This is a genomic window from Halanaerobacter jeridensis, from assembly GCF_016908315.1.
GTDB classification, from domain to species: Bacteria; Bacillota; Halanaerobiia; order Halobacteroidales; family Halobacteroidaceae; genus Halanaerobacter; species Halanaerobacter jeridensis.
In genome coordinates this window covers 1-57671 of sequence record NZ_JAFBDQ010000015.1, presented here as the reverse complement: position 1 = coordinate 57671, position 57671 = coordinate 1, and the positions used below count along the sequence as shown (strand labels likewise).

General features: G+C 34.3%; 62 protein-coding genes and 1 riboswitch. Of the genes, 56 read left to right on the top strand and 6 right to left on the bottom strand.

Annotated elements, in window-relative coordinates; all coding sequences use genetic code 11:
* The first annotated feature begins 84 nt into the window (after positions 1-84).
* From JOC47_RS12575 to JOC47_RS12515, 13 genes are all read left to right on the top strand, one after another.
* A complete protein-coding gene (locus tag JOC47_RS12575; protein WP_204702437.1) occupies positions 85-2325 on the top strand; it encodes an IGHMBP2 family helicase in 2241 nt (746 codons plus the stop codon).
* A 166-nt stretch (positions 2326-2491) separates the two neighbouring features.
* The gene (locus JOC47_RS12570; RefSeq protein WP_204702460.1) at positions 2492-2668 is read left to right on the top strand and encodes a hypothetical protein; all 177 of its coding nucleotides are present in this window, start codon (positions 2492-2494) and stop codon (positions 2666-2668) included.
* 185 nt (positions 2669-2853) lie between these two features.
* The gene (locus tag JOC47_RS12565; RefSeq protein ID WP_204702436.1) at positions 2854-3129 is read left to right on the top strand and encodes a CopG family transcriptional regulator; all 276 of its coding nucleotides are present in this window, start codon (positions 2854-2856) and stop codon (positions 3127-3129) included.
* A gap of 2 nt (positions 3130-3131) precedes the next feature.
* Positions 3132-3482 (top strand): type II toxin-antitoxin system PemK/MazF family toxin, encoded by a 351-nt coding sequence (locus JOC47_RS12560; RefSeq protein WP_204702435.1) that lies wholly within the window; start codon positions 3132-3134, stop codon positions 3480-3482.
* An 81-nt stretch (positions 3483-3563) separates the two neighbouring features.
* On the top strand, positions 3564-4736 hold the full coding sequence (locus JOC47_RS12555) for an amidohydrolase (protein ID WP_204702434.1): 1173 nt from the start codon (positions 3564-3566) through the stop codon (positions 4734-4736).
* Positions 4737-4802: 66 nt separating this feature from the next.
* Positions 4803-7136 (top strand): tetratricopeptide repeat protein, encoded by a 2334-nt coding sequence (locus tag JOC47_RS12550; RefSeq protein WP_204702433.1) that lies wholly within the window; start codon positions 4803-4805, stop codon positions 7134-7136.
* 102 nt (positions 7137-7238) lie between these two features.
* Positions 7239-7709: a tRNA (adenosine(37)-N6)-threonylcarbamoyltransferase complex ATPase subunit type 1 TsaE gene (gene tsaE / locus JOC47_RS12545; RefSeq protein WP_204702432.1), complete on the top strand. Its 471-nt coding sequence runs from the start codon at positions 7239-7241 to the stop codon at positions 7707-7709.
* The gene (gene tsaB, locus JOC47_RS12540; protein WP_204702431.1) at positions 7690-8394 is read left to right on the top strand and encodes a tRNA (adenosine(37)-N6)-threonylcarbamoyltransferase complex dimerization subunit type 1 TsaB; all 705 of its coding nucleotides are present in this window, start codon (positions 7690-7692) and stop codon (positions 8392-8394) included. Before tsaE ends, tsaB begins: the two co-directional genes overlap by 20 nt.
* Positions 8395-8409: 15 nt before the next feature.
* Complete coding sequence (gene rimI / locus JOC47_RS12535; protein WP_204702430.1) at positions 8410-8853, top strand: ribosomal protein S18-alanine N-acetyltransferase; 444 nt, start codon at positions 8410-8412, stop codon at positions 8851-8853.
* A gap of 414 nt (positions 8854-9267) precedes the next feature.
* The gene (gene tsaD / locus JOC47_RS12530) at positions 9268-10290 is read left to right on the top strand and encodes a tRNA (adenosine(37)-N6)-threonylcarbamoyltransferase complex transferase subunit TsaD (protein WP_204702429.1); all 1023 of its coding nucleotides are present in this window, start codon (positions 9268-9270) and stop codon (positions 10288-10290) included.
* 35 nt (positions 10291-10325) lie between these two features.
* Complete coding sequence (locus JOC47_RS12525) at positions 10326-10520, top strand: YwbE family protein (protein ID WP_204702428.1); 195 nt, start codon at positions 10326-10328, stop codon at positions 10518-10520.
* 375 nt (positions 10521-10895) lie between these two features.
* A complete protein-coding gene (locus tag JOC47_RS12520; RefSeq protein WP_204702427.1) occupies positions 10896-11696 on the top strand; it encodes an alpha/beta hydrolase fold domain-containing protein in 801 nt (266 codons plus the stop codon).
* 121 nt (positions 11697-11817) lie between these two features.
* Positions 11818-12678 carry a DUF6920 family protein gene (locus JOC47_RS12515; RefSeq protein ID WP_204702426.1) on the top strand — a complete coding sequence of 287 codons (861 nt, stop codon included), beginning with the start codon at positions 11818-11820 and terminating at the stop codon, positions 12676-12678.
* Positions 12679-12727: 49 nt separating this feature from the next.
* On the opposite strand, the gene JOC47_RS12510 is transcribed toward JOC47_RS12515, so the two are convergent.
* On the bottom strand, positions 12728-13186 hold the full coding sequence (locus JOC47_RS12510; protein ID WP_204702458.1) for a cupin domain-containing protein: 459 nt from the start codon (positions 13184-13186) through the stop codon (positions 12728-12730).
* 500 nt (positions 13187-13686) lie between these two features.
* Positions 13687-13816: riboswitch (molybdenum cofactor riboswitch) on the top strand.
* Positions 13817-13823: 7 nt separating this feature from the next.
* Between JOC47_RS12510 and JOC47_RS15935 the strand changes: the two genes are divergently transcribed.
* The 16 genes from JOC47_RS15935 (at position 13824) to JOC47_RS12430 (ending at position 28931) form a co-directional block, all read left to right on the top strand.
* The gene (locus tag JOC47_RS15935; protein ID WP_204702425.1) at positions 13824-15560 is read left to right on the top strand and encodes an aldehyde ferredoxin oxidoreductase C-terminal domain-containing protein; all 1737 of its coding nucleotides are present in this window, start codon (positions 13824-13826) and stop codon (positions 15558-15560) included.
* Between the two features lie 11 nt (positions 15561-15571).
* A complete protein-coding gene (locus JOC47_RS12500; protein ID WP_204702424.1) occupies positions 15572-15805 on the top strand; it encodes a MoaD/ThiS family protein in 234 nt (77 codons plus the stop codon).
* 79 nt (positions 15806-15884) lie between these two features.
* Positions 15885-16553: a HesA/MoeB/ThiF family protein gene (locus tag JOC47_RS12495; protein ID WP_204702423.1), complete on the top strand. Its 669-nt coding sequence runs from the start codon at positions 15885-15887 to the stop codon at positions 16551-16553.
* Positions 16554-16779: 226 nt separating this feature from the next.
* Positions 16780-17637 carry an ABC transporter substrate-binding protein gene (locus JOC47_RS12490; RefSeq protein WP_204702422.1) on the top strand — a complete coding sequence of 286 codons (858 nt, stop codon included), beginning with the start codon at positions 16780-16782 and terminating at the stop codon, positions 17635-17637.
* A gap of 101 nt (positions 17638-17738) precedes the next feature.
* Positions 17739-18431, top strand: a complete 693-nt coding sequence (locus JOC47_RS12485) for an ABC transporter permease (RefSeq protein WP_204702421.1) — start codon at positions 17739-17741, stop codon at positions 18429-18431.
* Positions 18431-19138, top strand: coding sequence for an energy-coupling factor ABC transporter ATP-binding protein (locus JOC47_RS12480; protein WP_204702420.1), 708 nt, complete (start codon positions 18431-18433; stop codon positions 19136-19138). Before JOC47_RS12485 ends, JOC47_RS12480 begins: the two co-directional genes overlap by 1 nt.
* 49 nt (positions 19139-19187) lie before the next feature.
* Positions 19188-20429 (top strand): molybdopterin molybdotransferase MoeA, encoded by a 1242-nt coding sequence (locus JOC47_RS12475; protein WP_204702419.1) that lies wholly within the window; start codon positions 19188-19190, stop codon positions 20427-20429.
* A gap of 65 nt (positions 20430-20494) precedes the next feature.
* Complete coding sequence (locus tag JOC47_RS12470; protein WP_204702418.1) at positions 20495-22396, top strand: molybdopterin biosynthesis protein; 1902 nt, start codon at positions 20495-20497, stop codon at positions 22394-22396.
* Positions 22389-23366 (top strand): GTP 3',8-cyclase MoaA, encoded by a 978-nt coding sequence (gene moaA / locus JOC47_RS12465; protein WP_204702417.1) that lies wholly within the window; start codon positions 22389-22391, stop codon positions 23364-23366. The genes JOC47_RS12470 and moaA overlap by 8 nt, the downstream gene beginning before the upstream one ends.
* Positions 23367-23368: 2 nt before the next feature.
* Positions 23369-24262, top strand: a complete 894-nt coding sequence (gene moaC, locus JOC47_RS12460) for a cyclic pyranopterin monophosphate synthase MoaC (protein WP_204702416.1) — start codon at positions 23369-23371, stop codon at positions 24260-24262.
* A 14-nt stretch (positions 24263-24276) separates the two neighbouring features.
* Positions 24277-24750: an MOSC domain-containing protein gene (locus JOC47_RS15575; protein ID WP_338035353.1), complete on the top strand. Its 474-nt coding sequence runs from the start codon at positions 24277-24279 to the stop codon at positions 24748-24750.
* Positions 24743-25234 carry a MogA/MoaB family molybdenum cofactor biosynthesis protein gene (locus JOC47_RS12450; RefSeq protein ID WP_204702415.1) on the top strand — a complete coding sequence of 164 codons (492 nt, stop codon included), beginning with the start codon at positions 24743-24745 and terminating at the stop codon, positions 25232-25234. Before JOC47_RS15575 ends, JOC47_RS12450 begins: the two co-directional genes overlap by 8 nt.
* A gap of 19 nt (positions 25235-25253) precedes the next feature.
* Positions 25254-25754 (top strand): molybdopterin-guanine dinucleotide biosynthesis protein B, encoded by a 501-nt coding sequence (mobB, locus tag JOC47_RS12445; protein WP_204702414.1) that lies wholly within the window; start codon positions 25254-25256, stop codon positions 25752-25754.
* Between the two features lie 6 nt (positions 25755-25760).
* Positions 25761-26066: a MoaD/ThiS family protein gene (locus JOC47_RS12440; protein ID WP_204702413.1), complete on the top strand. Its 306-nt coding sequence runs from the start codon at positions 25761-25763 to the stop codon at positions 26064-26066.
* Positions 26067-26606: 540 nt separating this feature from the next.
* Positions 26607-27947, top strand: coding sequence for a DUF512 domain-containing protein (locus tag JOC47_RS12435; protein ID WP_204702412.1), 1341 nt, complete (start codon positions 26607-26609; stop codon positions 27945-27947).
* A 57-nt stretch (positions 27948-28004) separates the two neighbouring features.
* Positions 28005-28931 carry an L-lactate dehydrogenase gene (locus JOC47_RS12430; protein ID WP_204702411.1) on the top strand — a complete coding sequence of 309 codons (927 nt, stop codon included), beginning with the start codon at positions 28005-28007 and terminating at the stop codon, positions 28929-28931.
* Positions 28932-29055: 124 nt separating this feature from the next.
* Here JOC47_RS12430 and JOC47_RS12425 read toward each other — a convergent pair whose 3' ends face one another.
* Positions 29056-30420, bottom strand: coding sequence for a PFL family protein (locus tag JOC47_RS12425; protein WP_204702410.1), 1365 nt, complete (start codon positions 30418-30420; stop codon positions 29056-29058).
* 23 nt (positions 30421-30443) lie between these two features.
* Positions 30444-30740, bottom strand: coding sequence for an ACT domain-containing protein (locus JOC47_RS12420; RefSeq protein ID WP_204702409.1), 297 nt, complete (start codon positions 30738-30740; stop codon positions 30444-30446).
* A gap of 200 nt (positions 30741-30940) precedes the next feature.
* On the opposite strand from JOC47_RS12420, the gene JOC47_RS12415 reads away from it, so the two are divergent.
* The 18 genes from JOC47_RS12415 (at position 30941) to JOC47_RS12330 (ending at position 47749) form a co-directional block, all read left to right on the top strand.
* A complete protein-coding gene (locus tag JOC47_RS12415; RefSeq protein ID WP_204702408.1) occupies positions 30941-31816 on the top strand; it encodes a M23 family metallopeptidase in 876 nt (291 codons plus the stop codon).
* A gap of 271 nt (positions 31817-32087) precedes the next feature.
* Entirely contained in the window at positions 32088-32378 is a 291-nt protein-coding gene (gene groES / locus JOC47_RS12410) for a co-chaperone GroES (RefSeq protein WP_204702407.1), read from the top strand.
* A gap of 79 nt (positions 32379-32457) precedes the next feature.
* On the top strand, positions 32458-34134 hold the full coding sequence (gene groL / locus JOC47_RS12405; RefSeq protein ID WP_204702406.1) for a chaperonin GroEL: 1677 nt from the start codon (positions 32458-32460) through the stop codon (positions 34132-34134).
* Between the two features lie 344 nt (positions 34135-34478).
* On the top strand, positions 34479-34712 hold the full coding sequence (locus JOC47_RS12400; RefSeq protein ID WP_204702405.1) for a FeoA family protein: 234 nt from the start codon (positions 34479-34481) through the stop codon (positions 34710-34712).
* Between the two features lies 1 nt (position 34713).
* The gene (locus tag JOC47_RS12395; RefSeq protein WP_204702404.1) at positions 34714-36528 is read left to right on the top strand and encodes a ferrous iron transporter B; all 1815 of its coding nucleotides are present in this window, start codon (positions 34714-34716) and stop codon (positions 36526-36528) included.
* Between the two features lie 387 nt (positions 36529-36915).
* Positions 36916-37128, top strand: coding sequence for a FeoA family protein (locus JOC47_RS12390; RefSeq protein WP_439109077.1), 213 nt, complete (start codon positions 36916-36918; stop codon positions 37126-37128).
* Positions 37129-37343: 215 nt separating this feature from the next.
* Positions 37344-39335, top strand: a complete 1992-nt coding sequence (gene feoB, locus JOC47_RS12385) for a ferrous iron transporter B (protein ID WP_369127968.1) — start codon at positions 37344-37346, stop codon at positions 39333-39335.
* Between the two features lie 14 nt (positions 39336-39349).
* On the top strand, positions 39350-39490 hold the full coding sequence (locus tag JOC47_RS12380; protein WP_204702401.1) for a hypothetical protein: 141 nt from the start codon (positions 39350-39352) through the stop codon (positions 39488-39490).
* 181 nt (positions 39491-39671) lie between these two features.
* Positions 39672-39962 carry a DUF2325 domain-containing protein gene (locus JOC47_RS12375; protein WP_204702400.1) on the top strand — a complete coding sequence of 97 codons (291 nt, stop codon included), beginning with the start codon at positions 39672-39674 and terminating at the stop codon, positions 39960-39962.
* Between the two features lie 36 nt (positions 39963-39998).
* A complete protein-coding gene (locus JOC47_RS12370) occupies positions 39999-40688 on the top strand; it encodes an HD-GYP domain-containing protein (RefSeq protein WP_204702399.1) in 690 nt (229 codons plus the stop codon).
* Between the two features lie 67 nt (positions 40689-40755).
* The gene (locus tag JOC47_RS12365; RefSeq protein WP_204702398.1) at positions 40756-41100 is read left to right on the top strand and encodes a DUF2023 family protein; all 345 of its coding nucleotides are present in this window, start codon (positions 40756-40758) and stop codon (positions 41098-41100) included.
* 551 nt (positions 41101-41651) lie between these two features.
* A complete protein-coding gene (gene nikR, locus JOC47_RS12360) occupies positions 41652-42065 on the top strand; it encodes a nickel-responsive transcriptional regulator NikR (RefSeq protein WP_204702397.1) in 414 nt (137 codons plus the stop codon).
* Positions 42066-42087: 22 nt separating this feature from the next.
* Positions 42088-42885 (top strand): ATP-dependent sacrificial sulfur transferase LarE, encoded by a 798-nt coding sequence (larE, locus tag JOC47_RS12355; protein ID WP_239551206.1) that lies wholly within the window; start codon positions 42088-42090, stop codon positions 42883-42885.
* 16 nt (positions 42886-42901) lie between these two features.
* Entirely contained in the window at positions 42902-44002 is a 1101-nt protein-coding gene (locus tag JOC47_RS12350; RefSeq protein WP_204702396.1) for an ABC transporter substrate-binding protein, read from the top strand.
* 12 nt (positions 44003-44014) lie between these two features.
* The gene (locus JOC47_RS12345) at positions 44015-45082 is read left to right on the top strand and encodes a FecCD family ABC transporter permease (RefSeq protein WP_204702395.1); all 1068 of its coding nucleotides are present in this window, start codon (positions 44015-44017) and stop codon (positions 45080-45082) included.
* Positions 45079-45840 (top strand): ATP-binding cassette domain-containing protein, encoded by a 762-nt coding sequence (locus JOC47_RS12340; RefSeq protein ID WP_204702394.1) that lies wholly within the window; start codon positions 45079-45081, stop codon positions 45838-45840. The genes JOC47_RS12345 and JOC47_RS12340 overlap by 4 nt, the downstream gene beginning before the upstream one ends.
* 18 nt (positions 45841-45858) lie before the next feature.
* On the top strand, positions 45859-46959 hold the full coding sequence (gene tsaA, locus JOC47_RS12335; RefSeq protein ID WP_204702393.1) for a tRNA (N6-threonylcarbamoyladenosine(37)-N6)-methyltransferase TrmO: 1101 nt from the start codon (positions 45859-45861) through the stop codon (positions 46957-46959).
* 37 nt (positions 46960-46996) lie between these two features.
* Positions 46997-47749 (top strand): EFR1 family ferrodoxin, encoded by a 753-nt coding sequence (locus JOC47_RS12330; protein WP_204702392.1) that lies wholly within the window; start codon positions 46997-46999, stop codon positions 47747-47749.
* On the opposite strand, the gene JOC47_RS12325 is transcribed toward JOC47_RS12330, so the two are convergent.
* Positions 47730-48203: a hypothetical protein gene (locus tag JOC47_RS12325; RefSeq protein WP_204702391.1), complete on the bottom strand. Its 474-nt coding sequence runs from the start codon at positions 48201-48203 to the stop codon at positions 47730-47732. The genes JOC47_RS12330 and JOC47_RS12325 overlap by 20 nt on opposite strands.
* Before the next feature lie 162 nt (positions 48204-48365).
* Between JOC47_RS12325 and larB the strand changes: the two genes are divergently transcribed.
* Positions 48366-49130 carry a nickel pincer cofactor biosynthesis protein LarB gene (gene larB, locus JOC47_RS12320; RefSeq protein ID WP_204702390.1) on the top strand — a complete coding sequence of 255 codons (765 nt, stop codon included), beginning with the start codon at positions 48366-48368 and terminating at the stop codon, positions 49128-49130.
* Positions 49131-49222: 92 nt separating this feature from the next.
* On the opposite strand, the gene hepT is transcribed toward larB, so the two are convergent.
* Entirely contained in the window at positions 49223-49645 is a 423-nt protein-coding gene (gene hepT, locus JOC47_RS12315) for a type VII toxin-antitoxin system HepT family RNase toxin (RefSeq protein ID WP_204702389.1), read from the bottom strand.
* A complete protein-coding gene (gene mntA, locus JOC47_RS12310; RefSeq protein ID WP_204702388.1) occupies positions 49608-50048 on the bottom strand; it encodes a type VII toxin-antitoxin system MntA family adenylyltransferase antitoxin in 441 nt (146 codons plus the stop codon). Before mntA ends, hepT begins: the two co-directional genes overlap by 38 nt.
* 234 nt (positions 50049-50282) lie before the next feature.
* Here mntA and JOC47_RS12305 point away from each other — a divergent pair, with 234 nt between their 5' ends.
* The 8 genes from JOC47_RS12305 (at position 50283) to JOC47_RS12270 (ending at position 57587) form a co-directional block, all read left to right on the top strand.
* The gene (locus JOC47_RS12305; protein WP_204702387.1) at positions 50283-50786 is read left to right on the top strand and encodes a DUF3795 domain-containing protein; all 504 of its coding nucleotides are present in this window, start codon (positions 50283-50285) and stop codon (positions 50784-50786) included.
* 41 nt (positions 50787-50827) lie between these two features.
* A complete protein-coding gene (locus tag JOC47_RS12300; RefSeq protein ID WP_204702386.1) occupies positions 50828-51415 on the top strand; it encodes a TetR/AcrR family transcriptional regulator in 588 nt (195 codons plus the stop codon).
* 46 nt (positions 51416-51461) lie between these two features.
* Positions 51462-51935: a flavodoxin family protein gene (locus JOC47_RS12295; protein ID WP_204702385.1), complete on the top strand. Its 474-nt coding sequence runs from the start codon at positions 51462-51464 to the stop codon at positions 51933-51935.
* Between the two features lie 285 nt (positions 51936-52220).
* The gene (locus JOC47_RS12290; protein ID WP_204702384.1) at positions 52221-53372 is read left to right on the top strand and encodes an aldo/keto reductase; all 1152 of its coding nucleotides are present in this window, start codon (positions 52221-52223) and stop codon (positions 53370-53372) included.
* A 106-nt stretch (positions 53373-53478) separates the two neighbouring features.
* The gene (gene larC / locus JOC47_RS15805) at positions 53479-54387 is read left to right on the top strand and encodes a nickel pincer cofactor biosynthesis protein LarC (RefSeq protein ID WP_204702383.1); all 909 of its coding nucleotides are present in this window, start codon (positions 53479-53481) and stop codon (positions 54385-54387) included.
* Positions 54387-54809 (top strand): nickel pincer cofactor biosynthesis protein LarC2, encoded by a 423-nt coding sequence (larC2, locus tag JOC47_RS15800; RefSeq protein WP_204702382.1) that lies wholly within the window; start codon positions 54387-54389, stop codon positions 54807-54809. Before larC ends, larC2 begins: the two co-directional genes overlap by 1 nt.
* Before the next feature lie 265 nt (positions 54810-55074).
* Positions 55075-56643, top strand: coding sequence for a hypothetical protein (locus JOC47_RS12275; protein ID WP_204702381.1), 1569 nt, complete (start codon positions 55075-55077; stop codon positions 56641-56643).
* A gap of 11 nt (positions 56644-56654) precedes the next feature.
* Positions 56655-57587 (top strand): hypothetical protein, encoded by a 933-nt coding sequence (locus JOC47_RS12270; protein ID WP_204702380.1) that lies wholly within the window; start codon positions 56655-56657, stop codon positions 57585-57587.
* Positions 57588-57671 lie beyond the last annotated feature (84 nt).

Below are 57671 nucleotides of genomic sequence, written 5' to 3'. Positions count from 1 at the left end.
TTATTGAAATCGCGCCTTAAGGTGCGATTTTTCTATGGCATTAGCAAAACAAAAGATAGTTATTTCAGAAGGGAGGATATTAGAATGACTGAAATAATTATTAAAGGGCTTAAGGAGCACATTGGCCCTGGAGATATTGTTGGAGCGCTAACAAATGAAGCTGATATTAGTGGTAATCAAATTGGAAATATTGACTTTAAAAATAAAATTGCTCTTGTGGAAATTGAAGATAGTGTGTCAGAAAAAGTTGCAAAGGTGATGGATGATAATCAAATTGCAGGAGTGACAGTTAATGTTGAGCAGGATAATGACTTTCGTGATAAGTTAGAGCAAGTAGAAGATTATTTAGAGAAGTATGAACATTTAGTTGAATTGGAACGAGAAGAAGAGATGCGACGTCATGAAAGCGAAATTAAACATTTATCAGGTTATGAACGAGAAGAAAAAGGTCGAGCAATATTACATTTGCGCGGTCGTGATGAAGGACAAGGTTTAGCTGGAAAATTTTTAGTCAAATTTATGCGCAATCATAAAGGAGAAGAGCTACCTGATAATGAAATTAGTATTGGCGATTTAGTAATGTTAAGCAAAAATGAACCGCTAAATGATGATAATCCGACTGGAACAGTAGTCGAACAAACAAATTATTCTGTGACAGTTGCTTTTGATAATAAACCGCTTGGTTTTGTTTATGGTAAAGATTTAAGAATGGACTTATATGTTAATGATATTACTTTCCAACGTATGTTAGATGCATTAGAAGAGTTGAGAGTAGCGACAGGAAGATTAGATGAATTAAAGGATAAATTATTAGGTTTATCTGGGCTGAACTTTTCTGAAACTCCAGAGATTGAGTTCTTTAATGAACAACTAAATCAACCGCAGCAAAAGGCGGTTAAATCGGCTTTAGCAGCAGATGACTTTTTCTTAGTTCACGGTCCGCCGGGAACTGGTAAGACAACAACAGCAATTGAAATTTTACAGCAAGCAGTAGAAGAAGAACAATCCATTTTAGCGACTGCTGATTCTAATACTGCTGTTGATAATATAGTAGAACGATTAGTTGAGCAAGATGTAGAAGTACTACGCGTAGGTCATCCAGTGCGAGTTAATCCATTGTTAAGAGAACATACCTTAGATTATGTGATTGAAGAGCATCCGAAGTATCAAAAGGCAGTAGAATTAAGAGAAAAAGCCTATGACTTGTTAGAGCAACAAGAGGAACATACTCATCCAAGCGGTAAGTGGAGACGAGGAATGAGTAATGGACAGATAAGAAGTCTAGCTGAAGATGGCAAAGGTAGTCGGGGTGTGCCGCCAGAAAAGATTCAAGATATGGCTCAATGGCTAAAACTACAAGATAAGATTGATGAATTATTTGAGAAAGTTGAACGTCTAGAAGATGAAGCAGTACAAGAATTAATTGATAGAGCTGATGTGGTCTGTAGTACTAACTCTACGGCTGGTTCTGAAGTGTTATCAGGACAGGAGTTTGATCTATTAGTAGTGGATGAAGCTACGCAGGCAACAGAACCTTCAGCTTTAATTCCTCTAACTAAAGCTAAAAAGGTAGTCTTAGCAGGGGATCATAAGCAGTTACCACCAACTATTTTAAATGAAGAGGCAAAGCAGAAAGGTTTAGCTAAAAGTTTATTTGAAAGATTACTAGAAGTGCATGGCTCAGAGATTAAACAGGTCTTAAACTTACAGTACCGGATGAATCAAGATATTATGAACTTTTCTAATCGTGAGTTTTATGATGGGCAGTTAGAAGCAGCACCTGCAGTTAAAGATTGGCAATTAAGTGATTTAGATCTTGAGTTGCCAGATGGTAATGCTCCCGCTGAACAGGCCTTAAACCGAGAGGAAGTGATTAGCTTTTTAGATACTTGTGGTATGGAAGTATCAGAGCATTCTAAAAAGGATTCAACTTCGGTGCAGAATGAAATGGAAGCAGATTTAGTGGAAGAAATAGTAGGACAAGTTAGCCGGACTGGAATTGATTTAACAGAAGTAGCGGTGATTACTCCTTATCAAGATCAAGTGGAGTTAATCAATAAATTAGTGGCAGCAGAAGAGATAGAAATTGATACAGTAGATGGTTTTCAAGGTCGCGAAAAGGAAGTTATTATCTTCTCTTTAGTAAGAAATAATGAACGGAAAAATATAGGTTTCCTCAAAGATATTCGGCGTTTAAATGTATCTTTAACACGAGCTAAAAAGAAGTTGATTATTATTGGTGATTCTGATACTATTGCTCGCCATCAAGTTTATAATAATTTGACTAATTATGTCGAAAAACACGGATTTTATTATGAACTTTAATTACTGATATATTTAGCCCTGAGAAAAGAAAAAATTAAATTAATTTAACTTTAATTTAGAATCAATTTATGGTATACTATTATTAGCATTGTGAAGCTAAAGGTAGTAAAAAGGTAGTAAGTATCAAACTATATAATAAATCCATACTTCCTGAGGTGATAATAAGATGGCTGGGGGCCAATTAGCAGAAGAAAACTTAAGTAATAACTTTAAGTTAAACAAATCTAAGCAGCAGCTGCGGGAAGAACTAAAAGAAGGATACTCACAGATGGCGGATTTAAATTTGAAATTAGCCGAAGAAGGGTTGATGGCTGAGAAAGAGGCTTATCAGCAAATTCAGTAGGAGTAGAAGGAGGCGTTGGAAGCGTCTCTTTTTTATTATTTCCATTTTAGTGTATATTTTGAGCTTGGATTGTAATAAAATATTAGTAAGTTGTAATTACATAAGTACATAATTTGTTCACAGGTAGGGCAAGCATAACATATATTATAGTAAGTTCTAGTTATAAAGGCTAGGAGGGATTTTGCTTGACAAATTTAAAGAAGGTATCTGTTTCTTTTACAAATGATATGCTGCAGGAGCTGCGAGGAATTGCTCAGGAAAGAAATCAGGATTGTTCTGATTTTATTAATGAGATTTTAAGCCCTCACCTTAGAAGAAGTAAAAAACAAAAATTTAGTCAGAAGTTGAAACAAGGTTATTTAGAAATGAGCGATCTTAATTTGGAATTGGCACGAAAATATTTTGCGTCAGAAAACAAAAGTTTCTTTAATTATGAGGAAAGATTAGCGGAGTGTGATTAAAAGTGGTAGTAAAACGTGGTGATGTTTTTTATGCGGATTTAAATCCAGTAGTTGGTTCGGAACAAGGTGGAATTAGACCAGTGTTGGTAATTCAAAATGATATCGGTAATAAGTATAGTCCGACTGTAATTGTAGCAGCGATAACTTCTAAAATTGATAAAGCTAAGCTGCCTACTCATGTAGAGATTAATGCCGATACTTCTAGTTTGGATAGAGACTCAGTGATTTTATTAGAACAGATTAGAACAATTGATAAGAAAAGATTAAAAAGAAGAATTGCTCATTTGAAAGAAGAAATAGTAGAAGAAGTAGATAAATCATTAAAAATAAGCCTAGGGCTAGTAGAGTTTTGATAAAAATACTTTTAGTTAATGCATTAACTAAAAGTATTTTCTTATTTGAGCTTAAAATTTTTTATTTAGGATGTGTTGCTTGTGAAAAAAATAATTGATTTTGTGAACCAGATGGAAGAAGAATTGACAGCTTTGCGTAGAGATCTACACCGCCATCCTGAATTAGGTTTTGCCGAACATAGAACAGCTAAAAAAGTTAAAAATTACTTAAGTCAATTAGGTTTAGAAGTAGAAGAGGTAGCTACAACTGGAGTTGTAGCTACCTTAAAAGTTGCTCCTGGCCCGACCATTGCTCTGCGGGCTGATATGGATGCTTTACCGATTACTGAAGCAACAGATGTAGATTATAAATCGCAGAATGAGGGTGTCATGCATGCTTGTGGACATGATGGTCATACAGCAATTTTACTAGCAACTGCTAAAGTACTAACAAAATTCAAAGACCATTTAGCAGGAACGATAAAATTCATCTTTCAACCAGCTGAAGAAGGACCTGGTGGTGCTAAACCTCTAATTGAAGCAGGGGTCTTAACTGATCCAGAGGTAGACAATATTTTCGGGCTACATATTAACAATCAACTTCCAACGGGTACAATTGGGGTCCAAAAAAGTGCAGTTTCTGCAGCAGCTGATGAAATAAATTTAAAGGTGATTGGAGAAAGTGGTCATGCTTCTACCCCCCAACGTGGAATTGACGCTATTTATACTGCCGGAGAAATTGTAACTTCTCTGCAGTCAGTGATTAGCCGTCAGATTGACCCTCATCATACAGCTGTGATTAATCTAGGTACTATTGAAGGTGGTTATCGGCGCAATGTAATTGCAGATGAAGTGCAAATCACAGGGACAGTTAGGACTACTGACCCTGATTTAAGAGAGCAAATGCCGCACAAAATTGAAAGAGTGATTAAAGGAATTACAACTAGCCAAGGTGCTGATTATGAATTGGATTATAATTTTGGTTATCCAGTATTGATTAATGACACACCATTAGTAGAAGAAATGGTACCTAAATTAAAAGAAGTAGACTCTTTTAATCAGATTAAGTATTTACCTCGTCCTTCAATGGGAGCAGAAGATTTTGCTTATTATTTGAGGGAAGTACCAGGAGTGTTCTTTAGATTAGGGGCTGGGGGCGAGACAATGGATTATTATGATGCTCATAACTCTAAATTCAACTTTGATGAAAGTGCTCTAAAATTAGGGGTTATTTTATTTATTACTTTAACTTTAGAGCGGATAAAGGACTTTTAAAATAATTATTGAATATATAATATTATGATAGTGCAATTAGTAATTTGCTAGTGGGAGGAATTTGATGTGAAAAAACAGATAATAATTATGCTATTATTGTTAACTTTGTTAGTGCCCCTAACAAATGTTCAAGCCCAGCAGAAACAGATTACTCCGCAAAATTTAATAGACGACTTAGTGGAACAATTAGAGGTGATTAAAGATTTTAAGGGTACAGTAGTAACTAAGGTTTATTTAAATGATGAAGTTTTTAATTCGCGAACTCAAATTATGAAGTCGCAAACAAGGTCAATGACTAGAGACCATGGGGATACTAGTATCCCTGCCGGAGAGAAAAGTTTATTATTGAATACAATCCCTTGGATTTATCTGCCACCTGATTATGAAACGATAAAATCTTCCTTACCTTTAGCAGTACAAACTGATTATAAAAATCCATTAAATATGACTAATCAATTATATGATATGAAGTTATTAGGCGAAGCAACTTATCAACAGCGTGATGTTTATATTGTTGAACTACAAAATGTTTTTTCTACCCAGCGTGTCTATATTGACCAAGAATATTTGACGATTAGAAAAGTAGATGTATTTAATGGTAGTAATATTAAGGTAGCTACCATTCGTTATAATGATTTTGAATTATTTGCCGAAGAAGTGTGGATGCCAACTAAGATAGTAGTTACTGATTCTGTAGGACAGAGTGTACTAGAAGTAAATTATCAAAATTGGCAGGTTAATTTAGGATTAACTAGTTTTGATTTCTTAGAAGGGTTTGAAACAGATTATCAGACTAAAATTAATAAATTACAGCAAAAATTAGAAAATAGTAATCAAAAAGATAAATTGTATGTAGAACTAAGTGATTTATATCAGAAGAATGGAGATACTAAAAAAGCTATTTCTGCTTTACAGCAGGCAATTAGCCGGGAAGATAAGATTGCATATCGTAAAAAATTAGCTAAGATTTATCAACAGCAGGGTCAATTTAGTAAAGCATTAGGTGAAATCAAGGCTGCCTTACAGGTAAATTATGATGATGCAGAACTTCATTATTTATTAGGAGAATTGCAACTGCAGTCAGGTAATACAGATCAAGCCCGTAGTTATCTAGAACGAGCTATATCCTATGATAGTGGAAATGAAAAGTATTTGGAAAAACTATTTTGGGTCTATAATAATTTAGCTAATAAAAACAATGACCTATATATGTTAGAAAGAGCTCAAAAGACAATTAAGAAATTAATTGATCTAGCGCCTAAAAATGAAGATTATAGAATCTATTTAGGGGATATATATCTTAAAACTGGTAAAACTATTAAAGCAGCAGATGCTTATCAGAAAGCTGTAGATTTAGCACCAAAAGATACTTGGGCTTATATTAAGTTAGCTAATTATTATAAAGAGATTAAAAATTATGAGAAAGCAGAAGAATTATATCGCTATGTGATTTATTTAGAAGATTCTTTAGAGAATCATAAACGTTTAGCAGATTTATACTTTGAACAGAAAAAATATGAGTTAGCCTTAGAGGAGTATCAAACTATCTCTAACCGGGCTGCTAATGATTTAGATGTAAGACTACGTTTAGCAGAAAATTATGTAGCTGTGGGAGAAACTGAGCAAGCACTTAAAATTTTCAGTCAGGTCTTAGGAGAAAGAGATTCTGAAGAATTATATACCCGAATCACAGATATTATTAAAAAGTATAATCCTGAAACAGCTATTGAAGTATTACATCATTTGTTACAGCAAGAAGACTTGCTTACTTCACGACAAAGAGATAAATTATATAGACATTTAGGTACAATGTATTTTAAAAAGATAAAACAAGAGCAGGAAGAAAAAATAGCAGAGTTGCTGCCCTTGAAATCTCAAGCTCAGATTTATAATTTAATGGGCGAGATTGAATTTTCTAATGGTAACCTTGAAGAAGCAGCAACTTATTTTGCTAATTCGGTTACTGAGAGTTCTTCAGTTAGCAATCGCTATAATTTAGCTGTTAGCTATTTGTTAATGGATAAATTTTCTTTAGCGCGACAAGAAGCAACAGAAGTAGTTGAATTAGGGGCTATTGAAAAAGGGGAAAGAATTATAGATTTAAGTTATGATTTGACAGAATGGAAGAAAGAGTATTATAAACAGTATGTAGCAGGTAGAATTAATTTGATTGAAGGAAATCAATTGCGGCAACAAGGAGAACTTGATGAAGCTAAAATTGAATATCAAGCTTCTATGTCAGAGAACTATCAATATCAACCGCCTTATTTTTATTTAAGTCTTTTCTATTCTGTAACTAAGCAAAATGATAAATTAGAACTAGCTAAACATGGAGTCAATGATAAAACTAAGGGTTTATTACAAGAAGTAATTGCAGTAATAAATGAAGTGAAGGCTTAATTTGGAGATTAGGCTCGAATAAGGTTGACAATTCAATATTGAATTATTAAAATTAAACAGTATTAATTGATGAATAAAAATGTAGCTGGGAGGTAGAAAAATATGTTGAAAATAAAAACGAGTAGTGAAGAAGAAACTATTAAATTAGGTAAAAAATTAGGTTCTAAATTAAATCCAGGAGATATTGTCTGTCTGCAAGGAGATTTAGGAACAGGAAAAACTACTTTTGCTAAAGGTATTTGTGCTGGGTTAGGAGTGACTGCACCTGTAACTAGCCCTACTTATAAGATGGTTAATGAGTATCGTGGTGAGTTAAAGGTAATTCATTTAGATTTATATCGAATTCATGAAGAAGATGAATTGTATGATTTAGGATTTGAAGAATATATTTATGGTGATGGAGTGGCTATTATTGAATGGCCTGATAAGGCAGGTAGTTTGATGCCGGATAATTATTTGGATATTCATTTTCAAGGCCAAGGGGATGACCGAGAAGTAAGATTTATTCCTCAGGCTAATAAATATATTGGATTGGTAGCGGAGCTGAAACAAGATGTTGATTTTAACAATTGATAGTTCGACTAAAGTAGGTAGTGTTAGTTTAATTAATGATGAAAAGTTAATTGCAGAGGAATTATTGAATTTACAGTTAAACCACTCGCCGCGATTGATGCCGGCTGTGGTTGATGTGCTGGATAAGTGTGACTATGATAAGGATGATTTAGATGGCATTGCTGTGACTGTGGGTCCAGGCTCTTTTACTGGGACGCGGATTGGTGTTGCGGCTGCGAAGAGCTTGGCCCAGAGTTTGGAAGTGCCGATTGTCGGTATTTCTACTTTGGAAGTATTGGCGGCAGGATTAAAGTATGTAAGTGGTTATATTTGTCCTATGATTGATGCGCGACGTAATCGAGTCTTTAGTGCTCTTTATCAAGGGGCAGGAGCAGGAGATGAATTTGCAGCTCAAACTACAGAATCGTTATTAGAGATTGATGATCTATTAGCAGAATTAAAAGAGATTGAAGAAGAAATTTATTTTGTCGGTCAAATTGTTAGCGAATATCAAGAGCAAATAGAGGCTGAAATTGAGCAGCCTAAATTTATAGAGCATAGTTTTAATCTTCCTCGTGCAGGAGTAGTAGGAGATTTAGCTTGGTCTAGATTAACTGCTGGGCAAGAAGATGAATTATACGCCTTAAAACCTAACTATTTAAAACGTTCGCAAGCAGAAATTGAATGGGAAGCTAAAAACAACTAAAGTGAGGTTCTATTAGTGAATCGTTTAGAGATAAGGGAATTACAGGAAAGCGATTTGGAAGAAGTATCAAAAATTGAAGCAGAAGCCTTTCCTAGCCCTTGGTCGAATAAAACTTTTTTGAAAGAATTGAATAATCCTTTTGCTCTTTATTTAGTAGGAGGGTTAGAGGATGAAATTGTAGTCTATATTGGCTGCTGGCTATTGGATGAGCAGATTCATATCACTACTTTGGCTACGAAGATGGAATATAGAAAGAATGGACTGGCTACAGAGATTTTGCATAATCTCTTAGCTCGAGCTAAAGAAATGGGCAAGGAAAAAGCTAGTTTAGAGGTACGAATTTCCAATAAAAAAGCTCAACAGATGTATATTAAAGAGGGTTTTTTTAAGATTGCTAAAAAGAGAAGTTATTATAAAGATAATGGTGAAGATGCAATTGTGATGTGGAAACAATTATAGTAATTAGTAAAGAACACTGCATATAGATTGCGCAGATCATAAAGCTCTAAGTAGAGAGTATAGGGCTGTACGAAGTGTTTTTTGAACTTTAAAAACACGGAGGGCGCAACTAAGCATCAAACAGCAACTAGCAATTAGAAAAAGTAAAGAGTAAAACAGTAAAGAGTAAACAGTAAAGAGTAAGAATAGTAATGAGTAAACAGTAAAGAGTAAGAATGGTAAAGAGTAATGAGTAAACAGTAAGACAAGTGAAAAGAAGAGATTAAAGGCAAAAATATTGAGACAGAAAACATTAAAGCTAGTGAAGCGAAAAAACATAAAAGGCAAATAAAAACATTTAATACATAAAAGTTTGAAGGTATAAGTTGTGATGTAGGTGACAGAATTTGTTTACATATACGGGAGTGACAAGTTATGAGTGAAGAGTTTTTAACATTAGGAATTGAGAGTTCTTGTGATGAGACTTCTGCAGCGGTAGTTCGAGGTGGTAAAGAAGTACTGTCGAATATTATTTCTTCGCAGGTTGATTGGCACCGTAAGTTTGGTGGTGTAGTACCGGAGATTGCTTCGCGAAAGCATGTGGAATTGATGAATCCGGTGATTGATGAAGCCTTGGCAGAAGCAGGAGTTAGCTTTGCTGATTTATCGGCGGTGGCTGTGACATTTGGCCCGGGCTTAGTCGGTGGTTTATTGGTTGGTATTTCTGCGGCTAAGTCTATTGCTTATGCTCATGATATTCCTTTGGTTGCAGTCAATCATATTGAAGGACATATCTATGCTAATTTTATTTCTCATCCCGAATTGGAACCACCAGTAGTCTGTTTGACGGTTTCTGGTGGACATACTGATTTACTTTATTTTGAAGATTTAGGCGACTATGAGATTATTGGTCGGACCATAGATGATGCAGCAGGAGAAGCATTTGATAAGGTGGCACGAGTGATGGAAGCTGGCTTTCCCGGCGGACCTGCGATTGATAAGTTGGCTAAAAAAGGAGATCCAGAAGCGATTGATTTACCTCGGCCGATGATTAATGATTCAAGCTATGATTTCAGTTTTAGCGGTCTGAAAACAGCAGTTTTAAATTATATTAATAATACTAAACAGCGCGGTGAAGAAATTAATAAAGCTGACTTAGCAGCTAGTTTTCAACAGGCAGTTGTAGATGTCTTAACTGCCAAGATAATGAGAGCGGCTGATGATAAAGGTGTCGATAATGTATTGTTGTCCGGAGGAGTAGCAGCTAATAGTCAGTTGAGAGAACAACTGCAGGAGAAGTTAGAAGAACAAGGTAAGGAACTTTACTATCCTGAAACTAGAATTTGTACTGACAATGCAGCTATGATTGCTAGTGCAGGCTATTTCAATTGGCAGCAAAATCAGGAAGCAGCAGGTTATGATTTGAACGCAGAACCGAATTTGCAGTTGGGGGAGTAAATATAATATAAATTTTAGTAGAGGAAGGTGATAATATGGATGGAAAAAAGAGAAAAAATATAAAACCTGGATTGAAGGTATCAGTTGTACAAAAAAAAGACCAAAAATCAGGTGAACTAACGGATGGAGTAGTAAAAGATATTCTAACTAATTCGGCCACACATCCCTACGGAATTAAGGTTCGTCTTGAGAGTGGAGTAGTTGGTAGAGTGCAAAAGATTAAATCTTAAAAATAAGAAAAAATATTAGAAATTGAATCAAAGGTATTGAATAGAAGATTATATCTGCATAAATATACTGATTATGCAGAAGAGGAAATGCCATTTCAAGTGATATAAAAATCACTGTGAGAGTTGTCAGTATGGGATTTTTAATTCGCAATGGATTATAGTAGAGTAATCCAAGATAATAAGGATTGAAATGTACATATATTGCGATAACAACAATCCTGAAACCTTCTGTCTGCAGTATCCAACATAATAAGGATTTAAAGATAATTGTGTAAGCCTTCAAATCTAGTCTTAGCGGGCTAGATTTATTTCTTTAGAGGGGGGGTATAAACTATTTTTAAATGGGAAGTAGAGGAATATTTATCGTTAATTCCTTTGTTTATTAGAGCAAAAATTAAAAATTATAAGATTAGAAATAAACTAAATAGTAAAAAAATCAGCTATGGTCCGCATGAGAGGCAGTATTTATTATATCTTCTGCCTGAAAAAGAAAAACGAAATTCTACTATATTTTTTATTCACGGCGGCGGGTGGAATAAAGGCAATCCTGAATTCTTCAAATTTATAGCTTATTATTTTGCAAGACATGGGTTTTCTACTATCATGCCTGCTTATAGATTGGTACCTGAGTTCAGATTCCCTAGCCAAGAAAATGATATATTTGCAGCTTGTAAAAAGAGTGTGGCAGAAATTAAAATTGAGAAGAATAATTTAATTATTGTTGGACAATCTGCTGGCGCGCAATTAGGTGCTTTACTTCTATTAAATAAGCGAAAACAGACAAGTTATGAAATAGCTCAAGATGATTTCACAGGTTTTCTTTCTATAAGTGGTCCTTTAGACCTTTCTCTGCCTTGTGTAAGTAAGAGGGCCGAAAAACTATTATCAGGATTTGTACCTACTCCAGATAAGAGAAAAAAGGCAAATCCAATTAATTATGTGGAAGAAGAGCTAAAAACGCCTGTTTTTTGTATTCATGGTGCTAAAGATCCTTTAGTGCCTAAAAAGCATTCGCTAAGATTTATAGAAGAAGTTAAATCAACAAGTAAAACAGAAGTTGAATTAGAGATTAAAAAAAGCAGACATCATTCTGATTTAGTGGAATTATTTTTGGATGAAGAAGAAAGTGAAGCAATGAGAGATTGGTTAATTAGAATTGATAAAAATCAAATCTAAAGAGAGAAGATTAAATTTGAAAATAATTTTTTAAAGATTTGCTCACCAGTAAAAAGGAATTGACTATTCAAATGAAGTATTGAATAATGTAGTAACTTCATAATAGACAGGAGTGAACAAAATGATCAAACAGTTGTTAATGAATTATTGGTGGGTCATTTTAATTATAATAATCGTCCTAATTATCTTAGCTGTGATAATTGGAAACTTGCAGTTCAAAAATAAAATCGCTAGAGAAAAAGAACTATTAATGAAATCATCCCAGCCAGAAGAGTCACCAGTAATTCGAGAAGAAGATTTAGCTAATCTACCATCACCGGTGAAAAAATGGCTGAAATCTGTCGGTGTAGTAAGACAAGAAAGAATTAAGGCAGTAACTTTTTCTCAGCGAGGAAAAATGAAATTAAAACCTGACCAAAAAAATTGGATAGATGCTGAAGCTAAGCAATATGTTAGAGTAGATGAGCCTGGATATTTGTGGCATGTTAATCTATCTATGCTGCCTCTAATTCACACTAAAGGACGAGACTTATTTTACCAAGGTAAAGGTTCTATGGAAATTCGGCTTGGATCTTTAATTCCGGTAGTTAATGTAAGTGATACTCCCAAACTAAATGAATCAGCACTGCATCGCTTTTTATTAGAACTAATGTGGTACCCCACTGCAGCCCTTGAAGACTATATAACTTGGGAAGCAATTGGTCAACGGAGTGCAAAAGCAGTACTATCTTATGCTGGAATGTCTGTTGAGGCTACTTTTTACTTTGAAGAAGATGGAAAACTGACTAAGATAGAAGCTATGCGTTATAAAGAAAGTGATGCAGATGCTGAAAGGCTACCTTGTGTTGGTGAAATTAAAGGATATATCAATGTTGACGGGTTAAAAATCCCGCATTTAATTGATGTAACTTGGGTTATTGATGGTGAAAATTTCACATGGTATCAACTTAAAAATCATGCTTTCAAGTTTGAAAGAAAATAAAAGCTAACTTCAAGAATTAATTCTTGAAGTTAGCTAATTATTAAATTCATTAATCGTGATGATCTTCTTCAGCATCTTCCTTAGTTTTATGGATTGTACCTCGAGGATGCTCTGGTGGTGCATAAATAGAATATAATTTCAGTGGTTTGCGACCTGTATTGACAAGATTGTGCCATTTGCCTGCCGGAATAAATATTGCATAGCCGGGATAAACTTCTGCTTTGAAATCTAACTGCTTTTTTCTATCGCCCATCATCACAGTTCCTCGCCCCTGTTCAATCCGAATGAATTGATCAAGATTAGAGTGGAGTTCTAATCCTATATCATCTCCGGGATTAATACTCATTAAAGTAAGTTGTAAATATTCACCTGTCCATAAAGCAATTCTAAAATAGTCATTTTGCCTGGTAGCTTCTTGAATATTAATGACAAAAGGACATAAGCCATAATCCTTTAACTTAGTTTTATGACGGGGATTGCGGGGGTTAATAATATAATCATCATACATAACAATCATTCCTCTCCTAAGATTTTTTTAATATTATATGTTAGTTGTTGAAGATTAGTTCTTAGATTAAGATATAATTAAGAATTTGATATTTTTTAGATGGAATAGTTAATGAGGATAGTAGCTTTAATTTCTTAAATAGTGAATTAATTAATTTAAAGGAATTTGTAAAAAAAGATAGAAATTAAGAGATAGGAAAAATAATTCTACAAAATATATAGGTTTGATAAAGCAATAAAAATATTGGTATATCTTGAACTTTATGTCGTATAGTGTTATAATATACTTACATTAAGTCGAATTATACATATTAATTCCATATAATAAAAATAGAAACTAATATTATCTCTCCATCAGTTTCTATTTTTTCTATAACTTTTATTAAAACTATTGAAAATATCATCTATCCATAACTTTTATAATTCTTAATAAGGTTTTAAAAATATATAATCTATATTTAGTTTTTGCAATATTATTTGTCTTAATTTTCAGAAAATTAAATCAACTATCACCTCCGAGTGTTATCTTCTAAGGGAAATTTACTACTAATTTCTAGGAAGAAACACCGCTAGGCCTTGAGAGAAATCTTAAGACCTCCCGTGCTTGGAAAGGAGAAATATATTAAGGAGGGGTTAAAGTGAAGATTTATCGAGTTAATATGACGGAAGGGAAAGTAAGTGAAGAAGAGGTTAAAGAAGAATATGCAGCTTTAGGAGGACGTGGTTTAACCTCGCAGATTATTGCTGATGAAGTAGACCCTAATTGTAATCCAATTGGTGAGAAGAATAAATTAGTAATTGCACCTGGATTATTATCTGGAACTATGGCACCTAGTTCAGGACGACTATCAGTAGGTACTAAAAGTCCACTAACTGAAGGTATTAAGGAGTCTAATGCTGGTGGAACGGCAGCCCAAAAATTAGGTAAATTACAGATAAAAGCAATCATAATTGAAGGGCAACCAGAAGAGGGTCAATTTTATGTGTTGAAGGTCAATAAAGATGGACTTGCATTAGAAGATGTATCTGATGATTTAATGGGTCAAGGTAATTATGAAGTGATGGAAAGTATTCAAGGTCAATTAGGAGAAGATGTTTGTGTAATGTCAATTGGACAAGCTGGAGAATATAAGTTACAGGCTGCTTCAATTGCTGTATCTGACCCTGAAGGTCATCCAACTCGGCACTGTGGACGTGGTGGTACAGGTGCAGTAATGGGGGCCAAAGGAATTAAGGCAATTGTAATTGATGATGATGGTGCTCCAGGTCCATACATGGATAATAGAGATGAATTTATTGAGGCGGCTAGAGATTTCACTCAGTCCTTATTAAATCATCCGGTCTGTGGTGAAGGGCTACCTGCTTATGGGACAGCAGTATTAATTAATATTTTAAATGAATCAGGTGGTTTACCAACTAAAAACTTCCGTAAGGGGCGCTTTGAAGGCGCAGATAAAATTAGTGGAGAAGAAGTAGCAGACATAATCAAAGAACGCAGTGGAAAGAATACTCATGGCTGTCATCCTGGCTGTGTAATGCAGTGTTCTCAAGTTTATAATGATAAAGATGGCGATTATTTAACTGCTGGATTTGAATATGAAACAATTTGGGGTTTTGGGGCCAATGCTGAAGTTGATGATATAGATGCGATTGCCCAAATGGACCGCATCTGTGATGATATCGGTGTTGATACAATAGAAATGGCTGTGACTATAGGAGTGGCAATGGAAGCAGGAGTTATTGAATTCGGAGACCCTGAAGGTGCCATTGATCTTTTAAAAGAGATTGGCAAAGGAACTCCTCTTGGTCGCATCATTGGTAATGGAGCTGGATTTACTGGCAAAGCCTTCGGTACAGATCGAGTCCCAGTAGTGAAAAATCAAGGTATCCCTGCTTATGATCCGCGAGCAGTTAAGGGACAAGGTGTAACTTATGCGACAAGTACTATGGGAGCTGATCATACTGCAGGTTATGCTGTAACTTCTAATATTCTTGATATTGGAGGTACTGTTGATCCATTAAGTAAAGAAGGACAAGTTGACTTATCTAGAGATTTACAGGTTGCTACAGCATCAGTAGATAGTACTGGATTATGTGTCTTTGCTGCTTTTGCAATTTTAGATAATGATAAAGCACTACCACAGGTAGTAGATATGCTTAATGCCCAGTATGGTTTAGAGTTAGAATTAGGTGATGTATTTGATTTAGGTAAATCAATTCTAAAGACAGAGCGAGATTTTAATAAGCGAGCTGGCTTTACTAATGCCGATGATCGCTTACCTAAATTCTTTGAAGAAGAAGCAGTACCACCGCATAATGTTAAATTTGATATAACTGGTGAAGAGCTTGACGAAGTTTATGGCGAATTAGATTAGGAGCGATAAAGATGAAAGTAACAGTTAAGTTGTTTGCGACTTTAAAAGAATTAATGCCCGAGGGCCAAAATCAGATGACAGTAGAAGTAGAGGATGAGGCTACAGTTGATGACTTGGCTCTACAGCTAGATATTCCTGAAGAGAAAGATTTAATCGTGAAAGTCAATGGCAGACACGGTAGTAGGAATACAGTTTTAGAAGCGGGAGATAGAGTTGGTATTTTTCCTCCTGTAGGTGGTGGATAAAGATAAATAAAAAAAAGGATAGAGGGTAATGCTTATTATCCTTTATCCTTTTTTCTATCTTGTTATGGAGGTTTTTCTAATGGATTTTTTAGAGCGCCAAAAGCCTATGTTTACTAAGCAAGAATTAGATATAATTTCTAACTCAACTGTATTAATAGCAGGTGTAGGAGGTTTAGGTACACATCAAGCTTTAGAATTACAGCGAGTGGGAGTAAATAAAATATATTTAATTGATAGTGATAAAATTGAGATGTCTAATTTGAATCGTCAAGTGTTATATGGTCAAGAAGATATAGGTAAATTTAAGGCACCGACTGCCAAAGAGAGTTTAGATAAATTTGCTTTAGGGACAGAAGTTACAGCTATTATAGAAGAAATTAGTGCAGAAACTGAAATTCCAGAAGACGTTGATTTAGTTTTAGATGCTCTTGATAATTTTGCTAGTAGATATCAATTAGAGAGTTTAGCAGCTGAATATAATCTACCACTGATTCACGGTGGAATTGATTCGTGGTATGGTCAGGTTACTACTATTGTTCCTGATGAAACCCCTAGTTTGCAAGAGATAGTGGGCGGAAAAAAAGAAGATAATGAAGTAATTCCAGCTTTCTCTCCTGTTGTGTCTGTGATTGCCTCCTTACAGGTAATTGAGGGGCTTAAAATTATTTTAGGTAGAGAAAATAATTTAAAGAACAAATTATTACTGATTGATCTAAATGATTATTCAATAAATGAAATTGAGCTATAATCTATACTTAATATTAATATTGCATTTATTTATAATTTAATACCTATGTTTTACCGTCTTCGAGCTTCTTGCTATTAAGCAAGCTAGCCGTTAGGGGTCAATTTTTTGGCCCTCCCATTGTGGAAAGAAGACAGGAAGGGCCAATCTGCCTAGTTCTGTCGGTGGATTGGTTTTTTATATTAAAAAACCTCCTTTCTGTAATAAATTTAAGAGGGGGATAAAGTTTATGAGAACTAAGAAAATGGCTATTTTAGTAATGGTGATGGTAGTAGTTACTGTTGTAGCTCAGACACAAGTTTCTGAAGCAGGACTGTTGGATATTTTTAGAGGTGATGATGGGGAAGAAGTAGAGAGATTGATCTTAGCAACAACTACTAGTACTGAAAATTCTGGTTTGTTAGAACAATTAATACCGGCTTTTGAAGAAAAGTATTCTTATCGGGTTGATGTAGTAGCCGTAGGAACTGGCAGAGCCTTACAACATGGTAGAGATGGTGATGCTGATGTACTAATGGTTCATGCTAAACCAGCTGAGTTAAGGTTTGTGGAAAACGGTTATGGAGTTAATAGAAAAGAAATTATGTATAATGATTTTGTGATATTAGGACCAAAGAATGACCCCGCTAATATTAAGGGTACAACCGATGCGTTAGAAGCCTTTAGAACAATTGCTGAAGAAGAAGCAACTTTTATTTCTCGTGGGGATAATTCAGGAACTAATAAGAAAGAATTAGGCATCTGGGAAGAAGCGGGAATTGACCCTAGCGGTGAATGGTATCAAGAGACTGGTCAAGGTATGGGATCAAGTATCACTATAGCAGACCAAAAGGATGCCTATATTTTAAGTGACCGCGGAACATATATAGCGTTTAGAGATAAGATTGATTTAGAAATTGTATCTGAAGGGGATGAAGTTTTTTATAATCTGTATGGAGTAATAGCAGTTAATTCTGATAAGCATCCTGATGTAAATTTTGAAGGTGCTCAAGCCTTTATTGATTATTTAGTTTCTGAAAAGGCGCAAAAGATTATTAGAGATTATAAAATGGACGGCGAAAGACTATTCAATCCTTTAAAACTTTAAATCTAAGCAGCTAAAGTCAGCAGTAAAATCTTACTGCTGACTTTATAACTCTAATGCTTTAAAATTATATTTGATTAAGTTTAAAGGGGGATAGTTTTTAAATGGACTACATTTTGGAAGGATTGAGTGCAGCATTACGATTATTATTCAATTTAAATCCAGAGATAAGAGAGATAGCTTTATTATCAATTATGGTTTCTACTAGTTCTACTTTGATAGCATCGCTACTTGGAATTCCCCTGGGGTTTGTAGTGGCTCATTATGACTTCCAAGGTAAAGGTATTATAATTACTATTTTAAATACTTTATTAAGTTTGCCCACTGTAGTAGTAGGATTACTTGTGTTTTCTTTTATTTCCAATCAAGGGCCACTGGGTAACCTTGAATTATTATATACTCCGCTAGGTATTATTATGGGACAGACTATTTTAGCTCTACCAATTGTAGTTACTCTATCGTTAAATGTAATTAAAGAATCTGAAGATAAGATTATTGATACTGCCTTATCATTAGGAGCCTCTAAAAAGCAGGCTATGATTTTATTATTTAAAGAAGTTAGATTTGGTATTTTAGGAGCAGTTATTACAGCTTATGGGCGAGTGATTGGAGAAGTAGGTCTCTCAATGATGGTAGGAGGAAATATTAGAAGAGTAACTAGAACTTTAACAACTGCTATTGCCATGGAAACTAGCAAAGGGGAGTTTGGCTTTGGCTTAGCTTTAGGAATTATTTTAATGACTATTGCCTTAGCTATAAATTTAGTACTGCATTACTTCCAGGAGGTTAGAACGTGATGGAGAAACAAATAATCTTAACTGTCCAGAATATAGTAAAATATTATGATAATCAAAAAGTACTGAATGCTATTGACTTAGAAGTAAGAGCCGGTACTGTTTTAGCATTAATGGGCCCTAATGGTAGTGGGAAAACTACTTTAATTAAGATCTTAAGCAGTTTAGAAGAAGCTGATAAGGGAGAAGTCTATTATCAAGGAGAGCTTATTAATAAAGAAAATAGTTTGAACTTTCGCCGCCAGATAGGATTCATTTGGCAGAAGACATTGCTATATAATGCTTCTGTTTACAATAATGTTGCTTTAGGTCTCCAGTTTAGAAACTACTCAGAAGATAAAATCAAAGATAAGGTAGATAGTACTTTAGATAGATTAGGTATAGTTGATTTAAAAGAAAGAAATGCTAAATCATTATCTGGGGGCCAACAACAGAAGGTATCAATTGCTAGAACTTTAGTTACAGACCCTCAGATTATTTTTATTGATGAACCTAATACTAGTCTTGACTTAGAGAGTATTGAGTTAGTAGAAAAAATAATTAAAGAAGAGTCGCAAGCTGGGGTTCCAATTGTATTAATCACTCATAATTTTTATCAAGCAAAGAATTTAGGAGATGAGATTATATTTATGAAAGAAGGAGAGAAGGTAACTCATGAAACACCTGCAGAATTTTTTGAACAGCGTGAAGAACTTTTGAGATATGTATAGCAGAATAGAATTCACTAAATAATGAGTTTCAGTGTGAGGAGGAATTTTTATGTCGGAATTAATGAACTTAATTGCAATAGATGAAGCAATAGAAACTTTAAATCAAGGATTAAATAGTGAGTTAACAACTGAGAAAGTTGCAATTACAGAAGCTGGGGGTAGAATATTAGCTCAAGATCTTAAAAGTGAGATTGATTTACCTCCCTTTTCACGTTCTACAATGGATGGTTATGCTCTAAAAGCAGAAGATACCTTTGGGGCTAGTGAAAACTTACCTGCCTATTTAGATGTAGTAGGAGAAGTAAAGATGGGAGAAAAAGCAGAAACAAAGATTAATTCTGGACAAGCAGTTGCAGTGCCAACGGGAGGGATGATGCCACCTGGGGCAGATGCTGTGGTAATGGTTGAATATACCGAAAAAATGGAAGAGGATGAGATTGAAGTTACTAAGTCTGTGGCAGTGGGGGAAAATATTGTTCAGCAGGGTGAAGATATAGCAGCGGGGGATTCTTTATTAGCTCAAGGTCACTTGCTGCGTTCGCAAGATATAGGTGCTTTAACAGGAATTGGGATTACCGAAGTAGAAGTTTTTGCTGTTCCACAAGTGACTGTGTTTTCGACTGGAGATGAATTGATTCCGCCGGAAGAAGAGCCGGAAATGGGTGAAATTAGAGATATTAATTCTTATGCTCTAGGAAGTCGAATTACTAAATTGGGAGCAACTGTTAATTATGGCGGTATTATTAGTGATCGAAAAGAGGAATTAATAACTAATTTAGAAGCTCAATTAGATAAAAGTGATTTGATTATTTTATCTGGAGGGAGTTCAGTAGGTATAAAAGATTTAACTATTGAAGTCTTAAATGAGTTAGGAGAGCCTGGAGTTTTAGTTCATGGAGTTTCTATTAAGCCGGGTAAGCCAACTATTTTAGCTATTATAGATGATACTCCAGTAATTGGTTTGCCAGGGCATCCAACTTCTGCAATGGTTGTATTTGAAATAGTGGTAGTGCCGATTATCCAAAAGTTAGCGGGAAGAAAAGAAGCAGAGATTAAAGTGCAAAGTCAAGTTTCGGCCAAATTGAGCCGCAATGTAGCATCTGCCCCAGGGCGTGAAGAGTACTTTCGCGTTAGTTTAGAAGAAAGAGATAATCAGTTGTGGGCTACTCCTAGTCTGGGTAAATCGAGCTTGATTACGACAATGGTGGAAGCAGATGGCTTAGCTAAAGTTGGATTAGGGACTGAAGGAGTTAAGCAAGGAGGTATGATTCCGGTAATATTATTTGATTAAGAGTAGTGGTTAAAGCTATGATGCTTGAGGATAATTAGCATGAAGATAGTTAGGGAGGGTAAAATATGGAGCGGAATATATATTTAGATAATATAGCAGTTGAGGATGCTCAAGATAAATGGTATGACAATTTAGAAATTGAAACTGCGGTAGAAACAATAGATGTACGAGAAGCTCGGGGACGTATTACAGCACAAGCTATCAGATCAAATCTATCAGCGCCTCATTATCATGCTTCAGCAATGGATGGTATTGCTGTTGTAGCTGCAGATACAGCAGGAGCTTCGGAAAAGAATCCAATTAGTTTAGAACAAGGAACAGATTATCAAATGATTGACACCGGTGAAGCAGTCCCTGATAAGTTTAATGCTGTAATTATGATTGAAGATGTGAACCAAGTTGCCGAAGATAGAGTAGAAATTGAAGTGGGGGCTACTCCCTGGCAGAATATTAGAACAGTAGGAGAAAGTTTAGTTCAGGGAGAGTTAATTCTGCCTACGAATCATAAATTAACTGCGCATGATATTGGGTTAGTATTAGAAGGTGGTGTGACTGAAATTGAAGTTTACCATCGGCCTGTTGTAGAAATAATTCCGACGGGGACAGAATTAGTAGAGCCTGGAACTTCTTTAGAACCAGGAGAAATAATAGAGTATAATTCCCATGTCTTATGTAATTTAGCTGAACAATGGGGCGGGCGAGGAGTTAAAACAGAGATTATAGCTGATGATTATGAACTGATTAAAACTCAGGTTGAACAAGCAGTTGCAGAGAAAGATTTAGTAGTTATTACTGCTGGCTCTTCAGCGGGACGAGAGGATTATACTGCTCAGATTGTAGATGATTTAGGAGAAGTTTTAGTGCATGGGGTTAGTATGAAACCTGGTGGCCCAGTAGTCTTAGGAACGATTAGAAATACTCCGGTAATAGGAGTGCCTGGTTATCCTGTGGCTGCAGCTTTAACTTTTAGATTGTTTGTACGTCCCTTATTGTATCAATTAGCAGGAGATGAGGTACCGGAAGTTAAAAAGGTAACTGCTAAATCAGCTGCAAAAGTCGTTTCTAAGTTGGGGGCTCGAGAATATGTGCGGGTGAAATTAACTCAGTTAGAGGGAGAACAGAGGGCAGTCCCTTTGGCTCGAGCTTCAGGACAGATGGGTTCTTTGGTCGAGGCTGATGGATTAATGGCTATTTCAGAATTTAGCGAAGGAGTTACCCGGGGTGCAGAGATGGAAGTGGAGCTGTTAAATGAAGGAATGCATCCTGCAGATACTTTAGTAATGAGCGGCAGTAATGACTTAACTTTGGATATTGTGAAGAATGAGTTGGCCCAAAAGAAGGTTGATTTTATAACTAAATCGACTGGAAGTCTTGGAGGTTTAACAGCCTTAAAGAGAAAAGAAGCGCATTTAGCTGGAGCACATTTGCTTGATACTGAGACAGGAGAGTATAATCATGCTTATGTTGAGAAACACCTACCTAATCGCGATACGTACTTAGTAAATTTGGTCTACCGTCAGCAGGGGTTAATGCTGCGTAAAGAAGATGCTGATAGGTTACAGAAGATTAAAGATTTAGCAACTAGTGACCTGTTATTTATTAATCGTCAGCGAGGAGCAGGGACAAGAGTTTTATTTGATTATAAATTAGAAGAAGCTGGGATTAATCCACAAGAAATCAACGGTTATGACCGAGTGGAATATACCCATATGACTTTAGCTGCAGCAATAGCAAATGGAGGTGCAGATGTAGGGCTAGGAGTCTTAGCAGCTGCTCAGGCCTTTGATCTGGAGTTTATTCCCGTGGCTGAAGAGAGATATGACTTGATAATTCCTAAAAAATATGAGAACGATAAGCGGATCCAAAAATTATTAGAAGTAATTCGCAGTCAGCAATTTAAAGAAGAAGTGCTTTCTTTATCAGGTTATCGAACAGCTAAAACAGGGCAGGTGATGGAGAATGACTGAATTTAGTGATCAATATGGTCGTATAATAGATTATTTACGGATTTCAATTACTGATAGATGTAATTTACGCTGTCGTTACTGTATGCCGGCTGAAGGAGTAGAGAATATCTCTCATGATGAAATTTTAAGTTATGAAGAGATAGCAGAAATAGTTGCAGCAGGAGCAGATCTCGGGATTAAGAAAATTAGGTTAACTGGGGGAGAACCTTTAGTAAGAAAAGGAGTGCCTGATTTAGTAAGGATGTTAAATCAAATTGCTGGGATTGAAGAGATTGCAATGACAACTAATGGTATTTTACTACCTCAATCTGGTGCAGAGTTAGTAAAAGCTGGTTTAGAGCGAGTGAATATTAGTTTGGATACGCTACAAGAAGAGAAATTTAAAAAGATAACTCGTTTTGAGCAATATCAAGAAGTTCTAACTGGAATTGAAACTGCTTTAGAGGTGGGATTAGCTCCCGTTAAAATTAATGTAGTAGTGATGAAGGGCATTAATGATGATGAAATACTTGATTTTGTTAATCTAAGTAAAAAATATAATGTCCATGTCAGATTTATTGAATTTATGCCTTCGGGAAATAAGAAACTAGAACAGGAAAAACGTTACTTAGGAATTGATAAAGTTAAAGAAATAATTAAGAAAGAAGAACAGTTACTCCCGACAGAATTTAATACCGGAAATGGTCCAGCTTATTATTATCAGGTAGGAGATAGTTTAGGTTCCATTGGTTTTATTAATGCAATTAGCAATCATTTTTGTAGTGATTGTAATCGCCTGCGTTTAACTGCTACTGGACAATTAAGACCTTGTTTATTTAGCGAAGAGGAGATAGATTTAAGTGAAGCCTTAGCAGAAGGCAAAGAGGCAATTAAAAATAAATTCATTGCAGCAGTAGGGCAAAAACCTGTTGGTCATTCTTTAAATAATGAGACAGAGTTTTTAACAAATATGTCTCAGATTGGGGGCTAAAAATGGATAAATTTAGTCATTTTGATGAGCAGGGTCGGTCGAGAATGGTTGATGTGAGCGAAAAAGAAGATACTAAAAGAATTGCGGTAGCTAAAGGAGAGGTTAAAGTTAGTGCTAAAACATTAGAATTGATTAAAGATGATGAAATAGAAAAAGGGGATGTGCTAGAAGTAGCTCGTGTAGCAGGAATTATGGGAGTAAAAAAGACTCCAGATTTGATTCCGATGTGTCATCCATTAGCGGTAAGTGGGATTGATATTGAATTTAAGATTATAGATACAGAAGGAATTATAGAGATTATAGCTACTACTAAAATAACTGCTAAAACAGGAGTAGAGATGGAATCATTAACGGCTGTCTCAACGGCTGCCTTGACTATTTATGATATGTGTAAAGCAGTTGATAAAGCAATGGAAATTGGCGAGATTAAGTTATTAAAGAAAACAGGTGGTAAGAGTGGGACTTATCTATCTGATGAATTAGTAGGAAAGATAGCTGCTATTTATCGGGGAGATGAGCGTGGTCAACCTAAAGAGAAAATAGAGTCGGTTACAATCCAGCAGGATTATGGTTTAGAAGGTGATATTCATGCTCAAACTGGAAAACATCAAGTGAGTCTCTTAGCCGTTGATTCAGTGACTAAATATGCTAATCCTGAAGTGGAATTAGGTACTTTTGAGGCTAATATAATTACTGAAGGAATAGATTTGTTTAAGTTGCAGTTAGGTACTAAATTGAAGTTAGGTTCAGATATTATTTTAGAGATAAAGCAAATTGGAAAAGATGACCAGAGGATGGAAGACCATTACCTTGCTATGTATCAAGAAGGAATTTTTGCTAGGGTCTTAGAAGGTGGAGAACTAAAAACTGGCGATAGATTAGAGGTTTTATTATAAAAGGGGGGATAATAGTGAGTGAGAATCATAAGATAGAAAAAAATAATTGGGGCCAAGTGATTGCTATCTGCCGCAGTGAAGAAAAGGGAGAAGCTAAAACTGAGATTGAAGCAGGTTATTTAAAGGAAAACTATGGTCTGAAAGGTGATGCCCACGCTGGAGATTGGCACCGTCAAATCAGTCTCTTAGGCCAAGAAGATATTGATGAGATGAGAGCTCAGGGCCTAGAATTAGAGGCTGGTGCTTTTGGAGAGAATATTGTAACTAAGGGATTAGAATTATATGAATTACCGATTGGAAGCAGATTAAAGATTGGGGATGAAATTTTATTAGAAGTAACTCAAATTGGGAAAGAATGTCATGACCGCTGCGAGATTTATCAGCAAGTAGGAGACTGTATTATGCCGAAACGAGGTATTTTTGCTAAAGTATTAGCAGGGGGCAAGATAGAGAGTGATCTTTTAATTGAGGTGATGCTAAATGATTAAAGTAGGGGTCTTAACTTTAAGTGACAGCGGGGCAGCAGGAGAGCGGAAAGATGAAAGTGGTCCAGTAATAGAGAAAGCTGTGCAGGAGATTGATGGTCAAGTGGATTATTATCAAGTGCTACCTGATAATAAAAAAATGATTATTGATGAGCTTCATAAAATGGCAGTTGACTTAAAGCTACATTTGATTTTAACTACTGGTGGCACAGGTTTAGCTCCAACAGATGTAACTCCTGATGCGACAAAAGAGGTGATTGAGAAAGAAGTGCCGGGGATTCCAGAAACTATGCGGGCAGAGAGTTTAAAAAAGACTCGTAAAGCTATGTTATCTAGGGCTGTAGCAGGAGTTAAAGGGGAATCTTTAATCATTAATCTGCCGGGGAGTCCTAAAGCAGTCCAAGAATGTTTAGAAGTGATTTTAGAAGTGATACCTCATGCAGTGGAATTATTACAAGATGAAGTAGAAGATTGTGCTCGAGAATAATTAATAAGGAGTGCTAATTATGGTAGCAATGATTGCTATAGTGGGTTGGTCTAATTCAGGGAAGACTACTTTTATTACTAAATTGATACCAAAGCTTAAAAACAAAGGTTACAAAGTAGCTACAATTAAACATAATGCTCATAAATTTAAAATTGATAAAGCAGGTAAAGATAGTTGGCGTCATCGAGAAGCAGGAGCAGAAACAGTTGTTTTATCTTCACAGGAGAAAGTTGCAATGATTAAAGAAGTTGAAACAGAAGTCAAAGTAGAAAAATTAGTGGAACAATATATAGATGATAGTTTTGACTTAGTGATTATAGAAGGATATAAGACAGGACAAGTACCTAAAATAGAAATTTTTAGACCGGGAGAATATGATGAATTTGCTGTTCCAGAAGATGAGGTATTAAAGAGAATTATTAACTCTGAGCAAAGTAGAGAAGAAGATATATATAATGAAGAGTTAGATGAAGTAGTAAAATTGATTGAAAGAGATATTTTAGATAAAGGAAGGGAGTGAAATAAGATGAAAGAAGTATTAACTTCAAAATCTGAAGATACGATAGAAGTTAGGGGTTTTGGAGATCTTAGAGAATTATTTCATCAACGGGATTGGCCACTGCCAATCTACTTTAAGTTAGATGGGGAAGAATCTGATATTGAATTAGCTAAAGATTTAGATTTACCGTTAGAAAAAATAGAATCTGTAGTTATAAATGGGAAAGCGACTCCTTTTGGGAAAGGAATGATTGGCCCTGGAGATCGGGTAGCTTTTGTGCCTCCCGGCACTCCTGGACCTTATCGAGCGATGTTGGGAATGATAGAAGAATAATATATAGTTTGAATAAATTCAGCCTTGAAAGGCTGAATTTATTTTGTCTCTATAAGTAAAATACAAGAATTGATGGATGAAAATTTAATCTTTCTATTATAATAGTAAACAGGGAGAGGATAGTTTTTAAATTGTAGTTGAGCAATTACTGTAAAAAGCTTTCTCACTCAGGTAAATTTCTTAAAGTATGTCTAAAGCTCACTTCCATATTATGAGGATAAGCTAGAATTTAAATATAATCCTTTAGATGATGTAGTTAAAGGGAAACTAAGGTTAGTAGGGCGTAAGAAACTAATCCATGGTTATGGTTATATTGATGATTATTTATTTAAGAAATTAGCAGATGAAAAGGTGGCAAAACCTTATAAAGTTTATTCAAATTGGAATTATTATCTTAAAGATAGTATTAGTCTTTTAAAAACTGAAGTAGATTATTCAAAATATTGGTATTGGAAAGAGTTTTGTATTTAATAATTAAGCTAAAGTTGATATAATTTAATTGCTATAATAAAATTAACTTATATTTACGGAGGAAATAATATGGATTATTCAGAACAACAATTAGCTGTTATATCAGCCCAACAAGATAATATATTACCGATAACGTCTGTTTGTAATTTAGACTGTAAATTCTGCAGTCATAAAGGCAATCCTAAGGAACTCAAAACTTTTTCTAGCGGGCATCGGCCTTTAAATGAGGTTAAGAATATGATAGATTTTTTATCTGCTGAGAGAAAGATTATTATTGGTGAATCAGCGACTAAGATTGAAGAAGGGGAACCTTTTACTCATCCTCAGTTTCAAGAGATCATTCAATTGCTGCGGGAGGAATTCCCCAAAACGACAATTCAACTTACTACTAATGGCAGTAGATTGAAACAGAATAATGTTGAGTTTTTAAATCAAATAGATAACGTAGAACTAAATATTTCTCTCAATAGTGCGACTATAGAGGGTAGAGAAGAGTTAATGAATGACTTAAGTGCTGGAGTAGTCTTAGAGGGGATTAAGAAATTAAATGAATTAGAGATAGATTATCACGGTAGTATTGTTGCAATGCCGCATTTAGTAGGTTGGTCTAATTTAGAAGAGACCATAGCCTTCTTTAATCAGTATGGGGCTCAAACTTTACGAGTGTTCTTACCTGGTTATACTAAACATAGTCCTAAAGATATAAAATTTGATTTAAATTTGTGGGAAGAATTAGGGGAGTTTATCAGTGACTGTAATTCTCGTTATGGAGTGCCGGTAATTTTAGAACCAGCGCAGGTAGATGACTTAAAGGCAGTAGTTAATGGAATAATAGTTGATTCTCCGGCTGCTAAAAGTAAATTGCAGCGGGGAGATCAGATACTTAAAGTTGCAGGAAAAGAAGTTCAAACTAGAGTTGATGCTTTTAATAGATTAGTAGATTCTGCTGATCCTGAAGTAGTAATCAAGCGAGAAGAAGAACAAAAATTTGTAATTAAAAAAGAAGCTGGAGTTAAATCAGGTGCAGTGCTGCATTATGATTTGGCCCCTCAGTTTTTTCAAAATTTAAAACAAGTGATCAAGGACTATCAAGCCCAGTCAGTATTATTATTAACTTCAGAATTAGCAAAAGATAGGATAGAACAAGCAGTGAAACAGATGGAATTAGATGATATAATAGATGTAAAAGTCGTAAGGAGTAGTTTTTTTGGTGGTTCCATCTTAAGTGCTGGATTATTGACAGTTAGAGATTTTAAGATAGAGCTAAAAAAGTATGGAACTGATTTAGAGCAATTTGATTTAGTACTGCTTCCTGAAACTTCATTTGATTTTCGTGGCTTTGATTTAGAGGGAGTTAGTTATCATCAATTAGAAGAAGATTTAGGAATTGAGGTTGAATTATTGCGTTAATCTTGGGTAAAGTAATAAAGAAATTATATCTTTTAACTACGAAGGGAAGTGAAAACAATGAAAGTAGTAGTTATTGGAGCAGGAATGGTAGGAAGTGCAGTCACAGGACGTTTATTATCTCTAGGTTCAATTTCAAAGATATCACTCTTAGATAAAAATGAAGAAAAAGCTAAAGGCGAAGTAATGGATTATTCGCACACTACTGCTTATAATTATAATCCCAGTGCTACATTAGAAGTTGGAGATTATAGTGACTGTGCCGAAGCAGATTTGATTATTTTAACTGCCGGGCCAAGCGTCAAGGAAGGGCAGTCGCGCCGAGATTTGGCTAAAATAAATAGTGAGATAACTACCGATATTATGAGTCAAGTTATGGAATATACTACAGATGCGATTATTATTCCTGTTACTAATCCTGTCGATATAGTTGCTTATAGTGCTGTTAAAGCCGGTTATGAGCGCCAAAAAGTGATTGGGACAGGGACTTTAGTAGATAGTGCGCGGTTAATGCGAATTATAGCTAATGAATATGAATTAGATCCGAAGAATGTATTTGGGTATTTATTAGGAGAACACGGCGAGTCTTCATTTGTACCGTGGAGTATAGCAGGAATCTGTGGTTATAACTTTGATACTTTTGCTCAGATTAGAGGTTTGGATGTCTGCCTTAATAAACCTGAAATAGTAGAAGAAGTTAAAAGTATTGGATTTGATATTTGGCAGAAGAAAGGATTTACTAACCATGGGATTGCTGCTGGAGTAGAAAGAATTGTCAAAGCTATTTCTATAGATGAAAAAGCTGTGCTTCCTGTTTCAGTTTATTTAGAGGGCGAGTATGAGATTGAAGATGTTGCCTTAAGTATTCCCTGTGTGATAGGAGAAAATGGAATAGAAAAGATACTAGAATTTCCACTTCAGGAAGAAGAATTAGAGCAATTACATCAATCAGCTGAGTCATTGCAGAAAACAATTAAAGAAATATAGACTAGCACCGATTTAGTTTTTAGCTTTCAGTAATAAGTAAAAACTGTGCCGCATGACATTTATTCATGGGGCACAGTTTTTTGATTTTGACTTTGTTTTTAGGTCATAGTTTATAGCTTATAACTTAATTAGTTAAAGCTTGAATTGGAGCTGGAATCCGTCCCCCGCGGTTAACGAACTGGTCAGAACTAAAGTCACTCACTTCCATAATTGGAGCAGTTCCTAATAGTCCCCCGAATTCTACTTCTTCGCCTACTTTTTTGCCTGGGGCAGGGATAATTCTTACAGCAGTAGTCTTCTTATTAATCATTCCAATTGCCATTTCATCAGAGATAATAGCGGATAGTGTTTCTGCGGATGTATTACCTGGCACAGCAATCATATCTAAACCGACTGAACAAACTGAAGTCATAGCTTCTAATTTTTCTAGACTTAAAGAACCAACCTCAGTTGCTTCAATCATACCTTGGTCTTCACTGACAGGAATAAAAGCGCCACTTAACCCACCGACAGATGAGGAAGCCATGGAACCACCTTTTTTAACAGCATCATTTAATAGTGCTAGCGCTGCAGTAGTACCGTGGGTCCCGCATGATTCTAAGCCCATCTCTTCTAAAATATTAGCTACGCTATCTCCAACGGCTGGAGTAGGAGCTAAAGATAGGTCAACAATTCCAAATGGGATGTCCATCATGTCAGAAGCAGTATCGCCGACTAATTCACCCATTCTAGTAATTTTAAAAGCAGTGCGTTTTATTTTATCAGATAATTCATTAAAGCTACTGCTTTCAGGCATTTCTTCTAAAGCGCGTTTAACTACTCCCGGCCCACTTACACCAATATTTAGTACAGCTTCTGGTTCACCTGTGCCGTGAAAAGCACCTGCCATAAATGGATTATCTTCTGGTACATTACAGAAAGTAACCAACTTTGCTGCACCTAAACCATCATCTTCTGCTGTAGCTTCAGCAGTTTCTTTAATAATTTGGCCCATTTCTAAAACAGCATCCATGTTGATACCTGCTTTAGTAGAAGCTACATTAACTGAAGAACAAACTCTATCAGTAGTTGCTAAAGCTTTAGGGATGGATTGCAATAAATTTCTTTCCCCACTGGTATAGCCTTTATGAATCAAAGCGGAAAAACCACCGATAAAGTCAACTCCGACTTCTTTAGCAGCTTTATCTAAAGTTTGAGCAATGGAGCTATAATCAGTTTCTTCACAAGCATTAGCTACAATTGAAATTGGTGTGACAGAGATTCTTTTATTAACAATAGGCATGCCAAATTTGGCTTCAATTTTATTAGCTGTATCTACTAAATTTTCAGCTGTAGAAGTTACTTTTTCATAGATATTTTCTTTTAAGACTTCAATATCAGGGTGGGCACAATCGCGGAGATTAATACCTAAGGTAATAGTCCGGATATCAAAATTTTCCTGTTTAATCATCTTAACTGTTTCTAATATTTCTCCGGTATTAAATAGCAAAATATCACTCCTTTCTCTAATCCTTATATTCTATGCATATAGCGGAATACTTCTTCATGCTGTAGCATGATTTTTACTTCTAATTCTTGACCTTTCTCTTCTAATTCTTGATTTAGAGTTTCAAAATCTGTATCTAAATTATCTAATTCGACTAACATAATCATTGTAAATAGATCTTCTAATAATGTTTGGCTAATATCAGCAATATTAGCATTATGTTTAGCTAATAGATTACTTACTTCAGATACAATTCCTACTTTGTCACTACCTAAGACTGTAACAACTGCTCTTTCTTTTCCCTGCTCTTGTTCTTCAGTCATAATTTACCCCCTTTATATAATAATAAAGACATAGCTATTAAATAATATATGAATAATTTAATTTACATCTTATATTATTTGCTTGTGAATGTCAATTAAGAGTAAAGTCTGTATTTTAATCTGAAAGTAAAACAGGAAAAAAGATGACAGTAGAGAATAATAAATTTATTAAGTAGTAATTTAGAAAGGAGTTTATAATATTGAATTCTAAAAAAGAAAAAACAATCATTGTTTTATTGTTGGGGTTTTTATTCTTAAGTGGATGGACTCCTGTTACAGCCGCTAGTGAGAAGATTACTATTAATAAAGCTAATGTCCAGCAGGGTGGTTTAATCAAAGTAACAGTGCCCTATGATTTAAAAGAAGGGCAGGTATTATTTGCCGGCAATGATTATGATTTTAAAACTGAAAAAAATAAAGCTGTAACGTTAGTCCCTGTTTCCTATTGGTTAGAGACTAAAAGATATAAATTATCTGTAGTTAATAAGGAAAAACAAGTGCTAAAAAAGTGGTCTATTAATGTGCAGGATGGTGATTTTGATAAAAGCTATTTGAAGGTTGATAAAGAAAATCAAGAAAAAGTAAAGCCTACTGATCCTAAACGTCAAAAAAGACGAAAACAGGATAAAAAGTTGGTCTATCAAGCCCGAATAGCAAGCAGTTCTGAGCGACTATGGACTAAATCATTTATCCGTCCGATAGCTGAAGGAAGAGTTAGTACTGGATTTGGTGCCACTCGTTATCATAATGGAAATTTAGCTAATCGACATAGTGGAATAGATATTGCTGTGCCTGCAGGTACTCCTATCAAAGCAACTAATGCGGGAAAAGTAGTGTTAGCTGATGATCTTTTAGCTACAGGGAATACGATAATTAGTGACCATGGCTGGGATGTTTTTTCTTCTTATTTACACTGTAGTGAACTAAAAGTTAAACGAGGTGATAAAGTAGAACAGGGAGCAGTGATTGGGTTAGTAGGAGATACTGGTTTTTCTACAGGATCTCATTTGCATTGGTCGATGTCAATTGGACGAATTTTTATAAATCCGGCAGATTTTATTAGATTAAAGCTATAGTAAGTAAATTTTAGCTAAGGATGCAAATTCAAAATCTCTTTTAGATTTCAAACTAATCAGAAACCACTAAAATAATTGTTTATTTAAGAAAAACAGAGTTATAGCTATCTAATCAATTTAAATCGACTATAAAGAGCAATAACAGCTAAGGGTTCGACTTGATTTTCTCTAATGAGTCGGTTATTATTATTTATGTAATAATTAGCACTCGATAAAAGTGAGTGCTAACAAAGAAAAGAGTTAATTTAATTACATAAAGGGAGGGTTACTAATGGATATTAAGCCTTTAGGTGATCGAGTAGTAATTCAAAAGGTAGAAGCAAAGGAAGAAAAGACAAAAGGTGGCATTGTAATTCCAGATAGTGCGCAAGAAGAACCGCAAGAAGGAAAGGTAGTTGCTGTTGGCCCAGGTAAAAAGTTAGATAATGGTGAAGTTGCTGAACCAGAAGTAGCAGAAGGAGACGTTGTAATTTATAATGATTACGCAGGAAAAGAGCTAAAGAGAAACGGAAAAGAATATTTAGTAGTTAGTGAAAGTGATATTTTAGCAATTGTAGAGTAATCAATTATAGATTGAAAAAGAATAAAAATTTAAATCTCGATTTAAATATAAGTTAATAAAATTTTAAGGAGGGTTACATATGGCAAAAGAAATAAAGTTTGGTGAAACAGCGCGACATGAGTTAGAAGATGGAGTTAATTCTTTAGCTGATTCTTTAAAAGTAACATTAGGTCCAAAAGGACGTAATGTAGTTTTAGAACAAGGATTTGGAGCACCATTAATCACTAATGATGGTGTAACAATTGCTAAAGAAATTGAACTAAAGAATAAATTTGAAAACATGGGTGCTCAAACTGTTAAAGAAGTTGCTACTAATACTAATGATGCTGCAGGTGACGGTACTACTACTGCAACAGTATTAGCACAAGCAATCTTTAATGAAGGTCTTAAAAATGTAGCTGCAGGTGCTAATCCAATCGGATTAAGAAGAGGTATTCATAAAGCAGTAGATACTGCAGTTAGCGAAATTCAAAAGGTAAGTAAACCTGTTGAAGATAGAGATTCTATTTCTCAAGTTGCTTCTATTTCTGCTGGCAACAATGATGAAGTAGGAGAATTAATTGCAGATGCAATGGAAGAAGTAGGAGAAGACGGAGTTATTTCTGTTGAAGAATCTAAAACAATGGGTACTGACTTAGAAGTTGTAGAAGGTATGCAGTTTGATAAAGGATACCTTTCTCCATATATGGTAACTGATGATGAGCAGATGATTGCTGATTTAGATGATCCATATATCTTAATGACTGACCAAGAAATTAGTTCTGTACAAGAGATTGTTCCGCTATTAGAGCAGGTTGCTCAAGAAAATAAACCACTATTAATTATTGCTGATGATGTTGAAGGTGAAGCATTAGCTACATTAGTAGTGAATAAAATTAGAGGAACATTTGACTGTGTAGCAGTTAAAGCACCAGGATTCGGTGACAGAAGAAAGCAGATGCTAGATGACATTGCAGACTTAACTGGTGGACAGTTAATTACTGAAGATATCGGTATGTCTCTAGAAAATGCTGATATGAGCATGTTAGGTCAAGCTCATAGCGTAAAAGTTACAAAAGATGATACTACTATTGTAGATGGTGCTGGAGATGAAAAGAATATTGAACAGAAGATTTCTCAGCTGCGCCGTCAAATTGAAAATACAGATTCTGACTTTGAAAGAGAAAAGTTAGAAGAAAGATTAGCTAAGTTAGCTGGTGGAGTAGCAGTAGTTAAAGTTGGAGCTGCTACAGAAACTGAAATGAAAGAAAAGAAATTAAGAATTGAAGATGCATTAAATGCTACTCGAGCTGCAGTTGAAGAAGGTATTGTAGCTGGTGGTGGAACAGTATTATTAGATGTTCTACCTGTACTAGAAGATCTAACAGAAGAACTAGAAGGAGATGAAGCTACTGGTGCTGATATTGTAAGAAAAGCACTAGAAACCCCTCTAAGATTAATTGCTGATAATGCAGGATATGAAGGTGCAGTAATTGCAGAGAAAGTTAAGCAGAAGGAAGATGGAATTGGATTCGATGCTTATACTGGTGAATTTGTAAATATGCTTGAAAATGGAATCGTTGATCCAGCTAAAGTAACTCGTTCTGCTCTACAAAATTCTGCTAGTGCAGCTTCTACACTACTAACTACTGAAGCAGTTGTAGCAGATAGAGACGACGAAGATGATGATAATGACGGTGGCGCTCCTGCCGGCGGTGGAATGCCAGGCGGTATGGGCGGCATGGGAGGAATGGGTGGACTTGGAGGAATGATGTAACTCCTCCCCCCATTTTCTAGCCGCATATTATAGATTATTTAAAAGCTCTCGCTTCACGGCGGGGGCTTTTTTATTTTTTTTGAGTGTATAATCCAATAGATTTTAGTTGGTTGTTAATTGTTGAAGGGGAGATGCTGAACACCGGGATTAAACGAGCATTTGCTCATTTCGTCTTGACATAAGTTCATAATTTTTATATAATTACTTTGCGATAAGGAAAATCATTTTCATTTATTTATAAAATTTAGCAGGACTAAAAATTTTACTTTTAATTGAAAACTGTTTTCAATAAAGAACTGTCTGGGAAGTAAGAAACGAACTATTAAATAGTGGGGGGATTAACAATGAAAAAAATGACTTTACATCAATTAAATGCAGATCAAGCCGGAACAGTATTAGAAATTAATGGCGGCTGTGGTTTAGAAGAAAAATTGAATAATTTAGGAATCAGACCAGGCAAAGAAATAGTAAAAATAAATGAATCCTTTATTGGGGGACCAGTGACAGTGCAAATAGATCACACTAAAGTGGCTGTTGGTCACGGAATGGCTGAAAAAATAATAGTGGAGGTTGCATAGCATGAATATCCTCTTAATGGGTAATCCCAATGTAGGGAAAAGTGTTATCTTTTCTAAATTAACAGGAACTAATGTGACTGCTTCTAATTATTCAGGGACAACTGTTGAATATACCGAGGGCCAAAGAAACTGGCGCGGTGAAATGGTTGATGTTATTGATGTGCCGGGGACTTATACCTTAGACCCGACTAATGAAGCAGAAGAAGTAGCAGTTGATATGTTGGATAAAGGAGATTTAGTAGTTAATGTCTTAGATGCAACAAATTTAGAACGTAATTTAAATTTGACGCTGCAGTTATTAGAACGAGATATACCGGTAATTGTAGTGCTTAATATGTGGGACGAAGCTGAACATAAAGGAATTGAGATTGATATCGAAAAGTTAGAAGAATATTTAGGAGTGCCGGTGATTACTACTGCTGCTGTAAAAAATCGCGGTATTAAAGATATAACTTATCACTTTGATTATCGAGAAGTAGTTGATAGTGATTATGGTAGTACGGAAGAACGGTGGGCACATATTGGTGAGATTATTGAAAATACTCAGCATATTCAAGACCGTAAGCACACATTCCTAGAATGGTTTGAAGATGCTACCGTTAAGCCACTGACTGGGATTCCAATTGCCATTATATTTATGTACCTATCATTTATGATTATCCGCTTTATTGGTGAAGGACTAATTGCTAATGTAACTGAGCCATTATTTGAAATATTTTATCGTCCAGTGGTAACACAATTAAGTCAGATCCTAGGAGCAGAAACATTTCTCCACAAATTACTAATTGGTAATTTGATTAGCGGAACGATAGACTTTGGTCAATCATTTGGAATTTTAACTACAGGAATTTTTATTCCTTTTGCAGCAGTATTACCCTATATTATAGCTTTTTATTTCATGTTAGGTTTATTAGAAGATACAGGATATTTACCTCGGTTAGCTACTTTAGTAGATAATATTATGCACCGGGTCGGATTACACGGTTTCTCAATTATTCCTATGATTTTAGGATTAGGTTGTAATGTGCCGGCAGCATTGGCAGTCCGTAATTTGGATAGTAAACGGGAAAAATTTATTGCTAGTACCTTAATGGCTATCTCGGTTCCTTGTATGGCACAAATTGCTATGATTTTTGGCTTGTTAGGACCGTATGGAGGACAGTATTTACTTCATATATTCTTAATTTTAATAATGGTCTGGTTTACAGTCGGATTATTGATGGATAAATTGATGCCGGGCTTTAGTTCTGATTTACTGCTGGAAATACCACCATTTAGAATTCCAAGTATGACAACAGTTTTGAAAAAATTATGGATGCGAATTATTAGCTTTTTAGAAGAAGCAATTCCTTATATGTTATTTGGGGTTTTAATTGCCAATTTACTTTATATATTAGGAGTTTTTGATTTTTTAGCTACTACATTTGGCCCGTTCTTAAATCAAGTTTTTGGTTTGCCGCAAGAAGTTATTACTGCATTATTGATTGGATTTTTGCGTAAAGATTTAGCAATGGGCATGTTGGCCCCATTAAATTTAACAGCCAAACAGCTAGTAGTCGCTAGTACGGTGTTGACTATTTATTTTCCTTGTGTAGCTACTTTTGTAGTCTTAATTAAAGAACTAGGAATTTTTGCAATGATGAAATCAGCTGGAATAATGTTACTTACAACTTTAACTGTCGGTGGATTTGTTAATTTCGCCTTCCAAGGCGGTAGTTTTTCATTACTAGGCTGGATAATTATTGTTGGTTTATTAATAGCAATTAGATATATTCCTTCCTTTGGTTCAGACTTTGAAGAACGATTAGAAGCTTAATCAATCAGAGCACTAAAATGGGCGTAAGCCCATTTTTTTCTTTTACCTAAACATATTTTAAGAGCAGCTTAACTTCCAACTCTTCATTAGCTACTACCCACTAATTAGTAACTGTTCCTGATAATGTGAAAAATTTAACTTTCATCTTGACATTCTTCATAAATCCCAATATAATTTAAGTGAAGTGAAATAGAAAATCATTTTCAATTACTTAAAGCTAGGTAAAATTGAATAGATGAAGCATAAATTATTTTTTTGATTTTTGTTGATAATGGATTTCAAAATCAATCCAAGGAGGGGAGATTGGTGGAAAACATTATGTTTAGTAAAATTAGTGAATTTTTAACTGGAGGCGAAAAAGCAGTAGAAACTTCCCGCAATACGGTAATTAATTTAGCAGAAGCAGAGACTAATACAGAATATGTGATCAAAGAGATTAAAACTGATGATGAAGAACTAAAGAAATTTTTATTTACTTTAGGTTGTTATGAAGGAGAAACTGTCACATTAATCTCTATTTTAGCTGAAAATTATGTGATTAATGTTAAGGATTCAAGATATAGTATTGATAAGAATTTAGCTGAGGCGATTATTATTTAGTAAATAGTAAAGAGTAAATAGTGATGAGTGATGAGTAACAAGTAAAGAGAGAAGAAAGTGAAGAGGAAAGAGAGAAAAACAGTAATTAGTAGTGAGCAAGGATAAGAATAAAAACAAGTATGTGACTTGGCATTGCCAAGTCAATGGTTGTATGATAAAAAATTAATGGCTGATAATAAAAAATGGAGGGTAAGAAAATGAACAATCAAGAAACTATTAGGGTAGCGCTTACAGGTAACCCCAATAGTGGGAAAACAACTTTGTTTAATGCAATTACAGGTGAAATTGCTCATGTTGGTAATTGGTCGGGAGTGACGATGGATAAAAAAGCAGGAGAAATTAAAGAAAATCTTAATCAAGGACAAGCAGAAGTTACTGCAGTAGACCTGCCAGGGGCTTATTCAATGTCACCTTTTACTTCTGAAGAAAATATTACAAAGGAATTTGTAAAAAATGAAGATCCAGATGTAATCATTAATATTGTAGATGCTACTAATTTAAGTAGAAGTTTATTTTTTACCACGCAGTTGCTTGAATTAGGAATTCCTGTTGTAGTGGCTTTGAATAAAAGTGATTTGATTGCTAAGAAAAATATAGACTTAGATAGAGAAGAATTATCTGAATTATTAGGCTGTCCTGTTGTTAATACAGTAGCAACTAAGAATCAAGGCTTAGAAGATTTAGTTTCTGCAGTTCATGAAGTTAAAGCTGAAGAGCAAGCAGCACCATTTGAGGCTGGAGATGTAGATTTGACAGATAGAAGTGCAGTAGAAGCGGCTGATAAACGAAGATTTGAGTTTGTGAAGAGTATTATTGATAAAGTAGAAACACGAGAGGTAGAAAGTAATCAACAGACTATCCAGGATACTGTAGATAGAGTTGTAGCACATAAATGGCTTGGTATTCCTATTTTTGCTGTGATTATGTGGGCTGTTTTCTCACTTTCGCAAACGCATGTAGGACCACTATTTGCAGATATATTTGTAGGTTGGATTGATCAACTTAATGCTGGAGTAGCAAGTATGTTAGGTGATAGTGTATCACCAGTTTTAAGAGCAATCTTATTAGATGGAATTATTGGTGGAGTAGGAGCAGTAGTTGGTTTCTTACCATTGATTATGGTCTTATTCTTCTTATTAGCATTACTTGAAGACTGTGGTTATATGGCTCGAGTGACTGTAGTTATGGATCGTTTCTTTAAGAAGGTTGGTCTATCAGGAAGATCAATTATTCCAATGATTATTGGAACAGGCTGTGCAATTCCAGGTGTAATGGCGACAAGAACAATTAAAGACAAAAGACAACGACGAACTACAGCGATGTTGACACCATTTATGCCTTGCGGAGCTAAATTGCCTGTGATTGCTTTATTTGCAGGAGCTTTCTTTAACGATGCAGGCTGGGTGGGCACAACGATGTATTTCTTAGGAATTGGAATTATCATTATCGGTGCGTTAATTGTTAGAAAGATAACTGGTGATAAAAGTACTAGGTCACCATTTATTATGGAATTACCGGAGTATAGATTTCCAAGTATCAAACGAGCTACTAAATCTATGGCATCTCGTGGAAAAGCATTTGTAATCAAGGCTGGTACAATTATTCTTATTTGTAATGCCGCAGTGCAAATCATGCAGACATTTAATTGGCAGTTTGAAGTGGTAGCAGAAGGAGCACAAAGTACAAGTATCTTAGCTAGTATTGCTTCTCCTTTTTCTATCTTATTAATTCCATTAGGATTTGGAGCTTGGCAGTTAGCTGCAGCAGCAATTACTGGTTTTATTGCTAAAGAGAATGTAGTAGGAACACTAGCAGTTGTATATTCGATTACTAACTTCATTAATCCAGAAGAATTTGCTTTAGTTGGCGATGGTACAAATGTTGCTAGTGTAATGGGCTTAACTTCAGTAGCTGCTTTAGCATATTTGGTGTTCAATTTATTTACGCCGCCGTGTTTTGCTGCAATTGGAGCAATGAATGCAGAACTTGAGAGTAAAAAGTGGTTATGGGGAGCGATTGGATTCCAGTTTAGTGTAGGATATATTGCGTCCTTCCTTACTTATCAAGTAGGAACATTAATCACTACAGGTTCTTTAGGAACTGGTTTCTTACCAGGACTAATAGCTGTAGGGGCAATGATGAGCGTAATTGTTTATTTCATGACAGATGAAGAAGAAGTGCAGTCGGAAGCAACTGTTAATGCCTAGGGGGATGAATAAATATGGCGAACTTAATTGTAGGATTGATTATTTTAACAATGATATCTGGTGCAGCGGCAAAGATTATCATTGAAAAGAAAAAAGGGGCTAAATGTGTTGGTTGTCCTTATAGTGAAGATAGTGATGACTGCAGCTGTAGTTAGAAGTAATAAATTAGTGATTTGAATTTAAACAATTTAATTGCTCTCATGAATGCATGGGAGCTATTAAATTGTCAGTTTATAATTTTAGAGCAGACAATATTTTTTGGCAACTGTTGAGAATGAATATCAAATTCAACCAAAGTGTGTTTTATATAGTGAAGTAGGAAAGGAGGAAAAAATAATGTCATTAATGGTAGTAGGAGCAGATAATTTGGGAAGTATTAAAAATAATATTGAATCGCTGGGTTTTGATGATATTAAGCATATTTCAGGTAGGAAGAAAAGTGTTTTCCGCAGTTTTAAGCTGCCAGTTAATGTTGATATGGTATTAGTTTTGACTGATTATATTCACCATTCGGCGATGAAGAAAGTCAAACAAGAGGCTAAGGAAAAAAATATAAATGCTATCTTTTCTAGAAGAAGTTGGTCTTCAATTTATAAAAAAATGGAGAGAAGGCAGTTGTTAAATTAAAGATGTTTTTAATTATAAAAGTAGTGGGGGAATTTAATGAAGAATATAAGTGCAAATAAAAAAATAGATGTACATGATGTAATTGAAATTTTAATAACCACTTTAAGTACCAAAGATCGTTATACTTTTGAACATTCCTGGCGAGTAGCAGAATTAGCTACAGCTATTGCCCAAGAAATGAAGTTAGATCACCAGGAGATAGAACGGATTCATTATGCAGCTCATTTGCATGATATTGGTAAGATTGGTGTAGAAGAAAAGGTGCTAAATAAATCTGGTAAGTTGACAGCAACTGAAATGAAAAAGATGCAAGAACATCCAGGCATTGGGCATGAAATTTTATGGGAAATCCCCTTATTTACATCTGTATCTACTATTGTTTTATATCATCATGAAAGATATGATGGTTTAGGTTATCCAAGTGGATTAGAGGGGAAGCAAATTCCTTTGGGGTCTAGAATAATTGCGGTAGCAGATACTTTTGATGCTATTACATCTGATAGAAGTTATCGACTGGCTAAAAGTTATGGGTATGCTTATAATGAGGTCAATGAGCATAGTGGAGAACAATTTTGTCCTAGAGTAGTAAAGCATTTTAATAAAATTTTTACTAAGATTCCCGATCTTTTAAAAGAAGTTGAAAAGAAAATAGAGAATGATTTTGTTGCAGAAGATAAAATAAAAGAGATTAATCATAATAGTTTGTTTCATTCGAAAAAAGTTTAAGGGAATATATAAAGATAGAATTATTTAGTTAATAGACAGAAGCAAAGAATAAATTGGAGGAATAAAAATGAAAGTATTTTGTCATCATTTATATGAATATGAAAAAGGTTTAAGGAATTTAATTTTGCATACAACTGAAGCTGAGAATAGAAAGTTTATTGAAAAGCGGCTACAGGATAATAATATTCCTTATGTTATTTATAATGTAACTCCAGAGAAAATTAATGTTTTTTTTGGCAATGAGAAGTGTATTAATGTCATCAAAGAGATTGCTAAAAGTGATTTGAGAGATTATACTGATGAAGAGGATTTTATGCTAGGTATTATGCTTGGGTATGACCGTGTACAGCAGTGTGAAAGATATATTGAAAGGACATCTGCTAAAAGAGAGGTAGATGAATTAGTAGGATAAGGTTAAATTTAAATTAATTGATAATTATTATTGACAAGGTGAATAATATATCCTATAATTTAATTAAGATAAATTAATAATCATTTTCAATTAGATAATAATTAAAAGCTAATAGTAGAATATTTTTTAGAAACTATTGATAATGATTATCAAAATAAGAAAAGTGGAGGTGCCCAAAATGAGAGATAGAGAAGTGAGAAGAAAATATCTTGGTCGAGAAATTGGCGGACATAACGGTTAAATTTAACCGTTCACTATAAATTAAGGGGGATGTTGTAATGTCAAGTTCACAATTAGACAATAGCCCCTGCTGCAGATTTGAGCAGGGGTCATCAGCTAATTTTTAAATGCAAATAAAATTACATATAATTTAAACTTTTAGTCTGGAATTAGTCCAGACTTTTTTGTATTGATTAGAATTAATAAGAGGAATTACTGGTTGAGTCTAGAAGTCCAAAGTTGTGACACGAATATTAATTATGTGTTACGAATATATTTAAAATGATAAAATTATTGCTTAAAGCTGTGCTTAGTTAGGGGGGGAGATTTAAATGACTGATTTAAAGAGGTTTGGTGTTTCAGTCGATAAAGACTTATTGCAACAATTCGATGAATTAATTGCAGGGACTTATGATAATCGTTCTGAAGCAATTCGAGATTTGATTCGTGATAAAATTGTGACTGAGAAAGCTCAAGAGGAACTAGATGAAGTAATTGGAGTTTTAACTTTAATTTATAATCATCATCAGCATAATTTACCCGATAAATTAGTGGGGATTGAATGTGATTATAATTGTTTGTTTAAATCAAATTTACATCTGTATTTAGACCAGAAGCACTGTTTAGAAGTAGTAGTTATTCAAGGGCCAACGCAAAAGATTCAGAAAGTTGCTCATAAATTAAGTGGTCTTAAGGGAGTTAAGCACAGCAAATTAAATTTAACAACAACTGAACCTGATTTATAATATAAAAGTTGGAGGTCTAATTATGAATTTAGAAGAGAAACATGAAAGATTGAAAGAAATTATAGCTGATTTAGGTCAGATAGTGATTGGTTTTTCTGGGGGAGTAGATAGTTCTTTGTTGGCTCAAGTAAGTCATAATGTTTTAGGAGATAATGCTGTAGCTGTAACTGCTAAATCTCCCATCCATCCCCAACAGGAATTGGAACAAGCCCAGAAGATGGCAGAGGAGATTGGGATTAGACATCAATTTTTAAGCCTTGATGAGGAACTTATGGCTGAAATAGAGGATAATCCTACTGATAGATGTTATTATTGCAAACGAAAAATATTTACTCACTTACAGGAGTTTGCTGGGAACTGGCCGCTAGCTGATGGAACTAATGTTGATGATTTAGGAGACTATCGTCCGGGGATGAAGGCAATTGATGAATTAGAAGTACATAGTCCACTAAAAGAGGCAGAGTTGAGTAAATCTGAAATTCGAGAATTATCACAAAAGTTAGGTTTATCAACTTGGGATTTGCCTTCAACTACTTGTTTAGCGACTAGATTGCCTTATGGAGAAGAGATTACAGAGGAAAAATTAGAATTAATTGAAGCAGCAGAAATTTATCTACAGCAGTTAGGTTTTGAACAACTGCGAGTTAGATATCACGGTGAAGTAGCTCGAATTGAAGTTGCTCCTGAAGAGCGGAGTAAATTTTTTGCTGAAGATAAATTAGACCAGATTAATAATAAATTACAAGAATTAGGTTTTGAATATATAACAATGGATTTAGGTGGTTACCAGACTGGTAAGATGAATAAGTCTGGATATTAAATGAGGAGGATTAGCAGTGGAGTATAAAATTAAGAAAAAAGTATTGATTAGTGGAGTATTATGTTTGTTACTTATATTAGTTGGATGTGCGAAACCGGATTCGCAACCGCAAAAAACAATTACTGATATGTTTGGACGTCAGGTAGAAGTACCGCAAAAGATAGAACGCGTTGTAGCAGTTGGCCCAGGTACTTTGCGGTTATTAACTCATATGCAGGTGTTAGATAAAGTAGTAGGAGTTGAAGATGGAGAACAGAGAGCTCAATGGGGTGAATGGGGAGGTCCTTATAATATAGCTCATCCAGAACTTGATGAACTGCCGACGATTGGCCCGCCCCATGGTGGAGAAGCTGAATTGATTTTAGCGCAAAATCCTGATTTGATTTTCTTTTATGGTGACCCTGGAGCTGCTAAGAGTTTAGAACAAAAGACTGGGATTCCCGTCGTAGGGGTTAAATATGTTGATATAGGACCTAGCCGCGATGAATTGTTATATCAATCATGGCAGTTAATAGGAGAACTTTTAAATCAAGAACAAAGGGCGCAGGAATTAATAAATTATACTGAAGGATTAATCAGTGATTTAAAAGACCGTACAAAAAATATTCCCAAGCAGCAGAAAAAGAGAGTTTATGCTGGCGGAATTTCTCATCACGGCGGACATGGAATTGTTTCAACTAAGATTCCGTTTCCACCATTTGAGTTTTTAAATTTAGATTATTTTAGTAATCCAGAAGAGATTGAGCAGGTTAGTTCAGTTATGATTAGTAAAGAGAAGTTAGTTGATTGGAATCCTGAAATTATTTTTGTTGATCAAATGAATTTGAATTTAATTAAACGAGATTTAACTAAAAATAAAGAATATCAGACTCTAAACGCAGTCCAAGAAAAGCAGATCTATGGGTTATTACCTTATTCGTATTATCATCGCAACCCATCAACTATTTTAGCAAATGCCTACTATATGGGCCAAGTGATTTATCCTGAGCAGTTTGCTGATATTAATCCCGAGGAGAAAGCAGACCAAATTTATCAGAAGTTTGTCGGGGCCAAAGTCTATGATCAATTGGCTAAAGAATATGGTGGTTATAGAAAGATTAATTTAGATTCGAACTAAGAGGTGAAGTAATTGAATCAACAACAGCAAATAATAGATGAATATCAACAACATCAAAATAAGAAAATCTGGTTAACAATAATCTTAATTACTTTAATTGCTATAGCAGTAATTTGGTCGTTATTAAGTGGGTCAGTAGAAATATCTGTAACTAACATTATCTCAGTTTTATTAGGCCAAGGCAGTAATAAGCTGCAGGCTATTATTTGGAATATTCGGCTACCGCGGATTTTAACGGCTGTAGTCGCAGGATCAGGCTTAGCTATTTCAGGAGCAGTAATGCAGAGTATGCTGCGTAATCCCTTAGGTTCGCCTTATACTTTGGGGATTTCTCATGCGGCAGCCTTTGGGGCAGCCTTTTCAATTATTATTTTTGGGACTGGATCAGTCCACAGCAGTAGTGCCGATGCAGTATTAGTTAATAATCCTTATTTTACTTCAGGAGCAGCTTTTATTTGTGCTATGTTAACTACTTTAATTATTGTAGCAGTAGCAAAGTATAGAAATGCAGCGACAGAAACGATGATCTTAACTGGAGTAGCTTTAGGCTCTTTATTTACTGCAGGAACTACTGCTTTACAATACTTTGGCAGTGATGTTGAAATAGCATCAATTGTCTTTTGGACCTTTGGTGATGTGGGGCGAGTGGTTTGGAGTGAGTTAGGATTTATGTCTGCACTTGTACTAGGCGGTAGTATTTATTTTATTTATCACAGTTGGAATTATAATGCCCTTGATTCTGGAGATGAAACTGCTAAAAGTTTAGGGGTTGCTGTCGATAAAGTACGTTTAGGCGGCATGTTTGTGGCCTCATTATTAACCTCATTAATAGTTTCTTTAGTGGGAATTATTGGGTTTGTTGGCTTAGTAGCGCCTCATATTGTCCGCAAAATAAGCGGTGGTGATGAGAAATATTTGCTTCCTTTATCAGCATTGATGGGGGGCTTATTATTACTTGTATCTGATACTGCAGCCCGCACAATACTTGCGCCAATAGTGCTACCAGTAGGGATTTTAACTTCTTTTTTAGGAGTTCCATTGTTTCTGTACTTGATTATAAAAGGGAGGAAGTACTGGTGAAATTAGAAATTGATGGTGTCCATTTTAATTATCAGAGTCAATCTGTTTTAGAAGATGTCAATTTTAAATTAGATCACGGCGAAGTTTTGGCCTTGATTGGCCCTAACGGATCAGGTAAGAGTACTCTTTTAAAATGCATTAATCGGATTTTAAAGCCGCAGGTAGGAAGTATCTTAATTGATGGCGATATAACAACTGATTATCACCAGCAGGAAATGGCGAAGTGTGTAGGTTATGTGCCACAAGAAGAGTCTAAGAATTTCCCGACTAGTGTTTTTGAAACAGTAATGATGGGTCGGAAGCCATATATTAATTTTAAGGCGCAGGATGAAGATTTAGAGATAGTAGCTGCAATTATTGATGAATTAGGATTAGAAGATATAGCCCAGCGAAATATTAATCAATTGAGTGGGGGCCAACAGCAGAAAGTATTGGTCGGGAGAGCTTTGGCCCAGCAGCCGGAAGTGCTGCTCTTAGATGAACCAACGAGTAATTTAGATTTAAAACATCAGTTGGAAATACTAAATTTAATTCAAGCTCAAATTAAGGATAATATTTCTAGTGTGATTGCCCTCCATGATCTAAGTCTAGCAGCGCGCTATAGTGATAAAATAATTATTTTAAAAGATGGCAAGATTTTTGCTGCGGGAGGCTTAGAGGTTTTAACGCCGGAAAATTTAGAAGCAGTCTATGAAGTGGAAGTGAGTGTTGCAGATGTTGGCGGGCGGAAGGTTATTATTCCTGAACGGCCGATATAATTTAAAAGAGGTGATATTATGAATATGGAAAAGATCGGAATAGTTAAAAGTGAATTCGAAAAACCAGTTAATCCAGAAAAGATGAAAGAATATGAAAGTACACTTGTTATAGATGAAGAGTATGCTAGAGGTCTAGAAGGTTTAGAAGTAGGTCAATCTTTACAGGTGATTTTTAATTTTCATTTAATTGATGATTACAAATTATTTGGCCCTAAAAGGATTGGGGAACCGCGTGGTGTCTTTGCTTCCCGCAGTCCTAAGCGGCCGAATGGTTTAGGAGTTACAGCAGTAGAATTGCTAGCTAAAGATGGTAATCAGCTACGTGTTAAAGGCTTAGATGCGATTGACGGCACGCCAATTTTAGATATTAAGTCTTATTCTAAATTGATGGATCAAGTTGATACAGATACAGACCATCACCAAGGTCATCATCAAGCCCAGCCGCGGACTGAAATTGAAAAATTGATTGAAGATAATGATTTGGAAAAATTATTATTAAAAGCAGGAGAATTGCATGGTCATTTTTGTCCTTTTGTGAGTCTAGGAGTTAAAGCTGCAGCTTATGCAATGCAGGAATTAGATGTGTCTTCGCAGGGAATGGAAGAAATAGTAGCTGTAGTAGAAACTAATAGTTGTTTTAGTGATGGGATTCAATATGTGACTGGCTGTACCTTTGGTAATAATGCTTTAATTTATCGTGACTACGGCAAAACTGCAGTCACAGTTGCTACAAGAGACGGAACAGGAATTAGATTATATTTAGAGAATTATAATGTAGTAGATGAGAATTATCCTGAAGCTAGTCAATTATTTGATAAAGTAATTGCGCAAAGAAATGGTAGTGCTGAGGAAGAAGAGAGATTAAATAAGAAATGGCAGCAGATTGCCTTTGAGTTATTAGAATATCCAATTGAAGAGTTATTTAAAATAGAAGAAGTAGAGATTGATGTGCCAGATTATGCTCCAATTAAAGAAGACAAATTCTGTTCTGAATGTGGAGAGAAGATCATGGCTGGTAAAGAAGTAACAATTGAGGGCGAAGATTACTGTGTGCCCTGCATGGAAAGTAATTATCTACAGCTTGACGGTCGTGGGCTAGAGTTGATTGGGCATGTGTAAAAACTAAATTATTAATTTTAATGAGGTGATGATGGTAATGAAAACATTTTACTTTACTGCAACTGGGAATAGTCTTGCGGTAGCTAAAGAAATTGGCGGAGAATTATATTCCATCCCCCAAGTTGTAAAGCATTCACAGACGAAATTTAGTGCTGACAAAATAGGTTTAGTTTTTCCCTGCTATTATATGGGGACACCGCAAATTGTCAGAAACTTTATTGAACAAGTAGAATTAGAGAGTGATTATATTTTTGCAGTCATGACCTATGGTAATTTTTCTGCTAGTGGAGTTCATCACTTCCAGAGATTGGCGGCAAAAGAGGGGCTTCAATTAGACTATACAAATGAGTTGTTAATGATAGATAATTATCTCCCCCTGTATGATATTACTGCAGAATTAGCTAAAGAAGACAGCAAGAATATCAAAGAGAATCTAACCAATCTAGTTAATGATATTAAACAAGAGAGAAAATCATTATTAAAGCAGAAGTGGTGGGAGAGACTAATAACTTTCTTTAGTTATAAATTCTATCAATTCAAACGAGGTGCAGCCGATAAGAAATTTTCGGTGACAGAAGATTGCACTAGCTGTAAAGTCTGTGAACAAGTCTGCCCAGTAGACAATATTACTGTTAAAGAAAAGCCTGACTACCATCATCACTGTGAAGAATGTATGGCTTGCATTAATTTGTGTCCTGAAAATGCAATCAAGCACAGCAAGGAGCAGGGAGATAAACGTTTTAAAAATAAAAATGTAAAGCTTAAAGAGATTATTCAGTCGAATCGTTAATTAGTAATTTTGATCCATATTTAGTTATAATCCAAGCAATTAGAAATCCTAGCAAATAATGTTCTGCTATATGATATAGATTAGTACCAGGATCAACAGGATCGATTCTGCTCACGTGTTTTCGGAGTATAAATCCAAAGGCAAACAACCAAGACCCTGCTCCAATAGATAGTCCTTTCAACCAGAAATATTCTGTTCCTGTGAAGTATAATAAATATATTATAGCAATGCCGATTATACTTGCTGTAGAATAATCAGTAATTGCACCAGTGATTAATGCGGGGATAGTACCAGTATCTTGTGTTTTGAAATAGGATGAGGCAGCGATATGCCACATATGATATTGATTTATATCTAGAGCATAAAAGATATAATCTAAAATATTGATTGGAATATTGGCAAGTATAGCAGCTAATATTCCAAAAGAATATTTGTCTTTAGGTTTAATCATCATATTACTGCTCCTTTTTATTTTTATTATTAGTTTTAGAGCAATTTATTATGCATTTATTTGTTATTTTTTAGCTTTAAGCTGTTTTTGTTGTTTTATGGTTTTGAATTTAATTGTTAATTATCCATTCTCAATTTTCAATTATAATAGGGAAGGTGAAAATTTATGAAGAAAAAAGATATTAAAGATATATTACACAATGTTAAAGAAGGGGATTTAGAGGTAGATCAGGCTCTTGATAATTTGCGTGATTTACCCTTTGAAGATTTAGGATATGCTAAGGTGGATCATCATCGGGGATTAAGGAATGGTTATCCTGAAGTTATTTATTGTGAAGATAAGACTACTGATGAGATTAAGGGAATAGTTGAAAAAATGATGGAACGTAATCAGAATATTTTAGCTACTCGAGCTGATGAAGAAGTTTATGAAGCGCTAAAAGAACTGACAGATGATTTGGAATATTATGAGCGAGCTAGAATTGTAGTGATTCAGAAGGAAGAAATAGAGTTAAGTGAAAGTAAAATATTAGTAATGACAGGCGGTACTTCTGATTTAGAAGTAGCAGAAGAAGCTGCAATTACTGCTGAAGTAATGGGTAATACAGTAGAGCGAGCTTATGATGTTGGAGTAGCTGGGATTCATCGTTTGTTGGCCCAAAAAGATAAGATGGCAGAAGCCAATGTAATTATTACTGTAGCAGGGATGGAAGGTGCACTTGCTAGTGTAGTTAGTGGTTTAACAGATAAGCCGATTGTTGCTGTACCGACAAGTGTAGGCTATGGTGCTAACTTTGATGGATTAGCAGCTTTATTAGCTATGCTTAATAGTTGTGCTAGTGGTTTAGGAGTTGTAAATATTGATAATGGTTTTGGAGCAGCTTACTTAGCAGATTCAATTATTAATCAGATTGAAGCTGCAAGAGAATAAGAAATTTTGTATCTTAAATCTAAAATAATTTTTTATAATTCCCCTCGGCAGACTTAGTTTCGCTGGAGGGGAATTATTTTTTTGAGATGAGATTAGATTTTTTCTACTAAGTCTTTTATTTCTTTGATATATTGCCTATAGAGTTCTAATGTAGTTTCGATACTTTCAAATACAATTTGATCGTCAATTTCTTCGTATTCATGAACTAATCGATTTCTTAAGCCAGTTGAAGGAGCAAGTTTTTGGGCTAAATCTTCATTTATTAAGTTTAGTTGACCTAATTTAATAAAAGACTGATAATAATTATGAGGTGGATTATGGCCTTCATCTACAATAATATGACCATTGATATCCGTAGCTACTTCTACAATTAATTGGATTAATCTTTCCGTAGTACGTTTAATAAAGTAATTATCTAAATACTCTTCTAATGTATAATCCTGCACTGCTTTTAACTCATCTAAATATTGAATTAATTTAGTCAACTTGCGGTGGATTAATTCTTGATTTACCATTGTTATCACCTTTTTTTAAATAGTTTTCAATAAATTTTTCATCTAAAGCGTAAAACTTTTTTGCATCTTGGTGCTCATGCATTGCCTGAACTTTAAAATTGTTAAATAGATAGTCTTGTTTTTGATAGATTAATCTTCCGTTTTCAGCAATTTGAAGTTTTAATAAAGGATCTACATGGTTTAAAAGAACTAAGTCTATTTCTTGATAGTTAAAAGTAGCAGCTATTTTATTTAAAATTTCTAATTTGTGTTGGTTTATTAATTTGATGTTTTCAGCTTGGATGGCAATATCAATATCACTATCTTGAGTGAAATTTTCGGTCAGATAAGACCCAAATAGGATCATTAAATTAATATTATATTCTTTAGCGATTATTTTTAATTTATTGTAAGGTAACTTCATAGTTAGCACCTCATTTAAAGTTTTAATTATTATACCATATAGGAATTAAGTGGTCAAAAAAATGGCTCTGGTTTCAGTTTGAAGATATTGTTTCTTGGTGGTAGAGAATCAGATGATTTTAGAGTTGGAATAATTAAATATAATTGACAAAATATTAATACTAGAGTAGAATATAAACATATCAACTACCAATGGTAGTTAAGTATGATTACTATTAATTAGGAGGGGAGTTTTATGAATGCAAAAGAGATGACAGCACCTTGTGGTCTTAATTGTGAGCATTGTGAAATTTATAATGATTATGGTGGTAAAGATCCGCGCCAAGTAAAACCTTTGATTATGCTCTTGAAACCTTTCTTGGCTGTAATGGCTTTATTTTCTAAGAAAAGAAAAATAACCTTAGGTATGTTAAACCGGATGATGAAAATCCCAAAAGACAGACCGCTATGTAAAGGTTGTAGAAATGAAGAGGGCAACTGTTTGCTTCATTCATCAGAGGGACCGTGTGAGATTTATCAGTGTACAGAAGAAAAAGGAATTCATAACTGTTCTGAATGTGACGAATTTCCGTGTGAGAGCTTATATCCGAGCAAAGTCTTAGCCGATATTGCACCTCACAATACGAAGATTATTAATCTTCATTTAATTCAAAAACACGGCTTAGACAATTGGTATGAGGGCTATTCTAAAAAGATTCAAGATGAATATTTTAATGATCAATTTCCAGTGGATTTATAAATATCTCGAGAAATTAAATTTTAAAAGGAGAAATATAATATATGGCGCAAAATACTAAACAACAAATTATAGAAGAAACGTTAGCACTAATTGATGAAACTCAAGATATTCGAGAGGTTAAATTGAGAAAAATAGCTAGGAGAGTAGGAATTGCTCATACTAGTATTTATAATTATTTTGCTAGTTTAGAAGATTTATATTTGAAGTGTATTGAAGTTGCTATTATTAAGGGGGCTGCTTATGTTAGACAAGAATTGCAAGCAAATAAAGCGGATTATTTGTATACTTTTTTTGCAGCCCAACTTGATTTTGCTTTAGAGCATCCGGGGTGGTACAAATTTATTTGGATTGAAAATGTAGCTGATAAAACTACAGAAGTATATCAAAATAATATCCAACAGCCGCGTGATGAATTTATAGAATTTATGTTTCTTAATCAAGCTAATCAAATTAGTAAGGAAGATAAATATTGGATTGTAGATTTGGTGCACGGTTATTTTCATGGTGATTTAGTGAAGCTGATTTCAGGGAGGATGCATATTGAAGACCAAGAGCAGGCTAAAGATTATATATTAGAAAATACGCTGCAGTTGTATGAAACTTTAATTCAAAAGTTAAAAAGCAAATAAATTATTATGTGTGACATTAAAATGTAAACAAAAAGGAGAGAGCAGAATGAAAAAAACATTGTTGATTTATTATTCTTACGGAGGGACAACTAAACACCTTGCTGAAGAGCTAAAAAATGAGCTGAAGTTAGATAGTCATCAATTAGAATTAAAAAATGATTTGCAGGGGATTTTTAAGATGGTGTTTAAAATACCATTTTTAATGATGTTTAAAAAATGTCCTGCGTTAAAACCGATTAATATTGATTTCGAGCAGTATGATAATATTATTATAGGAATGCCGGTGTGGATGGCTACTTTTGCTGCGCCAATTAGAACTTTTATTAGAGATACTAATTTATCGGGTAAAAACATTGCTTTGTTTTGTTCTAGTGGTACTAATCCTGGTCATGTATTCGCAGACTTTAAAAGCTTGCTGCCTGATAATGATTATGTAAGTGAATTGAAATTAAAAAATGCTGAAAAAAATTTAGAGACATCTGTAATTAAACTTAAAGGTTGGGCTAGTGAACTATTTTAGGAATAAGGAATATAAGATATCACCATTCTGAGGTTGATTTAGAGGATTTGATGAGAAGGAAATAAAAATGAATAAAAAGAAGATATTCAAAGGATTAGGGATAGGATTAATAGATAGGTATAATTAATCAAATAATTAAAAGAACAAAAAAGCGCATAGATATGTAGCAAATATATAAATGAAATAAATAATAAATTGATATAAAATTTTAATAGAAGTGAATTTATATAAGTGAATATAAACTTTGTTGATAATTCAATCATTATTATAGGAGGCAATAAATTTATGCAATATCGAAATTTTGGCAATTTAGATTGGGAAGTTTCAGCACTTGGATTTGGAGCAATGCGATTACCGACAGATGAAGCTGACGAGGGAATAGATAGAAGTAAGGCAGTAGAAATGCTGCGCTATGCAATTGATAATGGGGTTAATTATGTTGATACAGCGTGGCCTTATCATGGGGGAGAAAGTGAAGACCTTGTAGCAGAAGCACTAAAAGATGGCTATAGAGAACAAGTAAAAGTGGCTACTAAGCTTCCTTCATGGGAAGTTGAAAGTAGAGAAGATTTAGATAAATATTTAAATAAACAATTAGAAAGATTAGACATAGAGAAGGTAGATTTTTATCTACTTCATGCTCTTGATGAGGGTCATTGGCAGAATTATAAGGATCTAGGATTAGAATATGTATTTGATTGGATTGAAAGAATGAAAGCAGAAGGTAAAATAGACCAGATAGGATTTTCCTTCCATGATGACTATGATCTATTTGAAGAGTTGGTTGATGCTTATGATTGGGACTTCTGTCAAATTCAATATAATTATATTGATACAGAATTTCAAGCAGGGAAGAAAGGTTTAAAGTATGCTGATAAGAATGATATTCCAGTAGTAGTAATGGAACCTTTACGTGGTGGTACCTTAGCAGGAGAAATGCCTGAAGAAATAAAAGATATTTTTGCTCAATCTAAAACAGAACGGAGTTCAGCCGATTGGGCTTTACAGTGGTTATGGAATCAGCCTGAAGTTGCAGTAGTATTAAGTGGAATGAGTACTTTAGAACAGGTTAAGGAGAATGTAGAAAGTGCTGCTAATTCCGGAGTAGGTCAATTAAGTAAGAAAGAAGAAGAAATTGTTGAGGAAGTGGCTAATAAATACGAAGCAATGGTACCTGTTAATTGTACTGGATGTGGATATTGTGTTCCTTGTCCAGAGGGAGTTGAAATTCCAGGAATTTTTGCTTTATACAATGAAGCGAAAATATTTGATTTAGAAGAACAGAAACGAAGAGAATATCATAATACGGATGTTATTAGTGAATCAGGACGGGCTAGTGCTTGTGTAGCTTGTGGAGCCTGTGAAGAGGCCTGCCCTCAGAATTTAGATATTATAGATGAATTAGAAACAGCAGTCGAATATTTTGAAAATAGTTAAGACATCATTGACTAAGGCTTAATAATTTGCAAAGAAGAAGGAAAATAAGATACAATAAATATAAACTACTAGGTCATAAGCTATTTAGAATAGGAAGGGATTAAACATGGATGTCTTATATTTTGATTGTTTAGCAGGAATTAGTGGAGATATGACAATTGGGGCTTTGTTAGATTTGGGAGTAGAAGAAGATAAATTAATGAGTGAATTAAATAAGATTGAGTTAGATGGTTATCAATTAAAGATTAGCAAAGCTCAAAAAAGTGGGATTACAGGGACGGATTTTCAAGTACAGATAGAAAATAATCATAGTCACAAAGCTGAAAGTTCTGATCATGCAGGGGAAGATTCTCATGATCATAGCCATGGAGATAGTCACGATCATGACCATACTCATGACCACGATCACAATCATCATAATCATGATGATCACGAGCATAATCACAGTCCTGAGTCTCAAGAAGAGCACAGTCATGACCATGGAGATCATGAACATAGGAATTTACATGATATTAAGCACTTAATTAATGATAGTAATTTAGCTGATGGAGTAAAAGAACTAAGTTTGAATATGTTTCAATTAGTAGCAGAAGCAGAAGCTAAAGTACACGATAAAGATATATCTGAAGTTCACTTTCATGAAGTAGGAGCAGTTGACTCAATTGTTGATATTGTAGGGGTAGCTATTTGTATTAGAGAATTAGATGTAGATAAAGTTTATGCCTCTAATCTGCATATTGGGACAGGATTTGTCGAGTGTGCTCATGGTACTATTCCTGTGCCTGCGCCAGCTACTACTGAAATATTAACAGATGTGCCGGTCTATTCTAAAGGAGTAGAAGGCGAGTTAGTAACTCCGACAGGAGCAGCTATTATCAAGACTTTAGCTGATGAATTTGGCCCGGTGCCAGAGATGACTATCGACCGTACAGGTTATGGTTTAGGAGATAAAGATTTAGGAATTACTAATTTATTGCGTGTTTATAGGGGTAAAAAAAAAGTAAACAGACTCTAATGATGCTTGAGACTAACATTGATGATATGAACCCTGAATTTTATTCTCATTTATATCCTAAGTTATTTGAACAGGGAGCTTTGGATGTTTATTTAACTAATATTATGATGAAAAAGAACCGTCCTGCAGTTAAGATCAGTATCTTAGCTAAAGCAGAAGATGTAGAAGAAATTGCAAATACATTATTTAAAGAAACTACGACTTTAGGAATTAGAAAATATGAAGTAGAAAAAGAATGTTTAGAGCGTGATTTTTATGAAGTTGAAACTAAATGGTCGCCAGTAACAGTAAAAGTTGCTAAAAAAGAGGGAAAAGTAATTAATTATGCACCAGAGTATGATGATTGTCAGTCTATAGCGGAGAAATTTGATGTGCCGTTAAAGGAAGTTTATCAAGTTGTAAAAGATAATTTTGAAATATAAAATTAGATAAGATATAAAAGTCGAGCCGTTAAATTGGCTCGACTTTTATATTTTTTGTGATAAAAAGAGGGAAAGTAATACCTGAAAAAGAATAACTTAATTGTAAAATATTTTATAAAAAGTAAATTAAATAAAATATTAAAAATGGGAGTGATTATATTATGTTAAGGGCTGGTATTAGCTTTGCCAAAAAAATTTTAAAGTTGCTGTGAAACACTTTGACAGTCATTTTGAGAAAACTTTAATTGAAGGGACTGACTATAAAATGAGCCAAAAGAAAAAGCTAGTAATATTATTTTTAATGTTAACTTTAATTTTCACCGTTACTGCTTGCCAAGAAAATAGTAAAAATACTAGTACAAGCAATAGCTTTCAAAACTACGATTGGGAGCACAACCTAAAAACTCCAGAAGATAAAGAGAAGTTATTATCACAAGTGATAGAAAATGGAGAAGTAATAGAAGATTATAAGTATGATGACGAAGGCAAATTAACTTACATGATGAAAAAAGACGATTATGGTGTAACTACAACTAGTAAGTTTTTTTATGATCAAAATGATAATTTAAAGAAAAAAGTAAGCTCAGAAGAAGGAAATAACGAAGAAAATAAAATAGTAGCAACTTATGAGTATGATAACCAAGGCAATGTAAAGAAAAGATTGATTAAAAAAGAAGATAAAACTGGGATAGCACATAAAAAAGTTGATATTTTTAATTATGATGATCAAGGCAGATTAATCAAGAGAGAGAAATATAATCTGCCTGATGATTTAAGTAAAGAAAAGAAAATCATTGAATGGGAAGAAAGAAAATATGATAGTGAAGATAGAATTATTTATAGGAAATTGGTTAACAAAAATGATTATATAGATATGGAATGGCGATATAAATATAATCAGTATGACAAATTAATTTATAAACAGATATTGTCTCACGGGAAAGAAAAGTTGTTGAAAAAGTATACTAATGAAAAAGATCCTAAGATTTTGGTAGAGAAGGATATTAGGAATGGTAGTGTTTATAAATATAATGAGTATCAGTATAATGATGAAGGTAAAGTGGTTAAAGAAGTGGATAAGGCAAATCCTGATAAGGTGTATGTAGATATATATTCTTATAATGAAAAAGGGTTGTTAAAATCAGATAAGCAAAAGTTAAAAGGTAAAGTTAAGCATATTATTAATTATTATTATGATGAAGATGGAAATTTGATAAAAAAAGAAAGTAATAACTATTATCATAATACCAAGATGATTACTAAGAATAAAGATAATAAAACGATAACCAAAGGATATAAAAATAAAAAACTTTATTATATAGAAAAAGGATTTTTTGATGAAAAAGATAGACCTATAAGATGGTACAGAAATAATATGGAACATAATCATATGAGTATAAAGGAATATAAATATAATATTAAAGATGATATAGAATGGAAATGTAAATTAAATGATGAAATTATTTGTTGGTATTATATTGATATAGATAAAAAAAACCAAAAAATAAAAATAACTAAGAAAAATAAAACCGGGGAGGAAATGTATAGTGCTTATTTCAAATATATGTATTCTGATAGTAAAGTTAATTTTAAACTAATTAAAGTATTGACCAATAAAAATAAACTAGGAGAAAGATTAGAAATCAATGAAACATATTGGGAAAATAGTAAGAGAGCAGATTTTAAAAAAAATAATTTATCACTTTACTTTGGAGAAACAAAGCTTATAAATAGGTCTGAAGATTATTATGATAAAGCAGGAAAAAAACTATTTAAAAATGTGAATAATAAACATGAGGAAAAAAAGGTTGAGTATAACTATATTTATAAATAGGAGGCTGAGAAATGGCAAAAAATTATGGGCTTAATGAAAAAGGATTAAGAAAATTCATTAAAGAAGAAGCAATCGAAGCAGATAATAATAAAATTTATAGTAATAGTAGTAACTTTAGATATAATAATAATAATCAGATGATCGAAGGAAACGAAGAAGATGGGCAATGGGTTACAATGAGAACCTATTGTATCCCACCATATAAAAGAGGTTATGGAGATAATATCCAATCTTATTATCAAGTAGTGAGAAAGAATTTAGAATTAGTATTTGAAGAATTAGAAGAAATGAGAGAGGTATCGAATACAGAGGTAATAACTAAAGAGATATCAGACGCTTGTTATATAGCAGATAATGTATTAACTTTCATATCTGCTCAGGCAGATAGAATAAAAATAGGATATGATGATAAATGGACTGATATACATTCGATAACAGATATTTTTAAAGATGCAGCTCAAGCAGGGAAAGAAAAGACAATAGATGTTACTCCTTTTGCAAGAGACAAAGAAAAAGAAATTGATTGGTTTAGTAAGTTTTTAGATAAATTCAAGGATCTTTTTGAATTACCAGGAGATTATTTCGCCATAGATAGACCGGCTTGGGATGCTACGATGAAAAAAGTTAATAAAGAACTAGTACAAGATGGAGATTTTTCGCAGGATTCAGTTGGAAAAGTAGGGACGATAATAGATAAAAAGGGTAATTTAGACACTTCACAATTCAACCCTGAAATATTGAAATATGGACTGGAAATGCTTCTGTTTTATAAAAAAGAAGTAGTATTAAATGCCATTTCAGCTGAAGTCATGTATGGGTTTATGTTAAGAGGATTAACTTTGATTGAAAATGTAAGAAATTTAGCTCTTACTCCTTTGACACTAGCGAGAGTTTTGCGTGGACTTTTAGATATATTAGTAGCTCCAGAGGTTGGGGGTTTCTAAACAGTTTAATTATTTATAATCAAATATACTTATTTTGATGTATAAATAGATAGATTTTGGTTATATTATTAATAGGTGATAAAA

Excerpts from the sequence above, each read along its gene's own strand:
- JOC47_RS12575 (WP_204702437.1), top strand. The coding sequence starts at position 85 with ATGACTGAAATAATTATTAAAGGGCTTAAGGAGCACATTGGCCCTGGA.
- JOC47_RS12570 (WP_204702460.1), top strand. The coding sequence starts at position 2,492 with ATGGCTGGGGGCCAATTAGCAGAAGAAAACTTAAGTAATAACTTTAAG.
- tsaE (WP_204702432.1), top strand. The coding sequence starts at position 7,239 with ATGTTGAAAATAAAAACGAGTAGTGAAGAAGAAACTATTAAATTAGGT.
- tsaB (WP_204702431.1), top strand. The coding sequence starts at position 7,690 with ATGTTGATTTTAACAATTGATAGTTCGACTAAAGTAGGTAGTGTTAGT.
- tsaD (WP_204702429.1), top strand. The coding sequence starts at position 9,268 with ATGAGTGAAGAGTTTTTAACATTAGGAATTGAGAGTTCTTGTGATGAG.
- JOC47_RS12525 (WP_204702428.1), top strand. The coding sequence starts at position 10,326 with ATGGATGGAAAAAAGAGAAAAAATATAAAACCTGGATTGAAGGTATCA.
- JOC47_RS12515 (WP_204702426.1), top strand. The coding sequence starts at position 11,818 with ATGATCAAACAGTTGTTAATGAATTATTGGTGGGTCATTTTAATTATA.
- JOC47_RS12510 (WP_204702458.1), bottom strand. The coding sequence starts at position 13,186 with ATGTATGATGATTATATTATTAACCCCCGCAATCCCCGTCATAAAACT.
- JOC47_RS12500 (WP_204702424.1), top strand. The coding sequence starts at position 15,572 with ATGAAAGTAACAGTTAAGTTGTTTGCGACTTTAAAAGAATTAATGCCC.
- JOC47_RS12495 (WP_204702423.1), top strand. The coding sequence starts at position 15,885 with ATGGATTTTTTAGAGCGCCAAAAGCCTATGTTTACTAAGCAAGAATTA.
- JOC47_RS12490 (WP_204702422.1), top strand. The coding sequence starts at position 16,780 with ATGAGAACTAAGAAAATGGCTATTTTAGTAATGGTGATGGTAGTAGTT.
- JOC47_RS12485 (WP_204702421.1), top strand. The coding sequence starts at position 17,739 with ATGGACTACATTTTGGAAGGATTGAGTGCAGCATTACGATTATTATTC.
- JOC47_RS12480 (WP_204702420.1), top strand. The coding sequence starts at position 18,431 with ATGGAGAAACAAATAATCTTAACTGTCCAGAATATAGTAAAATATTAT.
- JOC47_RS12475 (WP_204702419.1), top strand. The coding sequence starts at position 19,188 with ATGTCGGAATTAATGAACTTAATTGCAATAGATGAAGCAATAGAAACT.
- JOC47_RS12470 (WP_204702418.1), top strand. The coding sequence starts at position 20,495 with ATGGAGCGGAATATATATTTAGATAATATAGCAGTTGAGGATGCTCAA.
- moaA (WP_204702417.1), top strand. The coding sequence starts at position 22,389 with ATGACTGAATTTAGTGATCAATATGGTCGTATAATAGATTATTTACGG.
- moaC (WP_204702416.1), top strand. The coding sequence starts at position 23,369 with ATGGATAAATTTAGTCATTTTGATGAGCAGGGTCGGTCGAGAATGGTT.
- JOC47_RS12450 (WP_204702415.1), top strand. The coding sequence starts at position 24,743 with ATGATTAAAGTAGGGGTCTTAACTTTAAGTGACAGCGGGGCAGCAGGA.
- mobB (WP_204702414.1), top strand. The coding sequence starts at position 25,254 with ATGGTAGCAATGATTGCTATAGTGGGTTGGTCTAATTCAGGGAAGACT.
- JOC47_RS12440 (WP_204702413.1), top strand. The coding sequence starts at position 25,761 with ATGAAAGAAGTATTAACTTCAAAATCTGAAGATACGATAGAAGTTAGG.
- JOC47_RS12435 (WP_204702412.1), top strand. The coding sequence starts at position 26,607 with ATGGATTATTCAGAACAACAATTAGCTGTTATATCAGCCCAACAAGAT.
- JOC47_RS12430 (WP_204702411.1), top strand. The coding sequence starts at position 28,005 with ATGAAAGTAGTAGTTATTGGAGCAGGAATGGTAGGAAGTGCAGTCACA.
- JOC47_RS12420 (WP_204702409.1), bottom strand. The coding sequence starts at position 30,740 with ATGACTGAAGAACAAGAGCAGGGAAAAGAAAGAGCAGTTGTTACAGTC.
- groES (WP_204702407.1), top strand. The coding sequence starts at position 32,088 with ATGGATATTAAGCCTTTAGGTGATCGAGTAGTAATTCAAAAGGTAGAA.
- groL (WP_204702406.1), top strand. The coding sequence starts at position 32,458 with ATGGCAAAAGAAATAAAGTTTGGTGAAACAGCGCGACATGAGTTAGAA.
- JOC47_RS12400 (WP_204702405.1), top strand. The coding sequence starts at position 34,479 with ATGAAAAAAATGACTTTACATCAATTAAATGCAGATCAAGCCGGAACA.
- JOC47_RS12395 (WP_204702404.1), top strand. The coding sequence starts at position 34,714 with ATGAATATCCTCTTAATGGGTAATCCCAATGTAGGGAAAAGTGTTATC.
- JOC47_RS12380 (WP_204702401.1), top strand. The coding sequence starts at position 39,350 with ATGGCGAACTTAATTGTAGGATTGATTATTTTAACAATGATATCTGGT.
- JOC47_RS12375 (WP_204702400.1), top strand. The coding sequence starts at position 39,672 with ATGTCATTAATGGTAGTAGGAGCAGATAATTTGGGAAGTATTAAAAAT.
- JOC47_RS12370 (WP_204702399.1), top strand. The coding sequence starts at position 39,999 with ATGAAGAATATAAGTGCAAATAAAAAAATAGATGTACATGATGTAATT.
- JOC47_RS12365 (WP_204702398.1), top strand. The coding sequence starts at position 40,756 with ATGAAAGTATTTTGTCATCATTTATATGAATATGAAAAAGGTTTAAGG.
- nikR (WP_204702397.1), top strand. The coding sequence starts at position 41,652 with ATGACTGATTTAAAGAGGTTTGGTGTTTCAGTCGATAAAGACTTATTG.
- larE (WP_239551206.1), top strand. The coding sequence starts at position 42,088 with ATGAATTTAGAAGAGAAACATGAAAGATTGAAAGAAATTATAGCTGAT.
- tsaA (WP_204702393.1), top strand. The coding sequence starts at position 45,859 with ATGAATATGGAAAAGATCGGAATAGTTAAAAGTGAATTCGAAAAACCA.
- JOC47_RS12330 (WP_204702392.1), top strand. The coding sequence starts at position 46,997 with ATGAAAACATTTTACTTTACTGCAACTGGGAATAGTCTTGCGGTAGCT.
- JOC47_RS12325 (WP_204702391.1), bottom strand. The coding sequence starts at position 48,203 with ATGATGATTAAACCTAAAGACAAATATTCTTTTGGAATATTAGCTGCT.
- larB (WP_204702390.1), top strand. The coding sequence starts at position 48,366 with ATGAAGAAAAAAGATATTAAAGATATATTACACAATGTTAAAGAAGGG.
- hepT (WP_204702389.1), bottom strand. The coding sequence starts at position 49,645 with ATGGTAAATCAAGAATTAATCCACCGCAAGTTGACTAAATTAATTCAA.
- mntA (WP_204702388.1), bottom strand. The coding sequence starts at position 50,048 with ATGAAGTTACCTTACAATAAATTAAAAATAATCGCTAAAGAATATAAT.
- JOC47_RS12305 (WP_204702387.1), top strand. The coding sequence starts at position 50,283 with ATGAATGCAAAAGAGATGACAGCACCTTGTGGTCTTAATTGTGAGCAT.
- JOC47_RS12300 (WP_204702386.1), top strand. The coding sequence starts at position 50,828 with ATGGCGCAAAATACTAAACAACAAATTATAGAAGAAACGTTAGCACTA.
- JOC47_RS12295 (WP_204702385.1), top strand. The coding sequence starts at position 51,462 with ATGAAAAAAACATTGTTGATTTATTATTCTTACGGAGGGACAACTAAA.
- JOC47_RS12290 (WP_204702384.1), top strand. The coding sequence starts at position 52,221 with ATGCAATATCGAAATTTTGGCAATTTAGATTGGGAAGTTTCAGCACTT.
- larC (WP_204702383.1), top strand. The coding sequence starts at position 53,479 with ATGGATGTCTTATATTTTGATTGTTTAGCAGGAATTAGTGGAGATATG.
- larC2 (WP_204702382.1), top strand. The coding sequence starts at position 54,387 with ATGATGCTTGAGACTAACATTGATGATATGAACCCTGAATTTTATTCT.
- JOC47_RS12275 (WP_204702381.1), top strand. The coding sequence starts at position 55,075 with ATGAGCCAAAAGAAAAAGCTAGTAATATTATTTTTAATGTTAACTTTA.
- JOC47_RS12270 (WP_204702380.1), top strand. The coding sequence starts at position 56,655 with ATGGCAAAAAATTATGGGCTTAATGAAAAAGGATTAAGAAAATTCATT.